Here is a 57,671-nt window from a genome sequence, read left to right on the forward strand (position 1 = left end):
ACTTCCTGATTCCTCAACAGTCAACACGAGGGTTTAAGGTTTTTGCAGGTTATTAGGTGAGAATGCTATAAAATAATTTTAAAATTCCAGCGACTCACTCCAGTTTTGAGGTTTATCATTATTTGCAAGCCAAAGATATTAAAAAACAATTAAGATTACTCATAGAGGAAGCATCTGTTATTGATCCTGGTTTAGCGAGAAAATTAGAAGATATAAATCGCTGGGTTAAAGATGTTAAGCCTGGTTCTTTGACAGCTAAAAAATTTGTCCTTTTTTTTCTGCAACAAATTATTCAAGATGCAATAATTTGGTTGGATATTCAAGCGTTGGAATCACCAGAGGAGCAACAGCATTACTTTGAGCGGATGACGCCATCAGAATATTATTGGTATAAGTATTTATTTCCCAAATGGCTCAATCAACCAGATCCTAAGTTTTCTATCTGGAAAAGAAAATTGATGGCCGGGGAGTTTCAGCAAGAGGATATCAATATATTAAGAGCGATCGCTACAGATGTGGTTCATCGAGAAGGGACATTTTGGCATTGCTATATAGCAGATTTTTCAATGGCAACTGATATAATTATAAGTAATAGAGAGCAGCAACCACTGTGTATTCAGATTACGAGTCTCTCGGATGAATTTTCTCAAGAAAAGTCTGATAATTGGGAAAACACCTTGCAACAATGGGGCATAGATAGAGGTTTATTTTTAAGTTATAACCCCCACATTACGGATTTTGTCACTCAGTTAGTGAATATATCACTGTATAACAGCGATCGCCTAAAAACAGGCGTTTATTTAAAATTCAGTTTATAGTTTTAAGTCTTTTTCCTGTACTGTCTTAACGAAACTACACAACTATGGGGAAACAAAGGTCACTTGAACCTCAAGAAAGATTGGAAAAATTTTTAGAGCATTTAGCAGCAGCTAGGGAATTACAAAGAAATTGGATGACTTATGGACTTGATTATGTAGATAAGTATGTTGAGGATGTAGATGGAGACTGGTGGGAAAAGTGGGAAGAAGAAGAACAGCAGAGTTTTGTAGACTCAGTGACTGATTTCCTCAAAAGTGATGACTCCATAGCCGTAAGAGTACGCCAGAAGCTAGCGAATAAACCAATTCCCGAAATTGCAGAGAAGCTAGAAAAATACTTTAGTTTCCCAGAAGCAGAAAGAATATTTGCGCTTAAGGACTTTTTAAGTAATAGCTTAATAGAAGACAACAACCGTAATAGTAGTAACAATTTTGTAGATGTTGAACTTTGTGATTTAGTAGCAAAAGTTTTAAATAAATTGCAAGAAATTTCCGTCAGATATCAGAGTCAATTTCTCTAATTTTCCTCTCCTCTCTATTACAGATGATAAAGGCGCGTTATCACTTTCGTTAACGCGCCCTTAACTCAATATTTATCATCATCGGGTTAAATAGTATCAGGGTGGGAAATGCTGACCCTGATACTATTGTTTGAAAGTAAGCTAATTGGCAACTTCAGCCATTTCAATAACGCGCCCTTCATAATCCTTAACTAAAAAATTAAGGGGCTTTTGGTTGCGAATCTTAAACTTTAAACCGCGTGTTTCAACTCGCAGTAAAATCATTTCTAAGCAATCGCGATCGAAACAGACATGGCGTTGCTGATTTTTAGTGCCTAAACTAGCGCCAGTAATTACGTGCAATTGGGTATTTTTCTTTAACTGATACCACAAACCTTCACTAGCATTATTCATGCTTCTGCTACCGAAACTGGAACCAGCTGACATATAAAGCGGGTCTATGCTGGTTGCGCCGATGGTTTGTTCGTAGTTGTAGTAGTAATGCAAAGGCACTTCAGCCGCAGGTAAATCTAGCAGCCCTTCATACAACTGTCGTGCAATCTCCAAATCTGAAACCATGACAGTATGCACTTTTGGCGCACTGGTGAGAAACATCCACATTGCACCAGCATAAGCCGCCAGTAGCAACACCATAATACCTTGGGTTGATAATAGGCTATCTAGGGGCAAAGAAGGCAAAAAAGAGGCTAAAGTCAAAGGACTGAGCAGTAATGGTATCACGCTAGCTACTATAACCATGAATAAATCAAATATTTATTGTATAGGGGAGACGCTTTTATGATTGTCGATTAAGACTAAAATTAACTCTTTGTTTATAGTGTATCAATAACTTTAGTGTCTGAAGTTTGAAGTCTCACAGACAAATATAAAGATATTGTGCGCTAACCGGGGAAACTACAGCCCCACATATTTTAACAACTATCAACCCGACGACTTGTGCAAATACCCCATTTTCCTGAAGCTAACCACCCCCTAGTCAAGTCACTATTTCATCAAAGTGACCAAGAACTGCTAACTTCTTTTCAAAACTCTCCGGATTCGGGGAAGTACTTTACGGCGATTTTTTGCCGCTATAGTCCGATAGTCTACACCTTGATTCGCCACTCGGCGCGATCGCCTGTGCAAGCAGATTATCTGTTTGCCCTTACCTGGCGACATATTTACTATGAACTGGGTGGACTAGATTTAAACAAAAGCTCCCAAGCAGATCAAGAACCTTTAACCCTGCAAAACTGGCTGATTAATATCACGGCTTTCTGTATTAACGAAATTGAACTACCACCTACAGAAGCTATTCATTACTCTCTCAAGGCGACTTCACCAGCTTTTTGGTGTTATGTGGAACAAGCTTTGGAACAACTACCACCAGTATTGCGGTTTGTGGTGTTAATGGCTCAAACTTTTCGCTGGAGTGAAACGAGAATTGCGGCTTATCTGCAAGCTGAGGGTGAAAATTTTACCCCGCTTGAAGTAGCCAATTTTCTTCAGGAAGGATATCGTATGTTAGAGGCAAAATTACCTGGAGACATTCGTACTATTTATTTAGGTGAAGGTGCTGCCTAATCCTAGCTTAAGTAGAAGTACATACAAATCTAAAAACAAGGTAATTTAAACTTGACTTATAAAACCTTCTACTTAAAAGCGAAATTTCTCAGGTAAGTTTTATGAAACAAAGGTATTTCTTACCAGAGGCTAGCATTGTCGATATGAATCCCCCCCGGAAATCAAAAAGCTATGAATTGGGGAGTTGGGATTGTGCTATCCTCACCTCGTACCGGGGTGGCAAATCCCAATTTTTGGCTATTTGCTTGTTAATTTTGGCTATGGCTTTGAGTCCTTTAAAAGCCAGTGCGGTGGATATTACCCAACAACTACACCGCCCGTTAAATAATCCCGGATTGCGAGACTCCAGAGAAGAAGCAGACAGTTTATTGCGTATCGGTGAGCAACAGCAAATGTCTGGTGCTGCTGATAAAACAATTGATTCTTGCTTACAAGCGCTGGAAATTTATCACTCTTTGGGAGACTATAAAGCCCAAGGTAAAACTTACGGATTACTAGCGAAGTCCTATATTCAGCTTAACCGATTTACGGAAGCGGAAGATGCATTACGGCGACAGTTAGCGATCGCGCGTGATACAAAAGATTTTCAGTCGCAAATTTTCGCACTGAATAATATTAGTACTGTGCTGCTGCAAAAGGGAGCATATAGCTCTGCGGGTAAAGTAGTAGAGGAAGCTCTGTCAATTGCCCAGAATGTTGACAATCTTGCCGGAAAGGGGCTGTCTTTGAGTAATTTAGGGCTAGTAAATGCTAGGTTAGGCAATTACAACAAGGCTATTAAATTGTACGAAACGGCTTTAACTTACCGCCGTCAGGTTGGTGATATTTTAGGTGAAACCAATACCCTGAATAATTTGGGTGAGGCTTACCTCGCAATGGGAAATTATCCTGACACTATTGGAACCTATGGCGCGGCTTTGCGGATAGCTAAAACCACAAGCGATCGCATTAATTATGTAAGATCGATTGATGGTTTAATTGCCTCTCACAGTTCTGTCGGACGTTATGAACGTGCTTTTGATTTATTACAGCAACGCTTAGAAATCGCTAGAGATACGCAAAATTTGCGCGATGAATTCAAAGCTATCATGGTCTATGCTCAATTGTACGAGCAGTTAAATAAATATCTAACTGCCCGTCATTTCTACGAAAGAGCGCTAATAATAGCCCAAAATATGGGAGATAGTAAGCAAGAGGTGTTTTTAGTCGATAAATTGCTGAAAATGCCTAAGCAGTGATTGGATTAGCAGCAGGTAGGGCTATGCTTAACAAAACATTAGATATGCTGAGTATTGCTCCTACTACTGCCAACTGACAACTGACAACTGTACGGGCGGGTTCACAAATATCCTCACTGAATCAACGATATTCTCAATAAACCCGCCCCTACTAACAACTGACTAATTCAAAAACACTGAGCCATTAGATTGAATTCTCATGGCTTTTTTGTCTTGAGCTACGTCTGTTGTTTCATCTAATCTTACTTCCAACAAACCTGTTTCTGAAGCTTGGGCATTAACGGAGATTAATCCGCCGTCTGCACGTTGGAATGTAACTGTTATAGGCGCACGTAGACCTTGTAATATTACATCAGATTGGCCGCCGAGCGATCGCTCATTTGTATCACCAACAACTTGATAAGTGATATTCGCTCCAGTGTCATTTACCAGCCTGATATTAACATTAGCATTTTCGAGTAGTGCGACTGTAGCAACTGGGCTTTGGGATGGAGAAGTTACAGAATTTGATGTTGAAGGAACCTGCTGGGGTGTAGAGTAAGTACCATAACTACCAGTTTGTGTATTTTGCTGGGGTGTAGAGTAAGTACCGTAACTACCAGTTTGTGTATTTTGCTGGGAGCGATTGTAAGGTGCTTCGTTTAAAATACCGGGATTGGGGTTAAGTCCTGGGGTTGTTGTTCTTCCTGGTGTTTCTCCACCTACACCTGTTTGATTTTGTGAAGAAGCCCCAGAATTATAGTTATAAGGAAGTGTTCCTTGAGATTGCAATTGTTGAGTTAAAGCATTAGGTGGGCATCCTTGGGGAACTACAACACGGCTATTGTGTGGTTCTTCGTAAAATATTCTCGGACAAGGATTGACTTTGCCGCTAGGAGAACTAGGCTGTGGAGTTACAGGAACTGGTGTTTGGGCTAATGCTGGCATACTCATTAGTACACCGCCACAGAGAGCAGCTAAAAACTCAGCAGATTTGCGAAACTTGTGCGACTTGTTATTCATGAGTTCACTCCTAGAAAAATTTCAACTGGAATTATTGGTACATTTGATAAATCAGCAAATTAAATCAGGTAATAACTTGGCAATTATTACTCTTAAATATTGAATTTATCTGCTTTTTATAATGGCTAAGACTGCCGTCTCCATTAGATAATCACAATTATCCCAAGCACAAAAAAAAGGGAATAATCTGAGTTTAAGACGTATTTTCATTAAGCCTTATTGCCGCTTTTGATAATATTAATTTAGCAATTGTCTTTATTTGATGTATCTTACTAGAGGTTTGAAATTTTAATTAAATTAAAGATAATGTTTACTACTGAAGAATGAGGAAATCAATCATTAGTTATAATTCAATCAGCTTAGATGATGAAATTATTTCATCAATTAGAAATTTAATTTCTTTTCTAGAAATATTAAAATTAAGGTGGTCTATTTAGGATTGACTATAGATTACTAGGTGGGCATCAATTGCCGACTTTTAGAGAATTATGATTACAGTCTGCGCAAAATACGCAAACATTGAGCTACAACTTACTCCAGTCTGCGTATGAGCCGCAAACGTGAAAGCTGTAGCTCTTGCAGCTTGCGCAAAACACGGAAATGTTAAAGCTGTAGCTCTTGCAGGTTTAACAGAAGCTCTTGCAGCTTGCGCAAAACACGGAAATGTCAAAGCTGTAGCTCTTGCAGGGTTGACGGAAGCTCTTGCAGCTTGCGCAAAACACGGAAATGTTAAAGCTGTAGCTCTTGCAGGGTTGACGGAAGCTACTACAGCTTTGGCAAAAGTAGATACAGTGGAAGAATCAGAAAATTAATTATGAGTTGAGAGAATTTAGTATTGCCCACTCCGGGGTCAAATCCTACGGTTTGCTAGATAGAATGCGCGGATGGGTAGGTGTTGAAAACGGGATTTTCATAAAAGCGGCTGAAACTCTTTGTCTGTAATACTTGCAAGTTTTATTGCTGTTTTATCGTCCGCGCTTCCTACGCAGGATAACTTTCAGCGATTTTGGTTTTGCTTTTTGACTATTGCTTGTGTTATTATTGACCTGTCCGCGCAACAGAACCTTGAAAACCTGATATTAATTAGCTTTCAGGCTTCCGCACTTGAAATTTCACTTAATCCCTATTAGGGATTGAAACATCCCGGAAGGACAAGCCAAGGGGATGGATGATTACTTGAAATTTCACTTAATCCCTATTAGGGATTGAAACGAAGTAAAGCAAAAGCCTGTTTCAGCAATTCGCTCTCTTGAAATTTCACTTAATCCCTATTAGGGATTGAAACTTTGGGCTTCATCCTCTGCGATTAATCTAAATGCTTGAAATTTCACTTAATACCTATTAGGGATTGAAACGATTTATTTGAGAACTTAATGTGAAACCACGCTAAGCTCATAGCCCACCTCCGAATGAATTCGGAGTCTAATAGCAAAAGTAGCTAAAGCTAACTAAAAATTATTATTTATCCCCAGTTTACTTTAGTAGGGGCGGGTTCACAGATATGCTCCAATAATTCACGACTATCTCGCTTAACCCGCCCCTACAATTTAGGATAATTTATTGTTTGTATTTACCTGAAGAATGGACAATTTTCTGAGTTAAAACAAATGTTGAGAACAGAATTAAGGCTCAAATGTGACAGGGAAAGTCACTGTAAAAGTAGTACCTTTACCAAAGCTGCTGTCAACTTGTATTTGACCTTGGTGATGTTCGACAATAGCTTGAGCGATCGCTAATCCTAACCCCGAACCTGTAGAAATGTCGCAAGCTGTGTTTTCGGTGATGTGGGTACGTGCTGGATCTACGCGATAAAAGCGATCAAATAATCTTGGTAATGCTTCTGGGGGAATCCCAACCCCTGTATCGCTAACTTTAACTTGTAATTGGGCACTACTGTAGCGCAATCCTGGAACCCGATTGATTCCTTCGAGACGCGCCAATTCTACATTTACTTGTCCACTCGCAGGGGTGTACTTTAAAGCATTGCCAATTAAATTAGTAAACAATCGCACCAATTGATCCCAGTTACCAGCCAGGGTAAACCAATTATCTAGCAACTCAGGGCTAATATCGCTATGGTGAGCATCAACTAAATGCAAAGTCAAAGCAATCTGCTTTTCTGTGGCTAATAATTGCTGTTCTTCTACCACTTCCATCAGCAACGCATCTAAAGGACAAGCAGAAAAGTTATCTTTGCTGATACCACTATCTTGTCTAGCGAGAAATAGTAAATCATTGACTAACCTCCCTAAACGCTGGGTTAGTCGTTCCACTAATTTTAACTGTTGGCGATAATGTGAGGAAGTAGTAACTTCCCCTTCTGCTAACTCTAAATCAGTTAAGGCTACTTGGACGTTAGTTTGAATCAAGGTTATGGGATTTCTCAGTTCGTGGGAAGCATCGGCGGTAAATTGTTTCAAGCGTTGATAGGAATCTCCTACAGGTTCCATCGCTTTCCCTGAAAGAAACCAACCGCTTGCACCTACAGACAAAACCATTAATCCCGTACCCAGTGCTAAATCAAAAATTAACTGACGACTGGGTTTGGTAACTTCAAACCAAGGATGACTAACACGCAAATAGCCTAATACTTGCCTGCCTACTTCGACGCGCTGGGTGACTTGGCGTAATAAAACTGGCGATTCTCCCCAACCCTCTTGCTTATAAACATGTACCGTTTCTCCAGTGCGGTTGCCATGTATAGGAATATTTAAAGGTGTGGTGAGAGTTGACCATAATAACTCACCAGTGGGACTGAACCATTCCAAATCAATGTGGTCGTCTTCTACAGTATCAGCATTATCCCGGAAGCTGGCTTCTACATTAATGCGTAAAGTGTCAGTACCGCTATTAACTGGTTCGATAACAAGCGATCGCTCGACGATTTCCACTACATGATTGAGGGTATCGTCAATCCGCTCAACTAGGGTACTGCGAACATATAAATATACGCCACTAGCAAATAGTAGAAGTAATACAGCAGTGACAGCAGTATACCAAAGAGCTAGACGACGACGGGTAGCTTGAAACATGATTTATGTTGGGCATGGGGCATGGAGCATGGGGCATGGGTCATAGAAGTATCGCATAGGAACGAGGCTTTTTGCTCCGTGAACGAGGCTTTTTGCTCCGTGAACGAGGCTTTTTGCTCCGTGAACGAGGCTTTTTGCTCCGTGAACGAGGCTTTTTGCTCCGCGAACGAGGCTTTTTGCTCCGCGAACGAGGCTTTTTGCTCCGTGAACGAGGCTTTTTGCTCCGCGAACGAGGCTTTTTGCTCCGTGAACGAGGCTTTTTGCTCCGTGAACGAGGCTTTTTGCTCCGTGAATGAGGCTTTTTGCTCCGCGAACGAGGCTTTTTGCTCCGTGAATGAGGCTTTTAACTCAACTCCATGCCCCCCTACCCCAATGCCCAATGCCCAATGCCCAATGCCCAATGCCCAATGCCCAATGCCCAATGCCCAATAACATCAATCTCCCAAATAAATGCCTAAACCGCGAGCAGTTTTGACTAGGGTATCTCCTGGGTTGACTGCTCTATATTGAGCGATCGCTTCGGCAATGGGGACGGCGAAAACTTGGCGATTTTGCCAGGTTACCATGTGATCGTATTTACCTTCTTCTATGAGGTTGACGGCGGCGACGCCAAAGGCGGCGGCGACTAGGCGGTCTAGGGGGGAAGCTGTACCGCCTCGTTGTAAATGCCCTAAAACGGTGACTCTGGTTTCTGCGCCGATGCGATCGCTTAGTTGGTCAGCTAGGTATTGACCGATACCACCATATCGTGATTGTCCCAAGCTATTAGTCATGGTGACGGCGGCACCTTCTTGAGTTTTCACGGCTTCGGAAACGACGATTAAACAATAGTTTTTGCCTTGTTCTTGGCGTTGTTTAATCTTGTGGCAAATGTGGTCAATATTGTAGAGAATTTCGGGAATTAAAATTACATCTGCACCGCCAGCAATTCCCGCTGCGATCGCAATATGTCCCGCATCACGCCCCATCACTTCTAAAATGATCACGCGACTGTGAGAAGCGGCGGTAAAATGTAGGCGATCCAATGCTTCAGTGGCAATGTTAACCGCCGTATCAAAACCGATGGCATGTTCAGTAATGCCAATATCATTATCAATGGTTTTGGGAATGCCAACTAAATTAATGCCGCCTTGTTGCGCCAAACGGCGGAGAATTGCCAAACTACCATCACCACCAATGCCAATTAAGGCATCTAAACCAAGTTGATGGTAACCGGCGATAATTTCCTCAGAGCGATCGCATAAACTACCATCAGGCATCGGAAAAGCAAAGGGATCGCCTTTATTTGTCGTCCCTAACATTGTTCCCCCAGAAGTTAACAGGGGATCTACTTGGTCTATTTCCAGTTTCGTCACTTGCGGCGGACGCGCCATTAATCCTAAAGTTGCTTGGCGAATTCCTAATACTTCCCAACCTTTTTCACCAGCACAATGCACTACAGATCTGATCGCTGCATTCAAACCAGAGCAATCACCACCACTAGTCAGAATGCCAATACGCTTAGATTCTCCCATATTTTTTTACATTTCAAAAATGAAATTTTTTGATTAGTCTGAGGCGCGGTTTTACTTGACTATATTGGTAAGTCAATCATCTTTAAGGAACTTCTAGGTAAAAAATATTCTCGCAACGATTGTTCACCGTTGACCGTTGACTGTTGACTGTTGACTGTTGACTGTGAACTGTGAACTGTGAACTGTGAACCGTCAACAGTCAACAGCTTAAACGGAATAATTTTTTTTGGAGTTCTCTAAACCCTTACCAATGCCCAATGCCCAATGCCCATTGAGCATTGAAAGTATTTTCATTGCACCGCCCCACATTATTTATTTGCCCTTGCCCTTAAATCTATGACAAACAATCCTTAATTGAACCGATACATTTGCAAGCTTTGAGCGCTTTAGCAACTGAGAATAAAGAAAAAACTATTAATCTAACTTTGCCAATATGATTCACGCAAGATGCTTATTGTACAAACATTTGCGTACCAGAATATATATTAGTTTTTTAAAGCTTTTTAACAAATCAATACAGTTAGCGATCGCTTTTTAACACGCAATTTTGCTAAACTCCACAAAGCCGGACACCATTTCCTTTACTATGGTTGATGATGGGCGGCACCTTTGTGTTTTCAAGCGATCATGCCAAAATCCAAAAAGAGCGGTACTTCGATTAATCTGAACGATCCACAATATTATCTCAACCGAGAATTAAGCTGGTTAGAGTTTAATAGCCGGGTATTACATGAAGCTTGCGACCAGCGCACACCACTGCTAGAAAGACTCAAGTTTTTAGCAATCTTTACCTCGAATTTAGATGAATTCTTTATGGTACGGGTTGCAGGTTTAAAGCAACAAGTCGAGGCCAAAGTCACTCAATTAAGTCCTGATGGGCGCACGCCACAACAACAGCTAGATGATATCAGGTTTACACTCAGTCCTCAGGTGACGAAACTGCACCAACATTTTGAGCAAGTACTGCGACCTCTGCTAGCAAATAATCATATACATATTCTGGACTATATAGATTTAAGCGATAAACAGCGCAATTATCTGGATAATTACTTTGAAGAACAAATATTTCCTGTTCTCACACCCTTAGCTGTTGATCCTAGCCATCCCTTTCCTTATATTTCTAATTTGAGTTTAAATTTGGCAGTTGTTGTCAAAAATCCGGAAACCGAAGAAGAATTTTTTGCCAGAGTTAAAGTTCCGAAAGTTTTACCCCGGTTTTTACCTTTACCGCCAGAATTGGGAATTCAACACAACGGTCAACCTGCCCACTGGACTGGTGTACCCTTAGAACAGGCGATCGCTCATAACTTAGATTCCCTATTTCCGGGAATGAATATCCAGGAATATCATCCCTTCCGCATTACCCGCGACGCCGATTTAGCCTTGGAAGAAGATGAAGCCGACGATTTGCTGTTAGCCATTGAACAGGAATTGAGAAAGCGCCGCATTGGTGGTACTCCTGTCAGATTAGAAATTCAATCGCAAACACCCGAAGCAGTGCGATCGCGTTTATTACAAGATTTAGAATTAACTGAAAGCGATGTCTATGAAGTCGATGGACTTTTGGGACTGCGAGATTTAATGTACTTCATGGCATTATCATTGCCAGAATTTAAAGATCCACCCAGACAGTCTGTAGTTCCTTCGCGCCTCCAATGGTTACGGGAACCTAGCGTTAGTTCGGAACTTCCCGAAGTTGAAGAAGGAAAGGACTTTTTCGCGGTGATTCGGGAACGAGATTTATTAGTCCACCATCCCTATCAATCTTTTTCTACGACAGTGGTGCGTTTTATTACCCACGCCGCCCACGATCCGAATGTGCTAGCGATTAAAATGACCCTTTATCGCACCTCCGGCGACTCACCTATTGTCAACGCCTTAATTGCGGCGGCGGAAAATGGCAAACAGGTATCGGTTTTAGTTGAGTTAAAAGCCCGATTTGACGAAGAAAATAATATTTACTGGGCGAGAAGGTTAGAAAGAGTAGGGGTTCACGTAGTTTATGGTTTAGTCGGCTTAAAAACCCACTGTAAAACTATCATGGTAGTGCGTCGTGAAAAAGACCGGATGCGCCGCTACGTACATATCGGTACAGGTAACTACAACCAAAAAACCGCACGCCTATATACAGATTTAGGATTATTTACCTGTAATGAAGAAATCGGTGCGGATATCACTGATTTATTTAACTTTTTAACAGGTTATTCGCGACAAAAGTCATACAGAGAAGTACTTGTAGCCCCTGTGAACATGCGCGATCGCTTTTTAGCATTAATTAATCGCGAAATCGACAATGCAAAAAATGGATTTACCGGGCGGATTGTCGCCAAAATGAATTCCTTAGTCGATCCCCAAATTATCGCCACTTTATATGAAGCATCCAGGGCGGGAGTGCAAATTGATTTAATTATTCGCGGAGTCTGCTGTTTGCGACCTGGACTTAAAGACATCAGTGAAAATATTCGGGTTATTAGCATAGTTGGTCGCTTTTTAGAACACTCAAGAATTTTTTATTTTTACAACAATGCTCAAGAAGAAATATACATTGGTAGTGCCGATTGGATGCGTCGCAACTTGGATCGCCGCGTAGAAGTGATCGTTCCTATCCAAGACCAAGATATTGCCAAAGATTTGCAAGAAATTCTGGGAATTATGCTAGCAGATAACCGTCAAGCTTGGGAGTTACAAGGCAATGGTAGCTATATTCAACGCCATCCAGGCGATCGCGCCCCTGAAGCCCACTCACAAAAAACTTTCATTAATATGGCACTACGCTCAACCAGCATAGCCGCAAATCTCATTGACAATAAAAAGAATTCTTTCTATCTTGACAACTAGAAAAATTCTGTCTTTGAGAAAACTTTAATAACTCCTCACAAAAACTCTATTATTTATCCTTAGGATGAAGGCAATTATTCAACCATAGGATAGAGTAATTCCTGCCACTTGTTCCCCTAAACTATAAAAGTTATAGTACTTAGTCTTTTACTTTGAATGTTAATGTTGTCCTGTGAGTCTTCTACCTTACGTGTTCTTTTGGTTGACGATCACGAATTAACACGCTTAACGCTACAATTAGCTTTTTCTTGCCAAGAAAATATTCAAGTAGTCGGTTTAGCCAAGAATGGTCAAGAAGCCATCGAAATGGTGAAGCGTCATCATCCTGACGTGATTGTGCTCGATTTACAAATGCCAGTAATGGATGGTTGGAGTGCCTCCAATCATATTAAAGCGATCGCCCCAAAGACACAAATCCTAGCTTACTCTTCCATAGAGGATGCAAATTTGCAGCAGACAAAAGCCATGACTAGCTTTGATGATGTTTGTAAAAAGGATGTCCCAACCCACGAACTGATAGCTTTAGTTAGAGAGTTAGGAACCCGCAAAAGTGATACCTAAACAGCTAACTGAGGTAAACAATAGATGAGACAGCAAAGTATCTGGATGAACCGATGCGCGGTTCAAATCTGGAGACTAGGGACATTCTCTTACATAAAAACGTCAGTATAGCTATTAACTCAAGCTATACTGACGCAGTTTTGCTTTTTGTGAAGGCTGGATTAGCCTAGTTATTTTCTGTCTGAGGAATAGTGCGTTTAAATTCGTCCATTAAATCATCCAATTCTTCCAAAGCTTGATTGACATCAATTCTCAAAGTTCCTAGATTAGGTTGTTCTAGTAGGCTGAGTAGGTAATCGCGCTTGCTTTCAACAGCAGCAATTCGTTCTTTTATAGTCTGTATATCCATTGTTTTTACATTCCTTAACTATCTTCCAGTTTAAATTAACGCAAAAAAGACCAGGGTGGAAATTTACTGGTTCAACCAGGTTCAGTGGAGAAATCAAATCCAGCTTTAGCAGCACCGTAATCACCGAGTAGTTTTAGCTGATACTCTTCCCTTAGATGTTACTCATATCCGATGATATTAAAATTAAGGCTTTCAGAATTTATATTAACCTCAGCTCATGCTACGCCAACTTTCTTTGGGAACACTCGGTTTAACTGTCGGTAGTATTTTAACTATCGGTGGATTTGTTGCCTACGCCGCTGATAATGCCACACTTAATCTTGTCGGATTTTTCTATGGGTTTCCTCTATTGCTGGGAGGATTAGCACTCAAAGCTAATGAATTAAAGCCCATACCCTTTACTCAAACTACTACACCAGAAGTTTTGCAGCTGCGCGAACAACAAGCAACAGTTACACAAAATAAAATTCGTAAAGATATCACCAGATATTGCTATGGACAAAAAGCCCATTTCGATGTAGCACTTGCTTATTTAGGTTTGAGTCCTACAGATGAAGAAAGACCAATAGTTACAGGATTAAAAGAAAAAGAAATTAATGGTGCTTACGCCTTAATTGTAGAATTTGATTCGCCACTCATCGGAATTGATGTTTGGCAGCAAAAGCAGGAAAAAATGACTAAATACTTCGGACCTGGAGTTCAAGTAGAAATCACGCAGCCAGATGAAAACAAAATTGAACTGGCACTGATTACTATTCTAGAAAAATAGTCAATGGTCAATGGTCAATGGTCATTTGTCATTTGTTCAGCAATTTTAGGCTAGGAACTGTTGACTGTTGACTGTTGATTATTGAATAAAAACTCATTTCTCTAAACGTACTGCATACCACTGTAGATATTCTCCGGGGCCTAAATCTAACTCACAACTCGTATTTTTTAAATATTTAGCTTGTTCTGCTAAGCCATTAATTTTTTGCACATCTGGCGGTAAATCTTGAGAATTTAGTTGTTGTAGAACCGTCTTGAGCTTTTCCAATAACTCTGAGGCGGTCAAAAATTGTTCTGGTTGGTTTGTTTCTAGGACAACAAAATAGTCCTCGGCATACATTAATGAATCTGGCATTGAGAGTATATAGCTAATTTTCAAACTATTGCTTATTTTGGCAATGGCAGAATTTATTCATGACCATAACCTTCTATATTTTAAGCGAAAATCAGAATCTTCAGAATCTATTGTGCAATATTCACGGCTAGTTACTTGCAACCCCATAATCAGTGCAAAACACTAGCTTCCTGACAAATTTACTAGAATGTTGATTTTTCACGCTGCTTTTTCTTAGTTGTTCATAGTTTCCTTTCTTTTTAAAAAGAATAATTTTAAATAATAAATTAACTAAATTTTCTGATGAGATCGTACCCTCAGCAATAACTCAGCCTAATTGATCAATAGTTGGGTTCTTGAGATTTTTTATGAAAACAACTTTCATGTTTGCTAGTAAAACTCTTTTGCTCCAAGCTTGCTTGTGAAAACTAACACCTAACAAAAGACTGTTGATGCGCATTAAACTCAGTTTAACATCAGGGTTTTCACTGAATTAATCACTTATTGCCAATACTTAATATCTGCTGTTACTGCTACTGGCAAAAATCGGCGTATAACTTAAAAAAGAAAGGTAAGTATTTGAAGTTTTCCCAAAAATGACAATTTGACTTGTGCAGTAGGGAAATATAAATAATAAATTTCTTCCCATGTCCTTAGTTGGATAAGAAGGTAAAAATTGCCTTAGTGTTTCACATCAACTGCTTATGGAACCTAGTCATCTACCGTTTGCTTGGCTGAGAATAATTGAGGATTCTACTGTCCTGCATCAAAATATACCTTTGTGCCAAGTGTTGGTGATGAAGGAGCAATTATCTCTCTTGTTTGGGAGGACAGTCTTTTTTCTAGCTACAATCAAAGCTTTTTGCTTTGCTGACTTAGCTTCTACCAAATCGTTTGTTCAATAGGATTGTGAATACTACAAAAAATTATCGCTCCCAAGCGATTTGGTTCAAGGGGCAAGTTTTATCAAGTTCGCCCTTACCGATACTCTCAATTTCTGTGGAACGCAACTCATGTCAGGCATAAGTCCATTTTCTCTTTCTAAACAACCGCCACTGATTTTAGTGGCTGATGATGATAAGACCATGCGAGTGCTGTTGCGTAAAGCTATGGAACAAGAAGGCTATCGAGTGGTCGAAGTCAATGATGGTCAGCAATGTTTAGATGCTTACGATACTATCAAACCGGATATAGTCTTGCTAGATGCAGTTATGCCGGTGATGGATGGCTTTACATGCTGTAAGCAATTGCTGAAGATTGCTAGAAATAACTTGATTTCAGCTCTGGCCAGTTTTGATACTGACTCGGCTTTGAATAATACTGTCATTTCTAAATTATGGGAGCGGACTCCCATATTAATGATTACATGCTTGGATGATGAAGAGTCTGTCAACCGCGCATTTGAGGCCGGGGCAATGGACTATATTACCAAACCCATTCACTGGGCAGTTTTACGCCAGCGTTTACGGCGATTGTTACAACAAGCACAGGTATATAAACAATTAGAGGCGGCAAATCAGGCGTTGCAGCATATTGCTAACGTTGATGGTTTAACAGGGTTAGCGAACCGTCGCCGCTTTGATGATTACTTAAATACGCAGTGGATTAATTTAGCGCAAGAAGAAGCGCCTTTATCGCTGATTTTATGCGATATTGATTTTTTTAAATTTTACAATGATAGATATGGTCATCCCGCTGGAGATGTGTGCTTACAAAAGGTGGGTAAGGTTTTAAGTCATACAGCACAAAAGAATCAAGATTTAGTTGCCCGTTATGGTGGCGAAGAATTTGCTGTAATTATGCCCCATACCCATGCTGTTGGTGCAGTTCATGTTGCGGCGGCGATGCAAGCGGGAGTGAGAGATTTAAAAATTGTGCATGATGGCTCTGAGGTCAGCGAGTATGTCACCTTGAGTATGGGTGTGGCGACTATGGTTCCTACCTGGGAATCTTCTCCCTCAGATTTGATTGTCAAGGCAGATAAGGCACTTTACCAAGCAAAGGCCGAAGGGCGCGATCGCATTATTCTCAAATGATTGAGTAGATAAGCGTTGACAGCCAACAAATGCAGTGATTACGAAGGATAAACTGGCAATGTAAAGTGGAACCATGCACCACCATTGGGAACAGAATCTACCCAAATTTGACCATAGTGAGCGCGAATAATGCGTTGGCAAACACAAAGGCCAATACCATAACCTTCTGTACTTTCATCTCGTTGCAGACGGAAGTGATTTTCAAATATCCGATCGCGGTTTTCCGAAGGAATTCCCGGGCCAGTGTCACCAATACTGATCTGGACTTTTTGGCTAGTGCGGTGCAGTCCCGTAACACTGATTTTGCCGCCTGCTGGCGTATATTTAATGGCATTGTCTAACAGATTCATCAACACTTGGTGGATGCGTTCTGGATCGGCGTAAACATAGGGTAAATCTTTAGGAATATCTGTTTCGATCTGCTGGGATTTAGCAGTGTAGCGATCGCGTAATTCTTCGAGTACATCAAGACAGAGTTTGCCGATTACCATTTTTTGCGGTACTATTGGTAGCTCTGTATCATTGCCTCTACCACCTTGTAAAAGATCCGTAATCATACGGTCAATGATCTTGGTTTGACTGCGGGCTTGTTTTAATAAGTGCGCTGTCATTGCTGGTTTGAGGCGCTGAAATTGGCCAGTTTCAATGTTGTAGTTAGATTGGAGAGTTTCTATGGCGATCGCCGCAGCAGTTAAAGGATTCCGCAGATCATGGGCCAGAACAGCAATTACCCTGTCTTTAAATTGCAATTGCTCTTGAAGTTTCTCTTGTTCCTGTTTCAAGCGAAAGATTTCGTCTGATAAGCGGATCAGTTCGGCAGAAACAGCCACCGAACTAATATTGGATTGTGGCGATACTACCAGACCAGTTTCGTCTAAACGTTCTTGTAAATCTTCCTGAAGCTTCACATAGGTATCCACCGCTGCTTGCCAACGCGGCCACCAGTTTTTCAGCTGGCCAATAATATTACTTCCCGCAATAATTTGTCTGGGTTCTGGGTGAATTTTGACTAACGCTGGCGTTGCCACTAATTTAAAGTGTTCCGCCATATATGGTTGTTGTCCCACATCAATAATTTGTAGTTCAAATCGATACCCAGTTTGTAGTTCTTTTAAGTAAGTACGGATTCGCTGTACTTGTTGCCGGGACTTGGGGCGTCCATCGACAAATAGCAACAGCTGGAGCGGAGCCTCAGAAGAGATCGGCTGGTCTTGGGAAACTGGCATGTAATCTTGTTTCAGCACTGGTAACAACCCGGCGACGCTTGAGGAACATTGAAAATGGACTGACGCTTGTCGGTGGTCGTTCTTTCTTTTAAATTTAATATCTATTTTAGATTTTTCATACTCCCATCAGTCCAGGGCTTTTAATGATGAGATACATTTTTTTTAGTCTTTTGCTTCCTTTTTCTTTAATTTCTATTCCAGTTGGCAATCAAAACCTTGATTATAGGTCTTCAGCAACTTCTGGGAAACTAATTCTGGCAGCAGCACCAGCCAATGAAAGCTTTTATACTACAGCCAGGAAGTTGATACAGCAACAGATAAATCTGATAGCTCGTGTTGAGCAAGCTATGGTTTCACCTGATGCCAATCAGATGCGAGCCGTGCAAGGGCAACTAACGGTTTATACCAAGTTGGTAGACACTTTTCTCACCCGTCAAAATCAAAGCCCTAAAAATGTATGTACCTCCAGAGTGGATATCACTCAGAATTCCCCTTTAGCCGAGCAGTTAAATAGGTCACAATTAAAAATTTACTGCTCTTTGTATGCATCTAACCAAGAATTATTAAAACTGGCTCCTATACTAGATCGATTATTATCTCGGCGGGGAGAACTAGCCTTAGTTACAAGCCTACCCTTAGTGACGGGTGAGCGACAATCAGATCCGGTGCTGAGTATTGCGCCGATCGAGTATCCCCAGCTTGACAAGCTAGCGACACCTTTTGCTATCCAAGCTCAGAATTTAGCTTCGCCCCCACAAATAATTATTGGTAGGACGGCCAAAACAGCTATAGCTGACTATATACCAACTGTGCCACCCGCGATCGCCGCACCCGAAGAAGTGCTAACGACCCTAGCATCTGCCAAGAAATTCTTGACCGCAGCCCAAGTAGAATTTCCTTTACCAAATCAATTTACAGATCCTCAGGAAACTTCGGCCATACTTGACCGCTTTACTTACGACATAGATCCCCAAGAACCCCAAACCTACGCTACTTTTCTCAAATTACCTCAGACTGGCATTGTTCGCGTGTTACCTGGTTTGGCTTACCAGCGTCCACTGAGTACGCTTGAGAATCGCTTAGCACCGAGTGTGAGTGAACGCTATCCTTTCCCATTATTGGGTGTTGCTCAAGGCGGTTTTACTCCCAGTCTAGCACTTCAAATCGTTGGCGATCGCTTTGAATTAAGGCATCAAGGTGTAGACTACAGTTTCATGGTAGATTTGGGCGATATTTCCCTAAGTAAGTTAGATTCTCAGTTGAAGGCTGTCACCCAATCTACAAGAGAATTTTTCCTAAATTACCAACCGCCCAAGCAATTAGAAGAGTTACAAGTAGAACGGCGACGGTTTATCACGGGTAAAGACCAGAACTGGAATTTAAACCAAGTGATTTTTGCTAATGCAAAAGCAGAATTAAATCATACTTATTTAGTGCGATCGCTACAATTTCAACTGCCAGATATGATTGTCGCTGGTAAACCCCTGACCCCACAAGAGCGCCAATTTCTCAATCAATTAAAAAAGATACCTAGCAGTGATATCTTGCTGGCATTTCGACCAGTGCGTCGCCGTGCTGATGGTAGCTACACCGTCCTTTGGCGAGTTTTACATCAATTCCCCGAACCCCAAATTGCCATTAAATAAAAAACCCCACTGACCACTCACCAATTCATCAACTTCATACTTCCGGCTTTAACTTTCATGGAACAGTCTGCGCTAGGGTAGGAATTGACACTAGATTTGATTGATTCCTGTGCTGCCCAGTAAAAATCCAGTTGTTTTTCTGAGTTTGGCTGTTTTACTTTCTTCGTTAACAGCCTGTGCTAACAGTCCTACCGCCAAGAACTTAGAACAATCTTTGGCGGCAGATCCTCAGTTGCAAACTAACCCAGTTGTGTTTGGTGAAGCTAAGGATCAACAACTACAAGCACAACAAAACCAATCAACCGTACAATTACCAGTTGATTTTCCTCAAGATATCCCTTTATATCCCAATGCCAAACTAGAAACAGTTACACCTGCTAGTGACGCAGAAAAAAAAGTATCAACTCGCTGGCTAAGTCCCGATCCTAGCAATTTTATTACCAATTTCTATAGCAATCAGTTCCAAGCTAATAATTGGCAGATTAACCAAAAACCTAGCGATGATGTTGGCGGCGTTTTTGAGGCGCAGCGTAATAATGTACTGGTTAAGGTTTCAATTCAAGCTCAATCAGTAACCAATCCTGCGCCTAATCAGCCACAAACAGCCACTGAATTATTAATTGAGTATTTACCATCTAGCACGCCAACGGCGCAAGCTACGCCAACTAGCAGCCCCAGCGAGACAGAAACTAATAACGCCCAAATTCCTAGCGGGGTTCCTCAACCAGGCGATCCGCAGTTTATTGGCCCTGTACTACCAACCAACGCAGCCACACAACCGGGAACTGTAACGAATCCTCAAGTATCTAGTGCCACTACTAATACATCTGTTGTATTCACTGATATCAACCAAGCACCACCACAAGTGCGAGAGCATATTCAGGATTTAGCTAAATTAGGTGTTTTGTCTCCAGCTATACAAGCTATCAAAAACAACACCCAAGCAAAAACTAGCCAATTTGCCCCCAGTAAAACCATTACTCGGCGAGAATATGCTCGTTGGTTAGTAGCTGCTAACAATGCTATGTATGCAAATAATCCAGCCAAACAGATTCGTCTAGCCGCAGACAGCGCCCAACCTGCTTTTACTGATGTTTCCGCCAAAGATCCAGATTTTTCAGCAATTCAGGGATTAGCCGAAGCTGGATTAATTCCTAGTTCTTTATCTGGTGACACCACAGCAGTTTTATTCCGTCCTGATGCACCTTTAACGCGGGAGCAGTTGCTACTGTGGAAAATACCTTTGGATAGTCGCCAAGCCTTACCCGCTGCTAGCTTAGATGCAGTTAAACAAACCTGGGGTTTTCAGGATGTAGGGAAAATTGACCCTAAAGCTTTAAGAGCAGTATTAGCCGATTACCAAAATGGCGAACAATCAAATATTCGTCGGGTATTTGGTTATACAACACTGTTTCAACCGAAAAAACCCGTAACTCGCGCTGAAGCCGCAGCAGCACTGTGGTATTTTGGCTCGCAAGGTGAGGGAGTATCAGCGGTTGATGCTTTAAAGTTACAGCGTCCACAAACCTAATAGTCAGCGTGAATCACTTTCAAGCTAGCTAGCTAGCTAATCACGAGAAAATCTCACAACCAAAGATGAAAATCTCATTCCCCTCGTCGCCACGTCGCCGCGTCTATTTTCAAGCTAGGATTTAAAGTCCTGTTTTTTAGTACTTACGTACCTAATTGATCGCGTAAAGTGGGCAGAGTCATGCCCACAAGGATAATTTTCAGGATGGACATTGAGAATTTTTTGTAAAACAAATAGGCTGTATATATAAAAATTACGTAAATTTAGGCACAGAAAAGCATTTTAATTTATATTTGATTGGTACGTAATTTACTTATCTCATCAAACATACGTAAGCAAAATCAAAAATTTGAGAAAAAATGCTATTTTTGGCTATTAATTAATCAAAAATCAGTAATTTTATTTAAATTATTCCCATGTTTTCCATTCATATATTGTCAAGAGTACCTAAGTTACATAATCATGAAAAAACAATTTATTCAGGCAGGATTTTTTCTCTTACCTTTGATGTTGCCAATCAAGGCAAATGCTGCAAGTATCACCACATTTAATCAGCTTTACGTATTTGGGGATAGTCTCTCCGATCGTCGTAACACATATAATTCATTGGGGCAAACATACCCTCCAAGCCCACCGTATGCAGATGGACGTTTTTCCAATGGGCCTATATGGGTGGAAGAGCTAGGAGATAAGCTAAATTTACAACCTACTTTAGTTACTAATCCGATTAATCCTACAGAAGGGATAAATTTTGCTTTTGGCGGTGCTTCTACGGGTTTGGATAATGCAGTTGTGCCCGGACTAGGTTTACCAGGGGCGCTGGCACAAGTTCTAGGTTACGAAGATTCTTTAAAACAAAGTAACCAAAAGGCTAACCCAGATGCACTTTATACTTTCTGGGCTGGTGCTAATGATTTTCTATTTCTTGATGAGACAGACTTTATTACCCCAGCCCAATATGTATCACAAGCGTTGAATGTTTTAGCAGGTGATACAGTTGGTGTAAAAAATTTGATGGTGTTTAATTTGCCCGATTTGAGCAAGCTGCCAGCAGCTAAAATCGGTGGTCGAGATCCTAAAAACCTTAGCCTAGCAACCAAAAGTTTTAACTCAGCCTTAGAACAAACGCTGAATGTTTTGAGCCAAAAACCGGATCTCAACATTGTTTATGTTGATGCTTATTCTTTATTTGAGCAGACGATCGCCAATAAAGATCAACTGGGCATTAAGAATATTAGTGATGCTTGTCTAACATTCACTAGTCCCACAACTTTCATCACTTGTTCTAATCCCGACGAGTATTTATTTTGGGATGAGTTTCACCCAACAGCTGCTACTCATAAGTTAATTGCCACTTCAGCACTAAATGCAATTGAGGCAAAGTCAGTCCCCGAACCCTCTCCAGCTTTGGGAACATTGGCTATAGCAGCTTGGGGTACAGCAGCGGCTATCAGACGCAAACGCAAACAGTCACAACTTACGATAGTAGGTCGGGTTCCTGGTGGACTATCAACTCATATAAAGGTTGAAAGCTAAACCAACCTAAATCATGCCCTCCTACTTGCTGATGAGCAATAGTGGCAGATTCTGGTTTGATTAATTGAGGTTGACCAGCTGCTTGGGCAAGTAACTGAGCTTGACAAGAACGCTCCATTGTGATAAACCACCAGGCAGCTTCATCAACGGAATGACCGACTGTTAACAAGCCATGATTCTTGAGAATTATGGCTTTGTTTTTGCCTAATGTTTGGGCGATGCGTTTACCTTCTGCGACTTCTAACACTACGCCTGTATAGTCATCAAACAAGCTATGGTCTTGATAAAAAGCACAAGCATCTTGGGTTAAAGGATCGAGGAGACGACCCAGGCTAGCCCAACTTTTACCATAGATAGAATGGGCGTGAGCTGCTGCGACTACATCAGGACGAGCTGCGTGTATTTGGGAATGAATCGCAAAAGCAGCTGTATTGACTGGGCGATCGCCTGCAATTACCTCACCTTGCTGGTTAACTAAAATTAGGTCGCTGACGCGCATTAAACCGAAGTGCTTTCCTAAGGGGTTTACCCAAAACTGCTCCGGATGTTCTGGATCGCGGACAGTGATATGACCTGCAATCCCTTCATCAAACCCAAAGCGCGCAAATAGTCTAAATGCTGCGGCTAGGCGTTGCTGACGATGCAGTCGTTCTTCTTTAAACGAAGCAAAGGTTGGTTGTTGAAAAAAGTTTGGCTTGGCTCTAGATATAGCTTGCATCTTTTCCCCTAAATTGGTGATTTTAGGTAAAAATATTTATACTTAATTGTTAACTTAACATCAGATCTCTATGTGGGATTACGAGCAGTTATTTAAAATAATTGCAGAATTAGTCATGCACCATTCGCCTAGTGGTGTAGAAACGGAAATTAACCAATTTCTACTTCAGGAATTTGCTCATCTCGGTGTCGAGGTTTGGTGCGATCGCGCTGACAATGTAATTGCTAAAATTGCTGGTAAAAATCCCGAAAGAGCAATTGCTATTACTGCCCATAAAGACGAAATTGGCGGTATCGTCAAAAATATTGGCGATGACGGACGCTTAGAAGTCCGCAAGCTGGGCGGTTCGTATCCGTGGATTTACGGTGAAGGTGTGGTTGATTTATTAGGAGATAATCACACTCTTAGTGGTATTCTCAGCTTTGGTTCCCGTCACGTTTCCCATGAATCACCTCAAAAAGTCCAACAAGAAGATACTGCTGTAAAGTGGGAAAATGCTTGGATTGAAACAAAATTAACTACAGAAGAATTAGCAGCAGCAGGTATCCGTCCCGGAACGAGAATGGTAATTGGTAAGCATCGCAAACACCCAATCAGGTTAAAGGATCATATTGCTAGCTACACGTTAGATAACAAAGCCTCAGTGGCGATTCTCCTGGCTCTGGCGCAACAAGTGAAGCAACCACCAGTAGATGTTTATTTGGTAGCTTCAGCCAAGGAAGAAGTGGGTGCAATTGGCGCTCTATTTTTTACTCAAAATCAGGTGTTGGATGCTTTGATTGCCTTAGAGATTTGTCCGTTATCCAGCGAATACCCGATTAAAGATGGTAAAAGCCCTGTAATCTTGTCTCAGGATGCCTATGGCATGTATGATGAAACATTAAATAGGCAACTGCGCCTCTGTGCTCAGCAACGTGATATACCAGTACAGCTAGCAATTTTAAGTCAGTTTGGTAGCGATGCATCAATTGCGATGAAATTCGGTCATGTGGGTCGTGCTGCTTGTTTGGCATTTCCGACACAAAATACGCATGGTTATGAAATTGCTCATCTAGGTGCGATCGCTAATTGTATAGATTTATTAACAGCGTTTTGTCAAACACAGTTTGATTAATTAACCCATTAAACAGACAAAAGCTTTGATTTTCTACAGATTGGGAAAAGAGTCATCCCTTATCTATCAGTAGCAAAATTTCTTATCAACACTGTGTAATAAATAACACAGGGTTTTATTGAATTTATTCGTAATTATAAGTATGAAATTTATTTAAATATATTATGTCAAGAAAATTTATTTGGGAGAAATCTTCTCAAAATCTCTCACAGACTCGATGAGTTAAAAACATTAACCTAAATCAATCCCTAATGCCGCTTTAGCGGTTTAATTCAATTTAATACCAATATCTGTTTCCTTAATTTCACTGAATTTTCTCCATCACCGCAAAGACCTGATTTTTTATGATTTTTTCCCATAGTAAAAATGGGCATTGAAAAGGCATAACTTTATATTGAGTACGTCAGTTTACAGTAAGGCTAACGGATTTTGTTTGACAACTGTTTTTCCTTAAGGATTTGAAAAGCTAAGTATTTACGCTTAGAAAAATCAAAACCTTTATTTTATACAACCTCTGGAGTTGAGACACGTTAGCCTTACTGTTTTTATCGATAAAAGTAGCAAAATTTGTCACTAATCTATTGATGAGTGCAAATATTACAAAAGTTTGCATAGAAAAAATTAACAATTGCTTTAGGTGTATTTTGGACTGTAAAGAAAAATATAAATTAACCAAGTAGGAGAAAGCATAATTGGTTAGTAAAGATGATTTTCTCTACCCGCGTAGTCGCTACTACGGTCAAGTCCAACCCCAAAATTTAGTTTTCAATGCAAATTTACAAGAATTTAGCCAACGAATCAGCTATATCTGTAATCTGGAAAGTGGTGGAAAAATTCCGCCCAATGAAGCTTACAAGCAAATAAAATCGCTGTGGAAAGAATTAAAACGCAGCAAAAAACAATTGCAAATTGGGAATAAAGATATTCTATAGCTATTCCGCAATTTTTTAAAGATTCAGCTAAATAATTTGAGAATATCCCCTTTTTAAGGGCGGCAATACCAGGCGATCGCCACACAGATTCAGCCTGATGAATTACGTTAAGATATCTTAAGCATTGCTTTGTTTAGTCTTGCTCTTGCAAGAGAGCGGTGTGCCAATAATTTACCTGCTCTCTACTTAAAAGTTTTACATCTCAGCTTAAATACCTCTTAAATCCAGTAATTCGCCAGATTCGTAATCATAGGTAGATTATTTTGTACTCAGAGCTGAATTCCTGATATTAAAGGTATTCCTCAAACTTCATCTAGGAGATACCAGTATAGAGTAATAGTAAATTAAAGCCGATGACGGGATTTGAACCCGTGGCCTGCTGATTACGAATCAGCTGCTCTACCACTGAGCCACATCGGCGCACACAATCGGTAATTGTAGCATAGTTTGTACTAATGGTAGAACAAAATCCTAAAAATCCCTTGAATCCGGAACAATATGCTCGCCTGAAAGCGGAAATGGCTGCGCCTTACCGTGGCTTGCGCAAATTTATTTATGTTGCTTGTGGTGCTTCTGGCTTTATCGGCGCATTCATCTTTTTTTTCCAACTACTTGCTGGACAAGACATTGAGAGTGGATTACCTAATCTATTACTTCAGGTAGGAATTGTCGCTTTGATGATATTTCTTTGGCGCTGGGAAGAACGCAAACAAAAACGTTTGTAAATTGAGTCTAAAGTAGAGTAATTAATTTGCGATGACTTTTTCTTGATATATCTTCAGATTCTTGAGATTAATTAACTTTTATTCAAAGTTAGAAATCTCAAGACAGAAAAAATAAAAGAATATGAGGAAATCTGAAATTAAAAAAATTTCTAAGAAACTGAAAATTGTTCAACCGGGGTCAGCCCATATAAAGACCTTGAATATAAATAATTAAATTTCCTTTCCAGGAGTGATTAATCTGCTTGAAATTTTCGGGAGATCCAACTGATAAGACCGCTGAGAAGTGCGCCGCCCATGAGAATACCAATGGCTGGGTTAAATAGAGGTTGCCATAGTTGATGCCACAAATCTAATCCTAGATTGATACCAGAAGCATCACCAATTACTGCGATCGCAAACCACCCAAAGCCAAAGAAAACTAGAAATACATCTGCGACTAAAATCAGGTTGAGCCAGTTTAACAATTTCTCTTTCATAGGGGAATAGGGAATAGAGATTAGGGGCTAGGGGCTAGGGGAAAAGGCAAGAGGGACTAGGAGTAGGGAGCAGGGGGAGCAAAAATTAATTTTCAATGCCCCATGCTCCATACCCTATACCCCATACCCCTAATTATCAAACAGCCAGTTTTTGACTTTTGTCAAACTCTGCCAATCTGGTTTTCTCGTTAAACCATCTTCAATGCTGTGTTTGACTTCTTCCTCCCATTCTTGATTAACAAAAATTAACTGTTGGGCGAAATCAACATGTTCCCGTAGACCTTTTTGTTTAGTTTCTAGCATGGCGACAGCTAGGTTAATTCTGGCTTGTGGGTCTTGGGGATTGAGCTTGACTGCTTTGAGTGCGGCTTTGTAGGCTAGGTTACCTTTGTTTTCCAGCAGATACAACCAAGCTAAACAAGTCCAAGCCGAACTGCTTTTAGGAGCGCGATCGCAAATTTCTTTAAATACAGGAATTAAAGCAGCAGCGCTTTCTCCAGCTTTATAGCGTTCTAAACCTGTATCAAATAGGGATTCAACGGTGTTAGTCATTGGTCAGTTGTCAATGGTCAGTAGGGGCGGGTTTATTGAGAATTATCGTTGAGCGGTGAGGATATTTGTGAACCCGCCCGTACAGTTGTCAATAGTCAATAGTCAATGGTCAATGGCCAAGAGTCAAGAGTTCCGGATCATTAAATTTTGGCCTATGAACTTTGGACTATTGACTTTGGAATCTTGACTAGACGCCAAATGACTTTCCGCAACCACAAGTTTGGTTGGCGTTGGGGTTAGTAAATTGGAAGCCACCGCCAATCATGGCATCGCTGTAATCTAGCATTAAGCCATAGAGGTATAATAGGCTTTTGCGATCGCAAACAATTTTGAAGCCATCGTAGTCAAAAATATCGTCGTGCTCGGTAATCTTGCTGCTGTCTTCAAAATCCATCATGTAAGACATCCCAGAGCAGCCGCCTTGTCTGACGCCAACGCGCAAGCATAAATCTTGATCTTGCTTGTCGCGAAGGGATTTTACCTGGCGTAATGCGGCTTCGCTAAGCTGAATTCCGCGCTGTTGTGGCTGAGTTGCTTGTGCTTGTGTCATCTGCTGTTTCAACTCCTTAAGAGGTCTAACCAGTACCCTGGGGTTGTATTGTATGTTTTTGTATCCATTCTAGCGACATTGATGTCTCTGATTGGCAAATTGTAACGACTCCGTTAAAAGCGGCTAAATATTTTTATTCTAGAATTGAGAGATTCGGTGCGTTTAAAGATTCGCTATTTTGGGATATTCAGCCTTGTGGCAGGAAAAATCGCAACCAATCTTCAGGCTTAGCTCTCGAAAACGTCATCCGAGGCTAGCCGTTCCCAAAAATTGACGAGGTTATTGCTTCTTTTAATTAATTTACTCTATGACCAGTTTTAATCGCTCTACCAGTCGTCGGTTGAAGAAATTATCCCAAATTCCTTCTGTATGGGAGGGCGATCGCCGTCCGTTGTCATCATCGCAAACCCAGTCTACAGATGGAGAGTCCAAGGGGGACTGCATTCTGTGGGTGGATGGCTCTCAAGGTATTGTCAGAGGAATGGACGTAGTCGCACCCGATACTGGCCCGGAAGCAGTGGTTCGCACTCTCATGCGCGCAATGGAGCATCCTCATAGTCCAGCAAAACCGGCTCGACCGCAAAGAATTGTCGTGCGCGATCGCGAGATTCAATTTTATCTGCGCGGTGTGTTGCAAGACCTGGATATTGCTATTGACTACGCACCAGAATTACCTTTAATTGACGAGCTGTTTCGCTCTTTTGGGGAAATCCTCGACAGTCAAATCCCCGATTTACCACCACAATATGCACAAGCCTTGCAAGAGAAGGCTTTCGCCATTTGGCAAGCCTCTCCTTGGGAGTTTTTAGAAGAACAACAAATATTATCTATAGAGATTAATAAATGGGATGTCGGTAAACTCTACGCTTCAGTTATGGGAATGCTGGGGATGGAGTATGGAATTTTGTTGTATCGTTCCGAAGAATCCCTCAAGCAGTTTCGCGCCGCTGTGTTACAAGATGAAGATTCACAAGGGCGTTTAGAAGAAGCATTCCTCAAGCAAGATTGCTTATTTCTCACCTTTGAACGGAGTGATGACACAGATGAATTTGAGGATGAGGATGACGATTTAGCAGATTTGCCATTATCGGAAATTGACCCGACCTTTGGCAATATCCATCCTCTAGAAGGACTGCGATCGGTTTTATATGACGAAGAAGCATTGGTAATGTTTGTGGCTTTAGAAAGTCTCAGCCGCTTTATCCGGGATCATCGTCGCCAAATGTATGCAGACTCCTTCCCCAGCCTCAACCATCGCTATCGCATTACTCTTCCTCAGTCCCATGAAGCCACTAAAACTGTATCTGTAACTGTCTCGACTATGCCAGAGTTGGCAGCAGAATTAGAAGAAATGGCTGGCTTAGATGAAGATGAAGACATGGGCGAAGCTTCCTCGATGTTCCGTTCGTTGCGAGATGATTTGATCCCCGAAGATTCATTCCTCAGCTTGGGAGTAGTCTCTTGGGAAATGCTGGCGTATTTGCGCGAAGGCGTTAGCTATCATCCTGTGGGTGAAATTCCCCAAGTAGGTGATGGTTTGCCTGTCATTTTAATTCAAACTTCCCGACCCAGAGCTAAGACGGTAATTGAAAATGTAGAGGCCGCTGGTGGATTGAAAGCAATTTGCTTTAATCCTGGAGCCGATCCCTTTGATGGCAATAACTATGATTTAGGATTATTGCAAACTCACAATGATGAGTTGTTCCTGTTTGGGGAATTTTTAGATGACGATCCCGTACATGTAGAAGCTAGGAAAAAATGGAATCAACGGTGTAAGAATACCAAAGGCTACTGTGGCTTAATCATTGCCAAAGGATTGACTGGTTCTTCTCGTGGTAACCCCCAATTAAGGGATATGATGGCTCTTTTTGAAGCGCGATCGCTTTCTCCCAAAGATTTAGGCATAGGGACTCTACAACTGGTTCCCCAACTTCAATTTGAATAGTGGTGTCTCCCTGGAAGATTCCTAATTAATTTTATGAGCCATGAATGCACTCTTGCGGAAATCCAAGGGTGTGTTCCCTGGTGATGGTAATACCACACAATTTTAGATTTTAGATTTGAGATTTTAGATTAAAAATTGATCAAAGAAAGCTGAACAATGATGAGCGTGTAATAACATATAAATTTAGCTGAATTATTCCAAAAATTACCTTCTTATCTGCATTACATGCTAGTAATACTTACCCTATTTTATATATCTCAAAATTAAACGTATATCTGATATTTTTGCAAATTTATTATTAGCATTGATGCCTGGAAGCCTGGGAAATTCGCTTATATGCGCTTTTTGGTATTCGGCGTTACATTTATTTACAATTAGTTTTTTATCACCATCTTAAGGTGGATATATTCGCTACATTCTCGCTTAATATTCATCCACAAGAAGTGCTTATTCTTTGTATCTACAGACAGAAAGCAATTAATTTATAAATCGTTACATTAGAAGCAAGACACAACAAAAAACAAATTGTTAGGGGAAAACATGAAAACTCGCTCCTCCAGTGATTTACCACCAGTCGCTACAGAATATAACGGCGTAGATAGAAATGCTTTTCTGTTTGGTTGGACACCGCAAGCAGAAATCTGGAACGGTCGCCTTGCAGCTATTGGTTTTCTTGCATATTTATTGTGGGATTTAGCAGGCTATAGCGTACTGCGCGATGTACTGCACCTAATTGGTTATTAAGAATTAAATAATCAAAAACCTGCTCAATTATTGGAAATAAAAAGATGGAAACTCGTTCTTCTTCTAATTTACCACCGGTCGCTACAGAATATAACGGCGTAGATAGAAATGCTTTTCTGTTTGGCTGGACACCACAAGCAGAAATCTGGAATGGTCGCTTAGCAGCGATTGGCTTTTTGGCTTATCTACTGTGGGATTTAGCAGGATATAGCGTACTGCGCGATGTACTGCACCTTATTGGTTATTAAGGATTAAATAATCAAAAACCTGCGCAATTACTTGTTCAATTATTGGAGATAAAAAAATGGAAACTCGTCCTTCTACTGATTTACCACCAGTTGCTACAGAATATAACGGTGTAGATAGAAATGCTTTTCTGTTTGGCTGGACACCACAAGCAGAAATCTGGAATGGTCGCTTAGCAGCGATTGGCTTTTTGGCTTATTTATTGTGGGATTTAGCAGGATATAGCGTACTGCGCGATGTACTTCATCTGATGAGCTATTAATTGCATTTCCACTCAATCAAGCTATAGATTGTCAGCAGTTAGGGTGCAACATTGTTGTGCCCTAATTTTTTGCTAAATACTGTTAATCAAAAGCTCAAATGAAACCATTAAAACTGATTTTCAGGTCTTAATAAACGGAACCAGAATCGCGAACCGCCTTCAGGACGAGGTAAATAGCCTATCTTACCACCCCAACGTTCAACTGTAATCCGGCAGAAGTAAAGTCCTAGTCCAACTCTACCTGATTTTTGCCCACCTTGGGTAAATTTTTGAAATAAATTGTTGGCTATTTCTGGTGGTACTCCCATACCGCGATCGTCAATGGTCACGAGAATAGATGTTTCATCTGATTGTAAACCAATTTCCACTGTAGAGTCTGGCGGACTGTGGCGCAATGCATTTTCTACTAAATTTGACATTACCCGATCTAAACGGGAGCGATCGCCTACTACTCTCCAGTCTGCTGTCACAGCAATATCACTAGCTAGTTGTAATTGTACGTGATTCAACACAAAGCTCGGACTTAACAGCTTAATTGTCTCTTGTACAGAAGCTAAAATATTCGGTGCTTGTTCTGGATCAAGGGTAAAGGCTTCAAGCGATCGCATTTCCTCGGAAAATGCATTTAATATTTCCCTAATTAGCGTTTCTTGCTTAATTGTCTGCTGTCTGCCAATTTCTAACCTTTCTTGTCCTTTTGGTGTTAAGCTTTCAAATTCTAACAAAGCTAGACAACAATTAATACTGCTTAATTGTCCGGCTATATCATGAATAATACAATGAATTAAAACTTCTTTTTTTTGCTTATCTTTAACTAATTGTTGATACTTTAATTGATTTTCTCGAGCTTTTTGAATAATATCTTGCTTTTCTGTATAAACTTCGTCTAATAATTCAATTAATAAAAAGTGTCTGTTATTGAGAGAAATAGCTGAAGCTTCAAAGTGATATTCTTTCCCGGCTAAATCATTGTCAGTCCAGAATCCAGAACTGAGTTTACTGGAGCTATTATTTTGCCAAAATTCTTCAGCATCAATCAAAAAGTTTTCTAAAAAAGGAAACTGTTGTTCGGGAATTAAAACCTCTGTACCTGATGTAACTCTGGGATGACAAAAATGCCTTAACCAATTTGGTACTTTCCCAGTCACTTTAAAAGAACCAGGATATAGTCGCTCTAACACTAGAATATTCAGAGCGGCGAATAAGTCGTCTGTGATAGAGTCATTCATCAGTTTATGCCATTAAGAATTTTTTTTATTAATTATTGTTGAAAAATTTTAGCTAATTTCTCTTGTAACAAGCTAAATTCATTAGCATTTTGTTGAATAAATGTGAAATCTTTCTCATTCCTAGTTGCATCTAACATTAATATCCAATCACCTTCTGTTGAAGGAAATAGATGCACATCTGCACAAATACCATATTCAGTTTTTAATCTGGGTAAAAATAACGGAAAATCATCTAATGGCAACATACCTTCTAAAAAAAACACCCTTTCTTTAATTTTTTCTCCTACTTTCAGGTTACTAACTCCATATGCAGCTAGTTTTCCACCCCAAGCAGATAAACAGCCATCTTTATTGACTAGAAGATAGGCTAGGGATAGTTCTTCTAAAATAAAAGTTAATAGATAAGCAATCACAGGAGTGGGAACATCTAGCATTTATTCATCCATTATTTTCTCAGCAAGAGTTTGAAACGCTTCTGCTACACCCTGACCAGTTTTAGCACTGGTTTTCATCACAATCCAATTTTTTTGTTTAATTGCGTCGATTTCTACCGCGTCAATCTCCCATTCATCTGTCAAATCGCATTTATTCAACATCATAATAAAAGGAACTTGACCAATAGTTTCTTCGACTCTACCTTGGAGGTTTAAGGCTTTTTCTAGAGTATTTTTCCGAGTGCCGTCTACAACTAATAAATAACCAGATGAACCCCGTAAATAAGACATGCGTACTTTTTGAAATTCATCTTCTCCATAGAGATCCCAAAGAATTAAGTTGATGATTTTATCTTGAATATTGACCGTTTTTTTATCTATTTTTACGCCCACAGTAGTATGGTAGTTTTCTGAAAAAATACTACTTACAAATCTGGATACTAAACTAGTTTTACCTGTGGCAAATGCACCTACCATACATATCTTTTTCTGGAGCATAAACTGATAATCACTTCAACTAGAAGTGTCGGTGATGAATATTTTAAATGTGACTTTGCGGTTAGCCGCTTGTGTTGTTTCTGAGTTTGAAGATAAGTTAGAGCCTACACCCACAGCTTTAAATTTGTTGGTGTTGATTCCTTGGGAATTTAGATAAGATAATATCCTGTTAGCGCGGGCTTGACTAAGCAAATTATTGATTGGTTCGGTTCCAGTAGCACTAGTGTGTCCTGTAATTTGCAGGCTGATATCTTTATTGAGATATTTACCAGTAGCTAATAGCTGATTAATTGTGTTCGCTAATTTAGCGAGTTTATCAGCTTCACCTGGAATTAATTCGGTTTTTGCCTCTACAAATAATAGTGTTTCTTGTTCAATTTGCTGTTTATATAACTCTAATTGCTTCAGTGCAATATCCTGAAGATTTTTATCGTTAAATTGATTGACACCGGGAATAAAGTGCCATAACTTTCGCGTTTCTAAAATCCATTGACGCGGAGCATAACCAGTAGCATGGAGAATGCCATTGTCGTCAACTTTTAATGATACTGTTTTTGGTGGTAACAGTAATTTCTCAGATCTTATATTAACTAATTTTGGATCTAATGATAGGTAAGGCTGCCATTGACCGATTACCTTTTCTGGGTTGAGATTGGCTGGCTCGATCAGGGTTTGGGGGTCTACTGCTAGAGGATCGCGCATTCCCGAAATTACATATTTACCTTGGTGTTTCTTGGTATCTAAAACAACAATTCCTGGTTGTGCTGACAGTTTTTGCGTATAGGAATGCCAACGAAATTGGTCTCTAAGGGTGAAAAAACTCCAAATCCCTGACGCGATCGCTATTGTACCTAAAAATCCCCAGGCATAAGTATAATTTTTTTTCTGTGCAGATTTATAGCCATCGACTAAACAAGCCTCTAAATAAGGCTTGCTAGCTGCCATTGTCTCTGTATCGCCGTTAAAGGTGTTAATTTCGCTACTTAATCTTAAATGAATTTTGGCGATCGCATCTTGCAGAGTTACCCGAAATTCTTGCGCTGGTTTCCCCCGAATAATCGCGGCGATGAGGGCTTGCGGCCCTTCTTCTACCCAAATCGTCAGTTCACCAAACTGCAAACTGTGTAATCCTTCAGCTTTGTTCACAGTAAAAGAATCTTTGACAAAATCCTGAATTGCTGTCAGCATCGCTGATACTAAATCAGGATCTTGAGTAGTAACTCTCGGCGCTACCAAATGTTGTAGTAATAATCCAGTTTGTTTATGAATTAAAAATACTTGTTCTACTCGATAAACCAGCGTCCGCAGGAGAATAATTTCCCCAAATGATTTACCGGTTCTCCTTGCTTCTAATCTCCATCGTAAACTTTGGGGTGATAAGCTATGTTCTAAAGTTTGATTGAGAGATTGCATCATCTCTTCTAACGCAGTTGAAATTGCTTTGCGGGTAGCTGGCCCTAAAATGGGAAAAAAGGCTTCTGAAAGTATATTGTGGTCTTGCGTGACTGAAGAATGAATAGCCGTTTCAACTGTAGTTACTATAGCTTCACCCAATTGTTTATCTTGCTTTGCTCGCAAAATCACCGCTTCTGGAAGCAAGCGACTAATATCTTCTGCTTGAATTTGTGGATTATTTAATCTTTCGTAGAGTTTATTAAGTTGAGTTGGTTCAACACCCAGTAATAAACTGCGCAGTATATTTAATTCATCGTTGATTTTTTGCTGATGATTATTTGCTATTATTGATGACTGGCTTAATTCCTGATTATCTTCTGTATTCGCTGTGCTGACAGTAATTTGGCTACCATTACTTTGTAATTTTAGGGATTCTTTACTTATGCCATTAGTGGATTTTTTATTCATAATTAAAATCCTCTGATTTATACTTAATACTGAGTTTTAATATTTTTAATTTTAAACATTTAACAGCTATAATATCTGCCATAAATTAATAAGATTGAGTAGAGTTTAAAGCTCTGTTATCGATGTCTGTTTTTATAAATCGCAGAGACGCAGAGAGAAGAAAGAAATTGCTAAACTAAATCGGTTTTAGCATTAAGTGATTTCAATCTTTGAATTAATAATTTGAAAATGTAATCTTAATAGTAAAAATTTTATTTAGTAAGGTGAGAGTAAAATCCTCTCACTCCTTACTTTTATCATGATTTCACATCAGCATTCAGCCTAATAGCTAGTTCGCTAAACAAAGAAGCTAGCTGAGAACGATCGGTTTTTTCTCGCCTCAATTCTTGAGATTCTCGTTCTAGTAACGCTATAATCTCTTCATATTTTTGCCGAATATCATCTTGAAGGCTATTAGATTGGTTCAGGAGATGTTCGCGGAGTTCCCTTTGACTGTTAGTCGTCTGTTCATCAAATTGGGCAATCTTTTTTTCTAGAGAAATAGAGAGATTTCTATGATCCTCCGCCAGTGCTTTCACACCTGCATCTCTTTCTAATTGCTCATTTTTCAAGCGTTCTGTTAAGGAATCAACTTCTTTTTTAATATAAGTTTCTAAGTAATCTAAACGTTTCTTTGTTTCATCTCGCAGGTTAGTTAATTCCTTAGCTAGACGTTCTTCTAACCTTCCAAACCGTTTTTCTACCTCCCGGACTTGGTTACCAAAAAGAATATCTCTGACTCTATCTAAACTGTTAATTTCGCTAAGATTTGTACCATTAAATTGCGATTTGTTGATATCAGATGCCGAAACCCCTTGACCTGGCTCTCTCAAATTATTATTGATGTATTCTTCAGGCGGATTCATGGGTTTAATCCTTTTCAGGGTGTAATTATTTGTACTTATAGTTGTTTTACCAGATTTAGAGAGCAAAAATCTCTCCGTAAGGTAGAATCATTGAATACAACAAATAGATCCATCCCCCTAAAGATGGAAATTTATCTGTATACAGATTGACTTTGCTAAATATTAAGTAATAATTAAAAAACTTCTTCGTGGAATTAGGTTTTGATAAAGTCCGCAGCTAAATACTTAGAGTAAAAAGCGAAACAACACATACAAAGCAGAAGTCAATAGTTGCAGTATCATTACTGGGATACCGTAGTGAAGAAATGTGTTAAAAGATATGCGCCGTCCATGCTGTTCAGAGACGCCGGCGGCGACGATGTTAGATGATGCGCCTACTAATGTGCCATTACCGCCTAAGGTGGCACCAAACATCATGGCGTAAAACAATGGTAAAACTTCTGGCGGAAATTGTCCTTGAAAATCGGATGCGAGAACTTCTGCTGGCGCTAACCCGACGTTAACAAGATATTGTTTGAGTAAGGGAACCATCGCCACGACTAAGGGGATATTGGGGACAACGCTAGATAATATCCCGACAAAAAATATTAAAGCTAGGGAACCGAGAACAATATTCTTTCCTAATATGGCTGCTAATATACCTGAGAGGCTGTTAATTACTCCGGTTTTTTCTAATCCACCAATCAGCACAAAAATACTCATAAAAAATATTAAGGTGCTCCAGTCAACATCCCGTAAGATATTGTTCACGGAATCGATTTTACTTTGGTGAGATAGTAGTAAAGCTAAACCAGCGCCTAATAAAGCAACCGCCGCAGGTGATATAGGAACTGGTAGAGATTCGCCAATCACAAAAAATAGTAATACAAAAGCGATAATTAACGCTCCAACCAATAAAACACGGGGATGATTAATTTGTGGATGTGGAAGTTGTTCGAGATTTTCGAGTTTTGTCCGCCAAATTTTGCGAAATAAAAATGGTAATGTAGCTATTACTGTGATGACGGCAATTACACCACCTAAACTTAAGCGCAGTACATAATCTGTAAAGCTAATATTAATAGCATCACCCACAATAAATGTTGCAGGATCGCCAACAAGTGTTAGTAAGCCAGCACTATTAGCAACAAATACCATCAAAATTAATAATGGAACAAAGTTGACTCCTATTTCTTCCGCCATTGGCGGAATTAAGGGAGCTAATAACATGACTGTTGTCGCATTAGGTAATACTGCACAAATTGGGGTGGTAATAGCCACAATACCTAGTAAGAGGCGCTTACCATCACCTTTAGCCAATAGCACCATTTGCGTAGCTAAGTAATCAAATATTTTGGTAGGCTCAAATGCTCTTACTAGTACCATGACTCCAAAGAATAAACCGAGTGTGCCATGACTATTACCGATATATCCAACGGCTTCTTCTAAAGTCATGACGTTGGTAAAAACTAGTAATAATGCTCCTAAAAAGGCTGCAATGGTAAGATGTACCCATTCTGTCATGATTAAAACAATGACAGATATAAAAGTAATAATGCTCAGGAGCGCTTGCAAATTTTCCACCCTGTCTATCCTCCAGTCTATTATTTGCATAATAATGAAAAAAGCCACCTAAGTATAGGTGACTTGTGGATATAAAACTCCTATTTGATTTTTGAAATCACTTAAACAGAAAGGGAACACAAACCAGGGAACAGGGAAAAGGCAAGTTAGGGATATATAAAGTTTTTTCAGCAATCAAATAGGAATCTTTGGAAACTTTAGTGAAATGAAGAGGAACTGAACTCAATAGCCTGAATTCTTCAGTTTATTCTTCAATACAACTAGGTATTCCTAAAACTGCACAAGGGAAATCAGAACCTAGCGATTTGATAATAGGATGATGAATAGATCGACAACCGATAAATAAAATATCGGCACTTTCTAATTCTACAACTTTTCTCAATTCTGTACCAATTATACCAAAACGCAAATGAGATTTAAAAGAACCTTGCCATTCTTCTGCAAGACTGCGTGCTTGCCAAAGAATTTGGTCTGCTTTTTGGATGACAGCTAAGGATTTTTCTTGTAAATGTGGCGCTACTGCTTGTAGTTTTGGTTGAGTTAAAACGGGGGTGACAGTTTTCGAGACGTTGCTGGCTGGACATTCTAAAGGAGTAATATGTCTAGTCAAACTAAAGATATCTGAATACTGGCTTTTTTGCTTATCTGCTACTACATAAACGGCTTGAACTGTGACTGATGTATTAGTAGCTAAGCGTGTTTGATGGGCAATCCAAAAAGCAATATCTAAAGCGGTATGGCTTTTGGGAGAAGCATCATAAGCAACAATTAAGTTAATTGGTTTTGCTGGATCGGCGTTTCTAGAAAGTGTTTTTCTTGGCTCTGGTAGCAATACCATTTGCTCAATTAAGTCATCTCGACCGATGGTGCTTTGTAGGCGCACTAGCATTGGCTTGATTTTCACAGCTTAACTTCTCTCCCATGAAACAAATGACTAAATGAGAAGCAGGGTAACCAACTTTGTCTTTTGTCATTGATCCTTTGTCAGAGACGCGATTAATCGCGTCTGTACAGTTGTCAGTTGTCAGTTGTCTAGATTTTTTGCTAATGACTAATGACTAATGACTAATGACCAATGACTAATAACTAAAATCGGTAAAAGAAACCCCAATAACAACTGGTATAAAAGCCAAAGTTTTTGGCGGTTCCTTCCACTGCCGACGGAGTTAGCTGACGGGCTAAGACTGGAAGGTGTCTCTCATAATGATTAGCCCCAAACATTGGTTCCTCCGTTTCAAATTCAGATTTTACCGAATTTGAATTAGGCTACCCACTAAAAGGATCATAATCTAATTTACTCATCTTGGGTAAAATAGCGATCCAGAAAATTTAAGGCGTGATTGCGCAATTCAAAATATTCTTTGGAGTTACGCATGGCGGCGCGATCGCGTGGATGGGAAAAAGGTACTTCTAAGATTTCTCCGATGGTGGCGGCGGGGCCATTTGTCATTAAGACGATGCGATCTGACATATAAATGGCTTCGTCTACATCGTGAGTAATCATCATCACTGCTTGGCGATGTTTTTCCCAGATATCTAATACTTGTCGCTGCAATTTACCTCTAGTTAACGCATCTAACGCCCCAAAAGGTTCATCCATCAGCAACATTTTTGGGCGAATTGCTAAAGCTCTAGCAATGCCCACACGCTGTTTCATACCCCCAGAAATTTCATCGGGATATTTGTCAGCAGCCGCCGTCAAGTTTACCATTGCCAAGTGTTCGTTCACAATGCTAATTTTTTCAGAGCGATTAGCATTTTTTAGCACTTCATCTACAGCTAACCGGATATTTTCTCGCACTGTTAACCAAGGTAAAAGCGAGTAATTTTGAAATACCATCATCCTTTCTGCACCCGGCTGGCGAATTTCTTTACCGTCTAGCCGTACTGATCCAGAAGTGGCTGTTTCTAATCCAGCAACAATTTTTAACAAAGTTGATTTACCGCAACCAGAGTGCCCAATTACTGATATATATTCATCTGCACCAATGGAAAGATTTACACCATCTAAAACGACAAAATTACCTTTATCTGGTGTCGGATATGACTTGACTAAATTTTCAATTTCCAGAAATCCACAGTCTGGTATGGCTTCGTTATGGGTATTGATAGGTAATGAGGTAGATTTCATCATCAAATGCTCCGGAAAATATTGAGTCGTCAGTCAATATTGCTACTGTGCAATTAAGACATATAGAAACGAATAGGAGATTTAGCCCTAATTTCAAAACTATTTAAATAGCCCACAGGATCGCTGGGATCGAAAGCTTTTTGATCGATAAATACTTCTTTTGGTTCAACTTTGTAATCATCTTTTGGGGATTCAATCCCCATTTCTGCGGCTATCTCACGATAAAGATCTGTGCGCCAACCGTTAGCGGCTAATTCTTCTGCATTTTTGGGAAATTCTTTAATTTGTCCCCAACGTGCAGCTTGTGTCATTAACCAAATACTGCGCGATCGCCACAAGAATGTCGAGTGTTCTTTTGGTTGTTTGGGTAAGTTATCCGGGATATCAAAGAAAATTGTATTGTCAGCAGCTGTAATGGTGCGGTCTTTACCATCAAATCCACCATAGTTATAATTGCCTAAAATTCCTGGCCCGGTAAATTTGGTAATTGGCGCTCCGGGCTTTTTCGGTTTTGCGCCAGTAAAGGATCTATCTGTAATTAATTCCGCAACTTCTTGGCGATTTTCTGGCTTACTGCAATATTGACAAGCTTCAATCATCGCCTTGATGAGGGAACGATAGGTTTTGGGATATTGATCGATAAATAATTCCATCACTCCCAATAACCTATCGGGGTGTCCTAACCAAACTTCTTTACCTTGGGCAAAGGTAAAACCGATACCTTCGTTGCCTGTAATTGCTCTAGTATTCCAAGGTTCGGCAACCATGTAAGCTTGCATTGCCCCAATCCGCACGTTGGTTACCATCTGCGGTGGTGGGACAATTATGACACGAAACTCTTTTAAGGGATCGACACCAGCCGCAGCAGAAATATAACGCACAAAGTATTCGTAGATGGCAGAACTGAGGACTACCGCCCAAACTTTGCGTTCTGGAGGCTGGTTGTCAAAATAACCGCGAAAATCTCTACCGAAGGCTTCTAAAGCGCCATCGCCATATTTTTCTTGATACTCGTACCAAGGACGCAAGCCAAAATCCCACATGGCTTTGTTCATCGTCATGGCGTTACCGTGACGGTGGATTGTCATACCGGCGCAGAGGGGTGCATGGCGCGCGCCTTCAGCTCCAATTCTGGCGTTGGTGACTGCACCGGAGACGACAGGCGCAGCATCTAAACGCCCAAAAATCAAGCCGTCGCGGGAAGTCGCCCAACTGGCTTCGCGGTTGAGTTTGACGTTTAAGCCATATTTGCGGAAGAAGCCTTTTTTCCAGGCGATCGCAAATGGCGCACAATCATTTACAGGTACGTAGCCAACAGTAATATCTGGCTTCTCTAAGTCTTGGGATCTAACTACTGGTTCTATGGCTAAGGCTTCTTCGCTGAGTCCTGTAGCGCCAGTATTACCTTTAATAGCACAAGAAGAGAGCGCCATTGCGGCGGTTGTTGCTCCCATTCCTAAGATAAAATCGCGTCGAGTCCAGTTATGATCAGCCATTGAAGTGGCTCCAGCCGAGATTAATAGGGGGAAATAATTCGTAATTCGTAATTAAGAAAGCCAGATTCAATTTATTTAGCAACTGAGGGGCGACGTGTTACTAATTCTTGAATTTTGCCAACGGCATAATCAAGAATTAATCCGGTTACGCCAATTACTAATACGGCGAGAAACACTGAACTCAAATTTAAACGGCTCCATTCATCCCAGACAAAGAAGCCGATACCGATACCGCCGGTGAGCATTTCTACAGCAACAATTACTAGCCAAGCAATACCTAAACTGATGCGCAATCCGGTAAAAATGTAGGGAAGACTGGCAGGCCAAATAATTTTGGTAATTCGCCGCCAACGCGGGATTTCTAAGACTCTGGCGACATCTAAATAATCTTTGGGAACGCTAGAAACTCCTAAGGCGGTGTTAATAATTGTCGGCCATAGGGAGGTAATGAAAATGACGAAAATTGCTGAAGGATCTGCTAGGTTAAAGATAGCTAAAGCTATTGGTAGCCAAGCTAAAGGTGATACTGGTTTAAAGATTTGAATGATGGGATTTAAGGCTAACATTGCTGGTTTGGACATGCCAATTAAAAATCCCAAGGGAATCGCTACTATGGCTCCTAACAGAAAACCTAGCAAGACTCTGCGCAAGCTGGCAATTAATAGCCAACCAATTCCTAAGTTACCCGGCCCTCTTTCATAGAAGGGGTTTAAAATATAGTCCAAATTTGCAACAAATGCTTCTGGTGGGGTGGGCATTATTTCATGGTTGAATAGTGCCACAATCCACCACAGTAAGATGATGCCTAAAAATCCTAATGCGGGGAGGATGACAACATCTTGGACTATGACAGGTTTAGCTTTTTTCCAAGCGGCTTGTCCAGCGATCGCGAAAATCGCCGCTAAATTTAGTTGCAAGATCATTAACAACCTCAACAGATGTCAGCACGGGTACAATAATCCGAGCAGTACCAGCCTTGGACACTGATGAGATTACAAAAATGTCTTCTCTTCAGTCTCCTCTCAATGCCTACGAAGTTAGCTGACGGGCTAGGGCTGAGAGATGCCCCTCTTTTACAGGATGATGTGTCAACGATGAGTCTCGATCCCGCAAGAGATACGCCCCAAAATTTGGTTCCTCCGCTCTAGCGTTACCTACTGAAAGCCGCTAGATTAGGCTGACTTACTCTAATTCCGCATAATATAACATGCTTTCTCAGTAAAAATATCTCTCCCAAGATAAAAGTTGTTGATTTAACTACCCGAAGTGCATAAATATTCTCGGTGTTGAGTAATCGTTAAGTTTTATATACTGGCTTGGCTGCATCAGTTAATATCCCATCCGAACAGTGTGAATACTGGCAGCATCATCAATTAGCAAAATATTTGCATATTTAGCTATTGCCTAAAGATAAATGATAAATCTGATACGTAGACATTAAGCAAACACAGCATTTACTAAAAAAATAGCTCAACCAAAATCTCTATCTTGGGGTAGTTGTAAATTTTGATAATTTTCTCGATTAAACGCTACACTTGTTAAACTATTTCCATAGAGAATTTTAGTTATCTGTTCTATTTACAAGATTTAAAATAATGGATTTTAGTCAAGTATTGGCTGAAAAAACTGATACTATCCTCCAACAATGGGTGGTAGAGGTTCGTAAAGATAAACATATAGAAAGTGCTGATGATTTATCTTACACAGCAATCCAAAATCACCTACCCGATGTGCTGAATGCAATGGTAACAGTACTTTCCAAATCTGTGGGTAATGATGTGAGAGCGATTATAGTTGCTAGTTGGCAACATGGAATTCTCCGGGCTGAACAAGGTTTTGATCCAGAAGAAATTGCGCGGGAATATCATTTATTACGCACGGTTATATTTGAAACTATAGAGATAGATTTATTACAGGGATCGCCAGTAGCAATTTTTCGGGCGATGCGATTAATTGATACTGTGATTGATGAAGCGATCGCACGCTGTTTCAATAGTTATTTTGAAGAACGCTTACGCGAATTACAACACCTGTATAATTCGCTCACACTCCACAACGAGGAACTAAATCGTTTAGTTAATACTAATCAAGATTACCTAAATCAATTAGCACACGAACTCAAAAGTCCGCTAGCTTCAATTATTGGTTACTCAGATTTATTTTTACGTCAACAACGACAGCATAATGGTAAAAATAATACTCCGGCAAATTTAGAGCATATTGAGCGGGTACTGCGCAATGGCAGACATTTACTGCGACTAATTAACGATATTCTCGAAGTTTCGCGCCATGACGCAGGTAAAATACAACCTGAGCTAGAATTCACTAATGTGTGTGAATTAATCGACAATGTCGTGGAAATGTTAGAGCCTTTAGCTCAAGAGAAAAAATTAGCGTTGGTGCGCAATTGCGAGATTGAGGCTTCACAAATACTCACAGACCCATTTAGATTACAACAAATTGTTACAAATCTTATTAGTAATGCTATTCGCTACACCAATTCGGGCAGCGTTGAGATTGGCTGTCAGTTAGTGGATAATCAAAAATGGGCGATCGCAGTTAAAGATACAGGAATTGGCATCGCCCCAGAAAATCAAACTCAGATATTTGAGCCTTACTTCCGCGTAGGTTCTATTCATAAATCCTACGTTTCTGGAAGTACTGGCTTAGGTTTAGCAATAGTGGCGCGACTGGTAAGACTATTGCAAGGGGAAATAAATTTAGTTTCAAATCTTGGCGTAGGTTCTACTTTTACTGTGACTTTCCCCTTAGAATTGAAGATATAAAATCAGCATTTATATTGTCGTTATAAATTATTTTGATAAAAAATATTTTCAACTTTTTCTTGGTCAGATATATATGGAAGTTGTAGCTTATGAATCAAACCCAAACACAATCACAAACAGCATCAAAATTATATACATTTGATGAATTTATTGCATGGTATCCAGAAAATTCGCTAGTCCGTTATGAATTATATGATGGAGTAATTGTCGAGATGCCTAAACCCAGAGGAAAACATTCAAAGTTAACAGGTTCTCTGATAGAAAGATTATTGATAACTATTAGAGAAATGGGTAAAGGCGACATTTGGACAATACCTAGAGAATCGATTGTCAAACCGTACCGCGATAAATGTGGATACGAACCTGACATAATTATTTTGAATGAAAAAACTATCAGTACTGAGACAAGGTGGGAAGCTGAATCAGTAATTCAAAATGCCAGTTCGGTTAAATTGATAGTAGAAGTTGTGAGTAATAATTGGCAAGATGACTATTATGATAAACGTCGTGACTACGAAGGTATGGGTATACCAGAATATTGGATTGTTGATTATGCTGCTTTAGGTGGACGCGAATATCTCGGTTATCCCAAACAACCGACTATTTTCGTATACGAGTTAGTTGATGGGGAATATGTAAAAACAACTTTTAGAGAAAATGACTTGATTAAATCGCCTACCTTCCCACAATTTAACCTTACCGCACAACAGATTTTTGATTTGGCTTTAAAAATAGGAAACACCGAAGCATAAAGGATGAAATCGTAAAATAAAAAAGCTTAATATTTTTAAATTTGGGTTAATTTTATAACCTACCTTGTTGTTTTAATTTAGCTAATGCATCTTCAGCCGCAGCTTTTTCGGCTTCTTTCTTGTTACGTCCTTTACCTTCACCATACTCTTTTTTTTCTACACAAACTTTAGCTAAAAACTCCGGTGCATGAGATAAACCACCTATTTGCACTGTTTCATATACAGGAGGATTTGGCGTCACGTTGCGTTGTACCCATTCTTGAAAGCGATTTTTTGAATCTACATTGGAACGAATTACCACAACTTGCTCAGGTACAGAATCAAATAGCGGTTCAACAATTGCGCGCACTGCTTCAATATTAGAATTGTTATCTAGATAGTAAGCAGCAATAACTGCTTCAAAAGTACTGCTGAGTAAATTAGGATTTTGGTATCCTCCATCGCGAATAGCACCTTTTCCGAGTCGCATTCGGAAATCTAAACCTACCTCATTAGCGAATTTTGCTAATTGCTTCTCATCTACTAATGCTGAACGCCGTCGAGTTAATTCATCTTCTCCTTTGTCTGGATGACGACGATAAAGATACTCGCCACTTAAGTAATTTAGTAAAGCATCACCGAGAAATTCTAGACGTTCATTATGTTCACCTTCTCCTGGGTTTTCATGAACATAAGAACGGTGTGTCAGTGCATGGCGTAATAGTTTTTCATCACGAAATAGTAAGAGTTTATTAATATCAGCTAATTTGTCTTTAATCAGAGCTTTCTCTGCTTTTTCTGGAGAAAGTATTTGCAAAACTTCTTGTTGTTGTTTCTCTACAATATCTGCTTCTGCTGTCGCTGAAATGACTTTAAGCAGTCGAGCAATACTATCGAGGGCGCGATATGTGTCATCTGTAGAAAAGCGCGATTGATGCGCCCATTTATTACGTACTTCCAGAAGTTCACTAATGAGAGCACGTTCGCTCTTAGTCAAGTTTTTCTTGAAGACTTGATCCCACTGCTTTATCATTAATTTGAGTATAGCAGAAACATCCTCATGTAAAATTTCTTCTGGTGTGCGCCTTAAACTTTGATCGTCAGATAAATAAGATTTTGCTACTGCTAGCCAACCTCCACCATGTACTGACTTCATTTTCTTTTCTAAATAAGGATATAAACCTTGAGATAGAGTAATTAAAGCCCTGTTAACTCGTTCGTGGTTACTAATAGCCATTGAAAAATCTCAGTGGTATTTATTTAATCAATATTCATCTAAGGTGAAGCATTTAGTCTGAGAAATTCTCATGTCTGTTGCTCCTTTGGGGAAATTTGTCACAACACTTATTCTAAATGTGCCAGAAGCTTGATATGCTAAAAGCCGAGACTAGCTATATTGCCAAACCATGCCTGCGCCTACTATCACTCCCAAAATCACTTCGTTCCCGCTGACAGCCGTAGTCGGACAAGAAGCGATTAAATTAGCTTTGCTATTAGCTGCTGTCGATCCGGGATTAGGTGGAGTAGCGATCGCAGGTCGTCGCGGTACGGCAAAATCTGTGATGGCGCGTGCTATTCACGCCTTGCTACCACCTATTGAAGTTGTTCAAGACTCCATTAGCAACTGCGATCCCAATCAACCCCAAGACTGGGATGACTTGCTTTTAGCAGAGTACGCAGATAAAGAAATTCAAGATGTCCCTACCGCCATCATCCCTGCGCCGTTTGTGCAAATTCCCCTCGGCGTAACAGAAGACAGACTCCTTGGTTCTGTGGATGTAGAACAATCGGTAAAACAAGGAGACACCATATTTCAACCCGGATTACTCGCCAGCGCGAACCGAGGTGTGCTGTATGTGGATGAAATCAACTTACTCGATGACCAAATCAGCAATCAACTCTTAACAGTCTTATCGGAAGGACGTAACCAAATTGAACGGGAAGGGATCAGCTTTCAGCATTCCTGCAAACCGTTGTTTATTGCTACCTATAACCCAGAAGAAGGGTCGTTAAGGGAGCATTTACTCGATAGAATTGCGATCGCATTATCAGCAGATGGAGTCCTGGGTTTAGATCAAAGAGTACAAGCAGTTGAACAAGCGATCGCCTATTCTGTATCTCCCCAAGAATTCCTCGAACAATATAACGAAGATTTAGACGCCCTGAAAACGCAAATTATCCTGGCGCGGGAATGGTTAAAAGATGTCACCATTACCCACGATCAAATTGCTTATATAGTCAATGAAGCAATTCGGGGTGGCGTTCAAGGACACCGGGCCGAGTTATTTGCTGTGCGGGTGGCGAAAGCCGCAGCAGCTTTGGATGGACGCAACACCGTCAACGCCGATGACTTGCGTCGTGCGGTGGAATTGGTGATTGTCCCCCGCGCCACGGTAGTGCAGACACCACCACCAGAACAAGCACCACCACCACCACCTCCTCCTCCCCCACCACCAGAAAGTCAAGACGAGTCGGAACAAGAGGAACAAGAAGAAGAAGAAGAAGAACAGGAACAAGAAGAACAAGAACAACAAGAACCACCCAGCATCCCCGAAGAATTTATCTTCGATCCGGAAGGGGTGATCCTTGATGATAGCGTGCTTTATTTTACCCAAATGGCTAAGCGCCAGGGTAAGTCTGGTAGCCGTAGCATTATCTTCTCAGAAGACCGGGGACGCTACATTAAGCCGATGTTGCCTAAAGGCAAGGTAAGACGCATAGCCGTAGATGCCACACTCAGGGCAGCTGCGCCGTATCAAAAAGCACGTAGAGAAAGACACCCAGGACGCAAAGTTATCGTTGAACAAGGAGACATTCGCGCCAAGCGGTTAGTCCGCAAAGCCGGGGCGTTGGTAGTGTTTGTAGTAGATGCTTCTGGCTCAATGGCACTTAACCGGATGCAGTCAGCTAAAGGTGCAGTCATGCAACTGTTAACTGAAGCATATCAAAACCGCGACCAAATAGCCTTGATTCCTTTCCGTGGTGAACAAGCAGAGGTTTTATTACCTCCTACCCGTTCCATTGCTTTAGCCCGCAACCGTTTGGAAAGACTACCTTGTGGTGGCGGTTCGCCACTAGCACATGGTTTAACCCAAGCTGTGCGCGTTGGGTTAAATGCACAAATGAGTGGAGATATTGGTCAAGTTGTGGTTGTAGCCATTACTGATGGCCGGGGTAATATACCCTTAGCGCGTTCCTTAGGCGAACCAACCGAACCAGGAGAAAAGCCAGACATCAAAAGCGAATTATTAGAAATTGCGGCGAGAATTCGCGCTTTGGGAATACAGTTGTTAGTAATTGATACGGAGAGTAAATTTGTTTCTACTGGCTTTGCTAAAGAATTAGCACAAACAGCCGGTGGTAAATATTATCATTTGCCGAAAGCGACCGATAAAGCTATTGCGGCTATGACCAAAGGTGCGATCGCTGATTTAAAATCTAGGTAATTAGTTCTGGGTCAACAGTCAACAGTCAACAGCTAATAAACTTTGAACTAGAGACTTTTAATAACTGACTATGACCCACTAGCTACAACCTGGGGTTGCAAATAGCAAATCAAATCTTGAATGCCTTTTTGCAGATATCGCGTTACAGTCATCGGACTTGTACCGATATTCTTAGCAGCATCCTTGCGTGAAAGTTCTTTCAAAAAGACTAACTCAACCGCCATCCGGGGCTTTTCTTCTAATAAATTAATTGCACCTTGGAGTTGTTGGCGTTCTTCTTCTTGTTGCTGAAGTGCATTAGAACGTGGACAAGGTAGGGCTTCACCTAAAGTGATTTGACAATCAACATAGTGAACAGCCGTAGCATCTAAACTTAAAGGCATCCGATTTTGTGCCGCTAATTTAGTTTCTTGCCATTCTTGCACAGATACGCGCAATTCCCGAGCAATTTCTGTATCCTTGGGAGGGCGACCCAAAGCAATAGCCAAATCTTTGCGTACCTTTTGCCCTTCATTATATAGTTCTTGCCAACGCCGGGGAATTTTTAATAGAGTACTGCGATCGCGCAAAAAGTGCAGCATCTCTCCACGAATATATGGTACAGCGAAGGAACTAAACGCATATCCTTGACTGGGATCAAAGCGTTCAATTGCTCTGATTAAACCAAAATAACCAATCTGTTCTAAATCTTCATAAGGCTCATTACATTGATGGCTAAATTTATGAGCCATCTTCCGCACTAAGCCAGTATGTAGCTGCACAAGTTGATTACGCAGTTTAATAGAGGGATTCTGGTGGTATAAGTGCAATAACTCTATACCATCTATTCGCACAGAGGACTCACTTGCTGCCATATAAAAATTCCTTTGTTGTAACTCCTTTTCCTGAAAAAATGGAGTTGCGTATATTGTTATCAATGCTGTAATTATTTTCCTTAGTCACCGCTGAATAAACCATCGTCGTTATACTGAACTTATCAGGGTATGGAGTCGATGATTCCGTATTTATACGCATGATTTTTTATGACTAACCCTGATTTTTTATAATTATTTTCTGTGAGTGAATTTCCTTTTCTTGACAACGATTAGCGGCATTAATCGTCTTTGATTTACCGCAACATAACTCAACTATTACTGCAAAAAAAATATAGTAATTACGCCACAGACATCTGTCATACTGAAGCTAAAGCTCAATAATCCTGAAAGTTACTATTCTCTTTTCTCGGGAAGACCTAAGAATAAATCTGCTGACAGTACAAACAAGACTGTAGATTTTTCAGCGTTTACAGATGATAGATTTTGAGAACCAAACCTTTTTTATTTAGCAATCATACTCACAAACATAATTTATCCAGTTAAATTGAGTGGTGGTTGGCTCAGAATATTGGTAAAAATGGAAGTATACAGGACGTTTCTCAGTAAAACAAGTCTTCAAAATGAGTAACACCAGCAATTTTCGGGACGCTATTCGTGAGGCTAGAACTCAAGCCCTCATAGGCCCAAATGTCATTGCCAATGCCCTACCCTATGTGGGTGGCGGTCTTGTACTTACCGCATTAGGAACCTACGGTGGTCTAGGAGTTATCCGTAATCATCCCGGACTGTTCTTCCCCACCTTTATTGGTGCAGTCATCGTTGAGTTAATTCTGTTCTTTGTTGCCCAAAATGTTGCCGAAAAAGGCAATAAAGGTTTGGCACTTCCTTTACTGGCTACCTACAGCCTATTATCTGGATATACTCTCAGTGGCTTAGTCTTTGTCGCTTTGAGAACCCAAGGTGTTGGTATTCAAGGTATTGGAATAGCCGCCCTTGGTTGTGGCGTTACCTTTATTGTTGCCCGGCAAATCGGTTCCAATCTATCAGAACAAGACGGGATGGCTTTGACAAAAACCATCTCTCTCGGCGTCATTGCCCTGGTAGTTGTCTGTTTAACTCAATTTGTCTTTGCTTTGTTTGGTGTTTACACGCCAACCTGGTTAGAAATCGCTATTTCTGGTTTGGGAGTATTTCTATTTGCTGGCGCATCTGTGGTAGATTTCTATATTCTGCCACGTACTTATCGCAACGATCAGTACTTGCCAGCAGCTTTATCTATGTATCTCACCTACATCAACCTATTCATTTTTATTTTGCGGCTGTTAATTGCCCTCAATAGCCGCGATTAAATATCCGTAGGCACGAGATAAAAGTAAAGTTTTGTAAAAAGTACCGTGGTCTAGCCTCAGCAGCCACGGTTTTTTTATGGGATGAGTGGATGAAATTATGGCATACAATATTATTTAGTGGTCAGTCATGAGCAAAATTATGCTGGAACTTGTCCGAATCAAACAGGAAGTAGAAAGATTAGCAAATATCTTGGGCAAAGCAGAGGATTGTCTTTGACCAAAGAGAACTAACTGCTAGAATTCAAGATTTAGAAACAATAATTGCTCACTCTAATTTTTGGCTAAATCCAGCACCAGCCTATCAAATACTTCAAGAAATAGAATACTTAATATTTTTTAGACAAGAAAAATATCAAAATTGGTGTGCCGTTCTTGAAGATATAAAAGCGGCTTTAGAACTTTTACAAGCTTCAACTGATGAGCAATTATGGCAAGAAACTCAATTGAAGTTGAAGCATCTTAAAAAAGAACTAGAAATAGTCCAAATACAAAAGTTACTATCTCACCCTTACGACCAAATGGGTGCATTAGTCACCATTACGGCTGAAATTGCTGGTGCAGATGCTCAAGATTGGGCATATTTGTTAATGAAATTGTACTGGAATTGGGGCATAAATCACAATTACCAAGTTAATTTAGTAGAAATAATTGATGGGGATAGTGCAGGAATTAACTTTGCTACCTTAGAAATTACCGGACGTTATGCATACGGATTTCTTAAATCAGAAACGGGTATACATAAATTACAAAGGATATCGCCCTTTCAGACTAACGGGAATTTACAGACAATTTTAGCTAGGGTAGAAGTCATACCAATATGCGATGCAGCGATTAATTGGGAAATTCCCGAACATGATTTAAAAATAACTCAATGGCGTTGGCATGGTAAAAATCTTAAACGCTCACAACCTTGGGTAAAAGTATGTCATATTCCTACAGGAATTACTGTTTTTTGTGACCAAGAACGCAGTCAAATGCAAAACCAAACAAAAGCCTTAAGGATTATTAAAAGTAAGCTATGGTTTTTAATGCAATCCCAAAGCGTTCAAGATATTGCCAAAATTGAAACTAGCAGCATAAAATCTCTATCTACAAAGCCCATTCGTGAATATATCTTGCATCCCGAAAATCGGGTGAAAGATTTGCGTACTAATGTAGAAACTACATCGGTGACAGAGGTGTTAAATGGTGAGATTAATTTTTTGATCGATGCTTATTTACAACAGCAATCCATGACTCATAGTTAATTTGTGAATATCACTCTGTAGACTTTTATTCCTTCTTCTCTGTCTCCTGTTCCCTATATAACTAAGACAAGCAAGACGGTAGAATTTGCTCAACAACAGCTAAAATCAATAAAGTAAAAAGAATTGAGAGCAAGTTCTTAACAATTAGAAACGCTCTATCGTGAAGTAAGCAATATGGATGTTTTAGAACTCAAACGCGAAATCGAAACGTTGGCTTATCGCCTGGGTAAAACCCAGGACTATCTTTGACGTACCTGCACTGACAGCCAAAATTCAAGACTTAGAACAAATATCGGCCCAGCCAGAATTTTGGAACGACCAAACTAAAGCTCAAGAAACATTACAAGAACTCAACGACCTCAAAGCCCACCTCCAACAGTATCATCAGTGGCAATCTAATCTGGAAGATACCAAAGCTGTAGTTGAGTTGTTGGAGTTAGAAACTGACGAAAGTCTGCTACAAGAAGCAGAATCTACCATTACTACACTCAACCACGAACTCGATCAGTGGGAGTTACAACAATTACTTTCCGGCCCCTACGACGATAAAGGAGCAGTACTGACAATTAACGCCGGTGCGGGTGGTACGGATGCTCAAGACTGGGCGTTTATGCTGATGCGAATGTATACCCGTTGGGCAGAATCCCACGGATATAAAGTTACTTTGGCAGAAGAGTCAGAAGGCGATGAAGCCGGAATTAAATCGGCGACCTTGGAAATTACCGGTCGTTATGCCTATGGCTATTTGCGATCGGAAACTGGTACACATCGTTTAGTGCGAATTTCCCCATTTAACGCCAACGGTAAACGCCAAACCAGTTTCGCTGGGGTGGAAGTGATGCCCCAAATAGATAGTTCTGTACAGCTAGACATTCCCGACAAGGATTTAGAAATTACTACATCTCGTTCTGGTGGTAAAGGTGGACAGAACGTCAACAAAGTAGAAACAGCCGTGCGGATTGTTCACATTCCCACCGGTTTAGCTGTGCGTTGTACAGAAGAGCGATCGCAGCTGCAAAATAAAGAGAAAGCCCTTACCCGTCTCAAAGCCAAGTTATTAGTTATTGCCCAAGAACAACGCGCCCAAGAAATCGCCCAAATTCGCGGTGATATGGTCGAAGCTTCTTGGGGTAACCAAATCCGTAACTATGTATTTCACCCTTACCAAATGGTGAAGGATTTGCGTACTAACACAGAAACCACAGCTATTACCGATGTCATGAACGGCGACCTTGACCCTTTCATCCAAGCTTATCTAAGACAAGAAAATCAACTCGTAGAAAGCACTCCCGCTTAGGGGACAAGAGGACAAGGGAGCAGAGGAGAAATAACTCCAATGCCCAACGCCCAATGCCCAATGCCCAATGCCCAACGCCCAATGCCCAACGCCCAACGCCCAATGCCCAATGCCCAATGCCCCATGCCCAATGCCCAATGACAAATGACAAATTACAAATGACCATTGACCATTGACGATAACTGTTACATTTATATATAAAAGAGTTTGTTATCGAATCATCATGAGCAGTTCTCCGTCAAAGGAACCTCAGCCGAGCTACGTTAAACTCGCCATGCGCAACATGGTGCGTAAAGGTGGTACTTCTATTAAGCATTTTGTGCTTACTACTGTGGGACTTTTAGCTCTCTTCGTAGGTCTTGCTTACCTAACTCGCTGATCGTAAATCTAAACCTCGAGTTACTAGGAGACTTTGTAGCTAGTGCAAGTTGAACTAGATGTACAAGATTATTTTTATGAATCGTCCCCAGAAACAACGGAAAATTTTGGGACTAATGATAATCGCATTGCTGTGGAAACTTGGGAAGACTGGTTTCATAGTTGGTTAGAAATACTTCACTCAGATCTTCCATTAGCACCAAGTTATGAAATTGGGCTACGGTTGACAGATGATGTCGAAATTCAGTCACTCAATTCCCAATATCGTCACCAGGATAAACCTACAGATGTATTAGCTTTTGCTGCCTTAGAGGTGGACAGTCCTCAAAATGAGGAAATGTTTGCCTCTATGCCTTTATATCTAGGGGATATTGTGGTATCTGTAGATACTGCACAGCGTCAAGCCCAACAGCAGGAGCATAGTTTGCAAACTGAATTGGCCTGGCTTGTGGCTCATGGTTTGCTGCACTTATTAGGCTGGGATCATCCTGATGAGGAAAGTTTGGTAAGAATGTTAAAACAGCAGGTAATATTGCTGAGACAAATAGGTATTTCTATTGACATAGAGTAATCTCTATTATTATTCTTTGCTGCTCCGAAAACTTCCGGATAAAATTGCCTAAAACTTGATTACACCCTAAAAATCAGCAAAACCACAAACTGTATCTACTTTATGTGAGGATCTTTAAGCCTATGTCCCAAAAAGTTTCGCCACCACCCACTAATAACCGCATACCAACACTGGTGACTAAAGAAAGAGAATTTTCTTGGCAAGTGGCAACTAATTTATTGATTAGTTTTAAGTATGCTTGGGCAGGAATTAGCTATGGTTTTAAAACTCAACGCAATTTTCGCATTCATGTAGGCGTGTGTGCTGTAGCGATCGCTCTCAGCATCATCTTACATTTATCTTCTGTGGAAATTGCCATAATTGCGATCACTAGTGGTTTAGTTTTAACTTTAGAACTACTAAATACCGCTTTAGAATCACTAGTTGATTTAACAGTCAAGCAGACTTACCACGAGCTAGCCAAAATTGCTAAAGATTGCGCCGCTGGTGCTGTACTTGTCTCGGCACTAGTATCGCTTTTGGTAGGTGGTATACTCATACTGCCACCTTTGGCAACTTTAATTATGTCAGCTTTTTAAGTAAGATTGCTAACTTTACTTATTTTCATTCGATAATTGATGACGTTTACAGCAGTTCCCATCTGGTGACAATTAAACAAAATCATAAAATAATCTGACCAGGAGTTATCAGCTGTGATTATAGTCATCGACAATTACGACAGTTTTACTTATAATATAGTCCAGTATCTCGGAGAGCTTGCCGCAGAATTTCCTGTAGCAGCAGATATTAGAGTTTTTCGCAACGATAAAATATCTGTAGACGAAATTAAGGCTTTAAATCCTGAATTTGTCGTCATTTCTCCCGGGCCTGGTCGCCCGGAAGATGCAGGAATTAGTTTAGATTTAATTGAACAGCTAGGTTCTAGTTTGCCAATTTTGGGTGTCTGTTTAGGACATCAAAGCATTGGTCAGGTATTCGGTGGTAAAATCGTTTCTGCTCCTGAATTGATGCATGGCAAAACTTCTCAGGTATCCCATACTGGGGTGGGAGTTTTTCAGGGATTAGAAAATCCTCTGACGGCAACCAGATATCACAGTCTGGTAATTGACCGCGAGACTTGTCCCGATGTGTTGGAAATCACTGCTTGGGTTGAGGATGGTACGATTATGGGAGTACGTCATCGGAACTATACTCACATTCAAGGCGTCCAGTTTCATCCAGAGAGTGTCTTGACATCTTCAGGTAAGCAATTGCTGCGAAACTTTCTGGAACAATTACAGTCGAGAGAGTAATTAATGAAACGACGACAGTTGATGGGCTATGCTGGGGCGGGTTTGGCAACAGCTTTTTTTACCACCTTAAGTTCTGAATTTCCATCCCAAGCGCAATCTGGCGGCTTATCAGTTCAGTGGTTGGGTCATACCTGCTTTCTGTTAACGGGTGGCGGGGTGAAGATTCTCGTCAATCCATTTCGACCTATCGGCTGTACTGCTGGGTATCGTCCGCCAAAGATTGCAGCAGATTTAGTAATGATTAGCAGTCAACTCCTGGATGAAGGTGCTGTAGACGGACTCCCTGGAAAGCCGAAACTGATCTATGAACCAGGGGTTTACGAATTCCAAGGAATTAAGTTTCAAGGAATTGGTATAGATCACGATCGCAAAGGTGGTAAACAATTTGGCATCAATACTGCTTGGAGTTGGAAACAAGGCGGAATTAATCTCCTGCATTTAGGCGGCGCAGCTGCACCAATTTCGGTTGAGCAAAAAATTCTCATGGGTCGTCCCGATGTCGCCTTTATTCCTGTCGGCGGTAGTGCTAAAGCTTATAATGCTCAGGAAGCTAAGCAAGCGGTGGAAGTTTTAAACCCAAAAATTATAATTCCTACCCATTTTCGGACACAGGCAGCAGATGCAGCTAAGTGCGATATTTCCCCGGTGGATGATTTTCTTAATTTGATGCAGGGTGTCACTGTACGTCGGGGTACTAGTGACAGTATTAGTATTAGCCCTAGCACCTTACCAGAAAATAGCGTAATTCAAACTTTGAGTTACAAATTTTAAATAACTGAGAAATCAAAATTGTGTGAACATAATTTGTAAGGGCGGGGTCTCCCCGCCCTTACTATTTGGGATAATTTATGTTTGGTAGAATTCCCTCGATCCTGAGTTGTGTTCCGGCTCAGAATGAAACTTTTAGCTAGAGACAGTATTGTGGCTTAGCTTTACTCAACTTGGCTTTGTGTAATTGCTGATATGGCGTTATCTATAACGCTACTAGTCTTTGTGTTACTACCGATAAACTAACTGTTTTCTAGAAGGTAACCCATTTCTTCAAAGGTGTACCGTCTGGGCCGAGGATAGGATTACCATCTTCTCCTACTTGAATTGGGGAAAGTCTTTCTGTTTCTGCAATTGGAGTTCTAGTTACGGTTGTTCCGTCTGCATTTGTGATCCAAATTTCGTCCGCACCTGTAGCGTACTCGCGCCAGTAGATATCGGTTCTACCATCGTTGTTGAAGTCGCCAAAGGTTGCTTGTGCGGTTGTGGAACTGGGTGCGAGGAAAGATTCTGTAACAATTGTACCACCATCCATCAACCAGGTGGTGTTTTCACCTGTTGCTTGATTACGCCAGAAGACATCTGTCTTACCATCGCCATTAAAGTCAGCAATGCTAGATGTCCAGTTAGCGTCAAGTGTTGTCAGAGAAGATTCGGTGAAGAAGACGTTATTGGGAATGAGGGAATTAGTTAACCAAGCTTTGTTCTCACCTGTGGTTGTGTTGCGCCACAAGATGTCAGAACGGAAATCACCGTTAAAATCTCCTAAGGTGAAAGTCCAGCTTGCGTCTTGTGATTGGAGAGAACTCTTATTAACTTGGGTACCATCAAAAAACCAAGCGCTGTTTTCACCTGTGGTACTGCGCCAGAAGATATCAGTGACACCATTACCGTCGAAATCAACCATTGTCGGTGTCCAAGTAGCATCCAGACCCTCAAGTCTAATTCCGCTTTTAATTGCTTGAATTGGGTTACTACCATCTACTAACCAAATGGCGTTTTCACCTGTGGTGTTATTTCGCCACAAGATATCAGTTTTGCGATCGCCATCGAAATCGCCAATGAATGGTGACCAGTTTCCATCTAGTGGATCTAGTGAAATCAGATTTGTAAAATTGGTACCATCCATCAACACCAAGGTATTAGCACCTGTTACCTTGTTGCGTAATAAAAAGTCAGTCTTATTATCGCCATTGAAATCGCCAATTTTGTAATCTATTGAGCCAGGAGGGTTATTTGGATCGGCAGGAAAAGACCCCTTAGATATAACAGTTGTCCCATCCATTAACCAAATTTGAGTTTCACCTGTTTGCGCATCAACCCAGATTTTATCTGTTCTTCCATCGCCGTTAAAATCGGGGACAATTGCGGCACTTGTTAAGTATGGATTGGGGTTGGGGTTGGCGTTAAATAAACCTTGTGATGATACAGATTTATTTGTATTTGATATTTCGCTTGATGATGAAGCAGACTTTATAGAGGAACCCAATACGCTAGTATTTTCTTCAAATGCAGATTGTACACGGCTCATAAAGCCATATGATGATCCCTTGGCTAATTCTAACTCACTTTTCAAAGACAATTGCTCAGGCATGGTGTGTTTTTATAGCTTGTTGTTATCCAAGTTGTAACTTTTTCGGCTAAATAATTTCTGTTCTTAAATAACATTTGTTTGATAAATATTTGTTTGACTTTTTCATGAATTCATGTTTTGGGTAATGGGAATACATATAGATATATGGTTGGTCTTTTATAGCTAAAATACATAAATCTTTCAAGTTCAAGATAAGCAGTTATGAAAATATTTTTGTTTGTGTCAGCCTTTATGGATAAGTCACAAAAACCTGAATTAGCTTTAACATAGAGGTTTTTATGCTAAATAGCTAAATGTCTCTACAATCTAGAATATAAGGTTTTTCTGATAATTCTTGCTTGAACTATGTTTGTCACAAACAGATATAGTCTGACGATTTGAGTATACAATTTTGAATTTACAGATGAGATCTAGAAGTTTTCTAACACTTATAAAAATCAAAACAATCAAAAATGTGGACTATTCAATAAGTTAGGATTAAGGTTGTAAAGAATTTATGAT

At 40.4% G+C, this 57,671-nt stretch carries 55 protein-coding genes, 1 tRNA gene, 1 pseudogene, 1 CRISPR repeat array and 2 riboswitches; of the genes and pseudogenes, 30 read left to right on the forward strand and 27 right to left on the reverse strand.

All coding sequences use genetic code 11. The annotated features are described in order from the left end of the window. Window positions 1–122: 122 nt before the first annotated feature. Window positions 123–818, forward strand: coding sequence for a hypothetical protein (locus H6G41_RS05300; protein WP_190744274.1), 696 nt, complete (start codon window positions 123–125; stop codon window positions 816–818). 44 nt (window positions 819–862) lie between these two features. Beyond that, window positions 863–1,339: a hypothetical protein gene (locus tag H6G41_RS05305; protein ID WP_190744276.1), complete on the forward strand. Its 477-nt coding sequence runs from the start codon at window positions 863–865 to the stop codon at window positions 1,337–1,339. 141 nt (window positions 1,340–1,480) lie between these two features. On the opposite strand, the gene H6G41_RS05310 is transcribed toward H6G41_RS05305, so the two are convergent. Then, window positions 1,481–2,077, reverse strand: a complete 597-nt coding sequence (locus tag H6G41_RS05310; RefSeq protein WP_190744278.1) for a glyoxalase-like domain protein — start codon at window positions 2,075–2,077, stop codon at window positions 1,481–1,483. A 198-nt stretch (window positions 2,078–2,275) separates the two neighbouring features. Between H6G41_RS05310 and H6G41_RS05315 the strand changes: the two genes are divergently transcribed. Both H6G41_RS05315 and H6G41_RS05320 read left to right on the forward strand, forming a co-directional pair. Next, window positions 2,276–2,902 carry a sigma-70 family RNA polymerase sigma factor gene (locus H6G41_RS05315; RefSeq protein WP_190744280.1) on the forward strand — a complete coding sequence of 209 codons (627 nt, stop codon included), beginning with the start codon at window positions 2,276–2,278 and terminating at the stop codon, window positions 2,900–2,902. Between the two features lie 101 nt (window positions 2,903–3,003). Continuing rightward, complete coding sequence (locus tag H6G41_RS05320) at window positions 3,004–4,140, forward strand: tetratricopeptide repeat protein (protein ID WP_190744282.1); 1,137 nt, start codon at window positions 3,004–3,006, stop codon at window positions 4,138–4,140. 162 nt (window positions 4,141–4,302) lie between these two features. On the opposite strand, the gene H6G41_RS05325 is transcribed toward H6G41_RS05320, so the two are convergent. Continuing rightward, entirely contained in the window at window positions 4,303–5,142 is an 840-nt protein-coding gene (locus tag H6G41_RS05325) for a hypothetical protein (protein ID WP_190744284.1), read from the reverse strand. 560 nt (window positions 5,143–5,702) lie between these two features. Between H6G41_RS05325 and H6G41_RS05330 the strand changes: the two genes are divergently transcribed. Beyond that, window positions 5,703–5,954 carry a hypothetical protein gene (locus tag H6G41_RS05330; RefSeq protein ID WP_190744286.1) on the forward strand — a complete coding sequence of 84 codons (252 nt, stop codon included), beginning with the start codon at window positions 5,703–5,705 and terminating at the stop codon, window positions 5,952–5,954. Window positions 5,955–6,245: 291 nt separating this feature from the next. After that, window positions 6,246–6,497: direct repeats of the CRISPR family, unit length 37 nt; unit sequence CTTGAAATTTCACTTAATCCCTATTAGGGATTGAAAC. A gap of 267 nt (window positions 6,498–6,764) precedes the next feature. Here H6G41_RS05330 and H6G41_RS05335 read toward each other — a convergent pair. Genes H6G41_RS05335 through H6G41_RS05345 form a run of 3 tightly spaced genes read right to left on the reverse strand, consistent with a single transcriptional unit; the run spans window position 6,765 to window position 9,688 of the window. Beyond that, a complete protein-coding gene (locus tag H6G41_RS05335; protein ID WP_190744289.1) occupies window positions 6,765–8,174 on the reverse strand; it encodes a cell wall metabolism sensor histidine kinase WalK in 1,410 nt (469 codons plus the stop codon). After that, a complete protein-coding gene (locus tag H6G41_RS05340; RefSeq protein WP_190744291.1) occupies window positions 8,147–8,575 on the reverse strand; it encodes a hypothetical protein in 429 nt (142 codons plus the stop codon). Before H6G41_RS05340 ends, H6G41_RS05335 begins: the two co-directional genes overlap by 28 nt. A gap of 33 nt (window positions 8,576–8,608) precedes the next feature. Beyond that, window positions 8,609–9,688, reverse strand: coding sequence for an ATP-dependent 6-phosphofructokinase (locus H6G41_RS05345; protein WP_190744293.1), 1,080 nt, complete (start codon window positions 9,686–9,688; stop codon window positions 8,609–8,611). A gap of 627 nt (window positions 9,689–10,315) precedes the next feature. Here H6G41_RS05345 and ppk1 point away from each other — a divergent pair. Together ppk1 and H6G41_RS05355 are read left to right on the forward strand one after the other, a co-directional pair. Next, window positions 10,316–12,526: a polyphosphate kinase 1 gene (gene ppk1 / locus H6G41_RS05350; protein WP_190744295.1), complete on the forward strand. Its 2,211-nt coding sequence runs from the start codon at window positions 10,316–10,318 to the stop codon at window positions 12,524–12,526. A 156-nt stretch (window positions 12,527–12,682) separates the two neighbouring features. After that, window positions 12,683–13,087, forward strand: coding sequence for a response regulator transcription factor (locus tag H6G41_RS05355; RefSeq protein ID WP_190744297.1), 405 nt, complete (start codon window positions 12,683–12,685; stop codon window positions 13,085–13,087). A 166-nt stretch (window positions 13,088–13,253) separates the two neighbouring features. On the opposite strand, the gene H6G41_RS05360 is transcribed toward H6G41_RS05355, so the two are convergent. Further along, the gene (locus tag H6G41_RS05360; protein ID WP_190744299.1) at window positions 13,254–13,436 is read right to left on the reverse strand and encodes a hypothetical protein; all 183 of its coding nucleotides are present in this window, start codon (window positions 13,434–13,436) and stop codon (window positions 13,254–13,256) included. Between the two features lie 217 nt (window positions 13,437–13,653). Between H6G41_RS05360 and H6G41_RS05365 the strand changes: the two genes are divergently transcribed. Next, window positions 13,654–14,205 (forward strand): DUF2854 domain-containing protein, encoded by a 552-nt coding sequence (locus H6G41_RS05365; RefSeq protein WP_190744301.1) that lies wholly within the window; start codon window positions 13,654–13,656, stop codon window positions 14,203–14,205. Between the two features lie 93 nt (window positions 14,206–14,298). Here the strand turns inward: H6G41_RS05365 and H6G41_RS05370 are convergent, their stop codons facing one another. Then, the gene (locus H6G41_RS05370) at window positions 14,299–14,559 is read right to left on the reverse strand and encodes a chlororespiratory reduction protein 7 (RefSeq protein ID WP_190744303.1); all 261 of its coding nucleotides are present in this window, start codon (window positions 14,557–14,559) and stop codon (window positions 14,299–14,301) included. A 992-nt stretch (window positions 14,560–15,551) separates the two neighbouring features. Between H6G41_RS05370 and H6G41_RS05375 the strand changes: the two genes are divergently transcribed. Continuing rightward, complete coding sequence (locus H6G41_RS05375; protein WP_190744305.1) at window positions 15,552–16,574, forward strand: PleD family two-component system response regulator; 1,023 nt, start codon at window positions 15,552–15,554, stop codon at window positions 16,572–16,574. A gap of 38 nt (window positions 16,575–16,612) precedes the next feature. On the opposite strand, the gene H6G41_RS05380 is transcribed toward H6G41_RS05375, so the two are convergent. Further along, complete coding sequence (locus H6G41_RS05380; protein ID WP_190744307.1) at window positions 16,613–17,818, reverse strand: histidine kinase; 1,206 nt, start codon at window positions 17,816–17,818, stop codon at window positions 16,613–16,615. A 125-nt stretch (window positions 17,819–17,943) separates the two neighbouring features. Between H6G41_RS05380 and H6G41_RS05385 the strand changes: the two genes are divergently transcribed. From H6G41_RS05385 to H6G41_RS05395, 3 genes are all read left to right on the forward strand, one after another. Further along, the gene (locus H6G41_RS05385; RefSeq protein ID WP_306790421.1) at window positions 17,944–19,446 is read left to right on the forward strand and encodes a hypothetical protein; all 1,503 of its coding nucleotides are present in this window, start codon (window positions 17,944–17,946) and stop codon (window positions 19,444–19,446) included. A 109-nt stretch (window positions 19,447–19,555) separates the two neighbouring features. Continuing rightward, complete coding sequence (locus H6G41_RS05390; RefSeq protein ID WP_190744309.1) at window positions 19,556–20,977, forward strand: S-layer homology domain-containing protein; 1,422 nt, start codon at window positions 19,556–19,558, stop codon at window positions 20,975–20,977. A 462-nt stretch (window positions 20,978–21,439) separates the two neighbouring features. Next, a complete protein-coding gene (locus tag H6G41_RS05395) occupies window positions 21,440–22,513 on the forward strand; it encodes an SGNH/GDSL hydrolase family protein (protein ID WP_190744311.1) in 1,074 nt (357 codons plus the stop codon). Here the strand turns inward: H6G41_RS05395 and H6G41_RS05400 are convergent. Further along, the gene (locus H6G41_RS05400; protein ID WP_190744314.1) at window positions 22,455–23,231 is read right to left on the reverse strand and encodes a class II aldolase/adducin family protein; all 777 of its coding nucleotides are present in this window, start codon (window positions 23,229–23,231) and stop codon (window positions 22,455–22,457) included. The two genes, H6G41_RS05395 and H6G41_RS05400, sit on opposite strands and share 59 nt — an antisense overlap. A 70-nt stretch (window positions 23,232–23,301) precedes the next feature. Between H6G41_RS05400 and H6G41_RS05405 the strand changes: the two genes are divergently transcribed. After that, on the forward strand, window positions 23,302–24,345 hold the full coding sequence (locus H6G41_RS05405; protein ID WP_190744316.1) for a M42 family metallopeptidase: 1,044 nt from the start codon (window positions 23,302–23,304) through the stop codon (window positions 24,343–24,345). Between the two features lie 692 nt (window positions 24,346–25,037). Then, the gene (locus H6G41_RS05410; protein WP_190744318.1) at window positions 25,038–25,277 is read left to right on the forward strand and encodes a hypothetical protein; all 240 of its coding nucleotides are present in this window, start codon (window positions 25,038–25,040) and stop codon (window positions 25,275–25,277) included. 348 nt (window positions 25,278–25,625) lie between these two features. Here H6G41_RS05410 and H6G41_RS05415 read toward each other — a convergent pair. After that, window positions 25,626–25,697 (reverse strand) — tRNA-Thr (locus tag H6G41_RS05415). Between the two features lie 35 nt (window positions 25,698–25,732). Here H6G41_RS05415 and H6G41_RS05420 point away from each other — a divergent pair. Beyond that, window positions 25,733–26,002: a DUF3493 domain-containing protein gene (locus tag H6G41_RS05420; RefSeq protein WP_190744320.1), complete on the forward strand. Its 270-nt coding sequence runs from the start codon at window positions 25,733–25,735 to the stop codon at window positions 26,000–26,002. Window positions 26,003–26,235: 233 nt separating this feature from the next. Here H6G41_RS05420 and H6G41_RS05425 read toward each other — a convergent pair whose 3' ends face one another. The 3 genes from H6G41_RS05425 to H6G41_RS05435 all read right to left on the reverse strand — a co-directional run bounded on the left by H6G41_RS05425 (window position 26,236) and on the right by H6G41_RS05435 (window position 27,580). Beyond that, window positions 26,236–26,478, reverse strand: a complete 243-nt coding sequence (locus H6G41_RS05425) for a hypothetical protein (protein WP_190744322.1) — start codon at window positions 26,476–26,478, stop codon at window positions 26,236–26,238. Window positions 26,479–26,607: 129 nt separating this feature from the next. Next, window positions 26,608–27,030 carry a M48 family metallopeptidase gene (locus tag H6G41_RS05430; protein WP_190744324.1) on the reverse strand — a complete coding sequence of 141 codons (423 nt, stop codon included), beginning with the start codon at window positions 27,028–27,030 and terminating at the stop codon, window positions 26,608–26,610. 187 nt (window positions 27,031–27,217) lie between these two features. Then, entirely contained in the window at window positions 27,218–27,580 is a 363-nt protein-coding gene (locus tag H6G41_RS05435; protein ID WP_190744326.1) for an iron-sulfur cluster assembly accessory protein, read from the reverse strand. A gap of 307 nt (window positions 27,581–27,887) precedes the next feature. On the opposite strand from H6G41_RS05435, the gene H6G41_RS05440 reads away from it, so the two are divergent. The 4 genes from H6G41_RS05440 (at window position 27,888) to H6G41_RS05455 (ending at window position 30,777) form a co-directional block, all read left to right on the forward strand. Then, window positions 27,888–29,525 (forward strand): DUF6930 domain-containing protein, encoded by a 1,638-nt coding sequence (locus H6G41_RS05440; RefSeq protein ID WP_190744328.1) that lies wholly within the window; start codon window positions 27,888–27,890, stop codon window positions 29,523–29,525. Window positions 29,526–30,065: 540 nt separating this feature from the next. Continuing rightward, on the forward strand, window positions 30,066–30,269 hold the full coding sequence (locus H6G41_RS05445) for a high light inducible protein (protein ID WP_190744330.1): 204 nt from the start codon (window positions 30,066–30,068) through the stop codon (window positions 30,267–30,269). 44 nt (window positions 30,270–30,313) lie between these two features. Next, window positions 30,314–30,517 carry a high light inducible protein gene (locus H6G41_RS05450; protein WP_190744332.1) on the forward strand — a complete coding sequence of 68 codons (204 nt, stop codon included), beginning with the start codon at window positions 30,314–30,316 and terminating at the stop codon, window positions 30,515–30,517. Between the two features lie 56 nt (window positions 30,518–30,573). Further along, the gene (locus H6G41_RS05455; protein WP_190744334.1) at window positions 30,574–30,777 is read left to right on the forward strand and encodes a high light inducible protein; all 204 of its coding nucleotides are present in this window, start codon (window positions 30,574–30,576) and stop codon (window positions 30,775–30,777) included. Between the two features lie 107 nt (window positions 30,778–30,884). Here the strand turns inward: H6G41_RS05455 and H6G41_RS05460 are convergent, their stop codons facing one another. From H6G41_RS05460 to ntrB, 10 genes are all read right to left on the reverse strand, one after another. Continuing rightward, complete coding sequence (locus tag H6G41_RS05460; protein WP_190744336.1) at window positions 30,885–32,006, reverse strand: sensor histidine kinase KdpD; 1,122 nt, start codon at window positions 32,004–32,006, stop codon at window positions 30,885–30,887. 32 nt (window positions 32,007–32,038) lie between these two features. Then, a complete protein-coding gene (locus tag H6G41_RS05465; protein ID WP_190744338.1) occupies window positions 32,039–32,440 on the reverse strand; it encodes a hypothetical protein in 402 nt (133 codons plus the stop codon). Then, complete coding sequence (locus tag H6G41_RS05470; protein ID WP_190744341.1) at window positions 32,441–32,938, reverse strand: Rab family GTPase; 498 nt, start codon at window positions 32,936–32,938, stop codon at window positions 32,441–32,443. It abuts the gene before it with no gap. Window positions 32,939–32,953: 15 nt separating this feature from the next. Next, window positions 32,954–34,801: an OmpA family protein gene (locus H6G41_RS05475; RefSeq protein ID WP_190744343.1), complete on the reverse strand. Its 1,848-nt coding sequence runs from the start codon at window positions 34,799–34,801 to the stop codon at window positions 32,954–32,956. 296 nt (window positions 34,802–35,097) lie between these two features. Continuing rightward, window positions 35,098–35,706, reverse strand: coding sequence for a hypothetical protein (locus tag H6G41_RS05480; RefSeq protein WP_190744346.1), 609 nt, complete (start codon window positions 35,704–35,706; stop codon window positions 35,098–35,100). Window positions 35,707–35,931: 225 nt separating this feature from the next. Beyond that, window positions 35,932–37,269: an ArsB/NhaD family transporter gene (locus tag H6G41_RS05485; protein WP_190744347.1), complete on the reverse strand. Its 1,338-nt coding sequence runs from the start codon at window positions 37,267–37,269 to the stop codon at window positions 35,932–35,934. Window positions 37,270–37,513: 244 nt separating this feature from the next. Next, a complete protein-coding gene (locus H6G41_RS05490; protein ID WP_190744511.1) occupies window positions 37,514–38,158 on the reverse strand; it encodes a universal stress protein in 645 nt (214 codons plus the stop codon). Window positions 38,159–38,412: 254 nt separating this feature from the next. Then, a riboswitch (cyclic di-AMP (ydaO/yuaA leader) is annotated at window positions 38,413–38,525 on the reverse strand. A gap of 38 nt (window positions 38,526–38,563) precedes the next feature. After that, entirely contained in the window at window positions 38,564–39,400 is an 837-nt protein-coding gene (locus tag H6G41_RS05495) for an ABC transporter ATP-binding protein (RefSeq protein WP_190744513.1), read from the reverse strand. A gap of 53 nt (window positions 39,401–39,453) precedes the next feature. Further along, window positions 39,454–40,896, reverse strand: coding sequence for an ABC transporter substrate-binding protein (locus tag H6G41_RS05500; RefSeq protein WP_190744348.1), 1,443 nt, complete (start codon window positions 40,894–40,896; stop codon window positions 39,454–39,456). A 71-nt stretch (window positions 40,897–40,967) separates the two neighbouring features. Beyond that, window positions 40,968–41,819, reverse strand: coding sequence for a nitrate ABC transporter permease (ntrB, locus tag H6G41_RS05505; RefSeq protein ID WP_190744349.1), 852 nt, complete (start codon window positions 41,817–41,819; stop codon window positions 40,968–40,970). An 88-nt stretch (window positions 41,820–41,907) separates the two neighbouring features. Continuing rightward, window positions 41,908–42,085: riboswitch (cyclic di-AMP (ydaO/yuaA leader) on the reverse strand. A gap of 406 nt (window positions 42,086–42,491) precedes the next feature. Here ntrB and H6G41_RS05510 point away from each other — a divergent pair. Beyond that, window positions 42,492–43,682, forward strand: a complete 1,191-nt coding sequence (locus H6G41_RS05510; protein WP_190744355.1) for a HAMP domain-containing sensor histidine kinase — start codon at window positions 42,492–42,494, stop codon at window positions 43,680–43,682. A gap of 89 nt (window positions 43,683–43,771) precedes the next feature. Next, on the forward strand, window positions 43,772–44,434 hold the full coding sequence (locus tag H6G41_RS05515; protein WP_190744357.1) for a Uma2 family endonuclease: 663 nt from the start codon (window positions 43,772–43,774) through the stop codon (window positions 44,432–44,434). 52 nt (window positions 44,435–44,486) lie between these two features. Here the strand turns inward: H6G41_RS05515 and rnc are convergent, their stop codons facing one another. Then, on the reverse strand, window positions 44,487–45,170 hold the full coding sequence (gene rnc / locus H6G41_RS34965; RefSeq protein WP_308796016.1) for a ribonuclease III: 684 nt from the start codon (window positions 45,168–45,170) through the stop codon (window positions 44,487–44,489). A gap of 117 nt (window positions 45,171–45,287) precedes the next feature. Then, window positions 45,288–45,650, reverse strand: a pseudogene (locus H6G41_RS35655) (Swt1 family HEPN domain-containing protein); the annotation flags it as partial. A 169-nt stretch (window positions 45,651–45,819) separates the two neighbouring features. On the opposite strand from H6G41_RS35655, the gene bchD reads away from it, so the two are divergent. Further along, the gene (gene bchD / locus H6G41_RS05525; protein WP_190744362.1) at window positions 45,820–47,859 is read left to right on the forward strand and encodes a magnesium chelatase ATPase subunit D; all 2,040 of its coding nucleotides are present in this window, start codon (window positions 45,820–45,822) and stop codon (window positions 47,857–47,859) included. A 68-nt stretch (window positions 47,860–47,927) separates the two neighbouring features. Here the strand turns inward: bchD and H6G41_RS05530 are convergent, their stop codons facing one another. Continuing rightward, window positions 47,928–48,713, reverse strand: coding sequence for an RNA polymerase sigma factor SigF (locus H6G41_RS05530; protein WP_190744364.1), 786 nt, complete (start codon window positions 48,711–48,713; stop codon window positions 47,928–47,930). A 581-nt stretch (window positions 48,714–49,294) separates the two neighbouring features. Between H6G41_RS05530 and H6G41_RS05535 the strand changes: the two genes are divergently transcribed. The 8 genes from H6G41_RS05535 to H6G41_RS05570 all read left to right on the forward strand — a co-directional run bounded on the left by H6G41_RS05535 (window position 49,295) and on the right by H6G41_RS05570 (window position 55,579). Beyond that, window positions 49,295–50,023: a Bax inhibitor-1 family protein gene (locus H6G41_RS05535; RefSeq protein ID WP_190744366.1), complete on the forward strand. Its 729-nt coding sequence runs from the start codon at window positions 49,295–49,297 to the stop codon at window positions 50,021–50,023. A 239-nt stretch (window positions 50,024–50,262) separates the two neighbouring features. Next, window positions 50,263–51,270: a PCRF domain-containing protein gene (locus tag H6G41_RS05540; protein WP_308796017.1), complete on the forward strand. Its 1,008-nt coding sequence runs from the start codon at window positions 50,263–50,265 to the stop codon at window positions 51,268–51,270. 174 nt (window positions 51,271–51,444) lie between these two features. Then, window positions 51,445–52,567 (forward strand): peptide chain release factor 2 gene (gene prfB / locus H6G41_RS05545; RefSeq protein WP_190744370.1). Its coding sequence is split into 2 segments (ribosomal slippage): window positions 51,445–51,516 and window positions 51,518–52,567, totalling 1,122 coding nucleotides; the frame shifts between segments, so codons are not numbered across the junction. Window positions 52,568–52,790: 223 nt separating this feature from the next. Beyond that, window positions 52,791–52,946, forward strand: coding sequence for a DUF3285 domain-containing protein (locus H6G41_RS05550; protein WP_190744372.1), 156 nt, complete (start codon window positions 52,791–52,793; stop codon window positions 52,944–52,946). 42 nt (window positions 52,947–52,988) lie between these two features. Next, complete coding sequence (gene ybeY / locus H6G41_RS05555) at window positions 52,989–53,516, forward strand: rRNA maturation RNase YbeY (RefSeq protein WP_190744374.1); 528 nt, start codon at window positions 52,989–52,991, stop codon at window positions 53,514–53,516. Window positions 53,517–53,638: 122 nt separating this feature from the next. After that, the gene (locus H6G41_RS05560) at window positions 53,639–54,094 is read left to right on the forward strand and encodes a diacylglycerol kinase family protein (RefSeq protein ID WP_190744376.1); all 456 of its coding nucleotides are present in this window, start codon (window positions 53,639–53,641) and stop codon (window positions 54,092–54,094) included. Between the two features lie 114 nt (window positions 54,095–54,208). After that, entirely contained in the window at window positions 54,209–54,808 is a 600-nt protein-coding gene (locus tag H6G41_RS05565) for a gamma-glutamyl-gamma-aminobutyrate hydrolase family protein (RefSeq protein ID WP_190744378.1), read from the forward strand. A 3-nt stretch (window positions 54,809–54,811) separates the two neighbouring features. Then, window positions 54,812–55,579 carry an MBL fold metallo-hydrolase gene (locus H6G41_RS05570; protein ID WP_190744380.1) on the forward strand — a complete coding sequence of 256 codons (768 nt, stop codon included), beginning with the start codon at window positions 54,812–54,814 and terminating at the stop codon, window positions 55,577–55,579. A 250-nt stretch (window positions 55,580–55,829) separates the two neighbouring features. Here the strand turns inward: H6G41_RS05570 and H6G41_RS05575 are convergent, their stop codons facing one another. Next, window positions 55,830–57,107 carry a VCBS repeat-containing protein gene (locus H6G41_RS05575; RefSeq protein ID WP_242037809.1) on the reverse strand — a complete coding sequence of 426 codons (1,278 nt, stop codon included), beginning with the start codon at window positions 57,105–57,107 and terminating at the stop codon, window positions 55,830–55,832. Between the last annotated feature and the right edge of the window lie 564 nt (window positions 57,108–57,671).

Source organism: Tolypothrix sp. FACHB-123, from assembly GCF_014697075.1.
GTDB lineage: Bacteria > Cyanobacteriota > Cyanobacteriia > Cyanobacteriales > Nostocaceae > Aulosira.

What these genes read in the sequence shown, in the direction of transcription:
- H6G41_RS05305 (WP_190744276.1), top strand. Translation starts at nt 863, where the DNA reads ATGGGGAAACAAAGGTCACTTGAACCTCAAGAAAGATTGGAAAAATTT.
- H6G41_RS05310 (WP_190744278.1), bottom strand. Translation starts at nt 2,077, where the DNA reads ATGGTTATAGTAGCTAGCGTGATACCATTACTGCTCAGTCCTTTGACT.
- H6G41_RS05320 (WP_190744282.1), top strand. Translation starts at nt 3,004, where the DNA reads ATGAAACAAAGGTATTTCTTACCAGAGGCTAGCATTGTCGATATGAAT.
- H6G41_RS05325 (WP_190744284.1), bottom strand. Translation starts at nt 5,142, where the DNA reads ATGAATAACAAGTCGCACAAGTTTCGCAAATCTGCTGAGTTTTTAGCT.
- H6G41_RS05335 (WP_190744289.1), bottom strand. Translation starts at nt 8,174, where the DNA reads ATGTTTCAAGCTACCCGTCGTCGTCTAGCTCTTTGGTATACTGCTGTC.
- H6G41_RS05345 (WP_190744293.1), bottom strand. Translation starts at nt 9,688, where the DNA reads ATGGGAGAATCTAAGCGTATTGGCATTCTGACTAGTGGTGGTGATTGC.
- ppk1 (WP_190744295.1), top strand. Translation starts at nt 10,316, where the DNA reads ATGCCAAAATCCAAAAAGAGCGGTACTTCGATTAATCTGAACGATCCA.
- H6G41_RS05355 (WP_190744297.1), top strand. Translation starts at nt 12,683, where the DNA reads ATGTTAATGTTGTCCTGTGAGTCTTCTACCTTACGTGTTCTTTTGGTT.
- H6G41_RS05360 (WP_190744299.1), bottom strand. Translation starts at nt 13,436, where the DNA reads ATGGATATACAGACTATAAAAGAACGAATTGCTGCTGTTGAAAGCAAG.
- H6G41_RS05365 (WP_190744301.1), top strand. Translation starts at nt 13,654, where the DNA reads ATGCTACGCCAACTTTCTTTGGGAACACTCGGTTTAACTGTCGGTAGT.
- H6G41_RS05370 (WP_190744303.1), bottom strand. Translation starts at nt 14,559, where the DNA reads ATGCCAGATTCATTAATGTATGCCGAGGACTATTTTGTTGTCCTAGAA.
- H6G41_RS05375 (WP_190744305.1), top strand. Translation starts at nt 15,552, where the DNA reads ATGTCAGGCATAAGTCCATTTTCTCTTTCTAAACAACCGCCACTGATT.
- H6G41_RS05385 (WP_306790421.1), top strand. Translation starts at nt 17,944, where the DNA reads ATGATGAGATACATTTTTTTTAGTCTTTTGCTTCCTTTTTCTTTAATT.
- H6G41_RS05395 (WP_190744311.1), top strand. Translation starts at nt 21,440, where the DNA reads ATGAAAAAACAATTTATTCAGGCAGGATTTTTTCTCTTACCTTTGATG.
- H6G41_RS05400 (WP_190744314.1), bottom strand. Translation starts at nt 23,231, where the DNA reads ATGCAAGCTATATCTAGAGCCAAGCCAAACTTTTTTCAACAACCAACC.
- H6G41_RS05405 (WP_190744316.1), top strand. Translation starts at nt 23,302, where the DNA reads ATGTGGGATTACGAGCAGTTATTTAAAATAATTGCAGAATTAGTCATG.
- H6G41_RS05420 (WP_190744320.1), top strand. Translation starts at nt 25,733, where the DNA reads ATGGTAGAACAAAATCCTAAAAATCCCTTGAATCCGGAACAATATGCT.
- H6G41_RS05425 (WP_190744322.1), bottom strand. Translation starts at nt 26,478, where the DNA reads ATGAAAGAGAAATTGTTAAACTGGCTCAACCTGATTTTAGTCGCAGAT.
- H6G41_RS05430 (WP_190744324.1), bottom strand. Translation starts at nt 27,030, where the DNA reads ATGACTAACACCGTTGAATCCCTATTTGATACAGGTTTAGAACGCTAT.
- H6G41_RS05435 (WP_190744326.1), bottom strand. Translation starts at nt 27,580, where the DNA reads ATGACACAAGCACAAGCAACTCAGCCACAACAGCGCGGAATTCAGCTT.
- H6G41_RS05440 (WP_190744328.1), top strand. Translation starts at nt 27,888, where the DNA reads ATGACCAGTTTTAATCGCTCTACCAGTCGTCGGTTGAAGAAATTATCC.
- H6G41_RS05445 (WP_190744330.1), top strand. Translation starts at nt 30,066, where the DNA reads ATGAAAACTCGCTCCTCCAGTGATTTACCACCAGTCGCTACAGAATAT.
- H6G41_RS05450 (WP_190744332.1), top strand. Translation starts at nt 30,314, where the DNA reads ATGGAAACTCGTTCTTCTTCTAATTTACCACCGGTCGCTACAGAATAT.
- H6G41_RS05455 (WP_190744334.1), top strand. Translation starts at nt 30,574, where the DNA reads ATGGAAACTCGTCCTTCTACTGATTTACCACCAGTTGCTACAGAATAT.
- H6G41_RS05460 (WP_190744336.1), bottom strand. Translation starts at nt 32,006, where the DNA reads ATGAATGACTCTATCACAGACGACTTATTCGCCGCTCTGAATATTCTA.
- H6G41_RS05465 (WP_190744338.1), bottom strand. Translation starts at nt 32,440, where the DNA reads ATGCTAGATGTTCCCACTCCTGTGATTGCTTATCTATTAACTTTTATT.
- H6G41_RS05470 (WP_190744341.1), bottom strand. Translation starts at nt 32,938, where the DNA reads ATGCTCCAGAAAAAGATATGTATGGTAGGTGCATTTGCCACAGGTAAA.
- H6G41_RS05475 (WP_190744343.1), bottom strand. Translation starts at nt 34,801, where the DNA reads ATGAATAAAAAATCCACTAATGGCATAAGTAAAGAATCCCTAAAATTA.
- H6G41_RS05480 (WP_190744346.1), bottom strand. Translation starts at nt 35,706, where the DNA reads ATGAATCCGCCTGAAGAATACATCAATAATAATTTGAGAGAGCCAGGT.
- H6G41_RS05490 (WP_190744511.1), bottom strand. Translation starts at nt 38,158, where the DNA reads ATGCTAGTGCGCCTACAAAGCACCATCGGTCGAGATGACTTAATTGAG.
- H6G41_RS05495 (WP_190744513.1), bottom strand. Translation starts at nt 39,400, where the DNA reads ATGAAATCTACCTCATTACCTATCAATACCCATAACGAAGCCATACCA.
- H6G41_RS05500 (WP_190744348.1), bottom strand. Translation starts at nt 40,896, where the DNA reads ATGGCTGATCATAACTGGACTCGACGCGATTTTATCTTAGGAATGGGA.
- ntrB (WP_190744349.1), bottom strand. Translation starts at nt 41,819, where the DNA reads ATGATCTTGCAACTAAATTTAGCGGCGATTTTCGCGATCGCTGGACAA.
- H6G41_RS05510 (WP_190744355.1), top strand. Translation starts at nt 42,492, where the DNA reads ATGGATTTTAGTCAAGTATTGGCTGAAAAAACTGATACTATCCTCCAA.
- H6G41_RS05515 (WP_190744357.1), top strand. Translation starts at nt 43,772, where the DNA reads ATGAATCAAACCCAAACACAATCACAAACAGCATCAAAATTATATACA.
- bchD (WP_190744362.1), top strand. Translation starts at nt 45,820, where the DNA reads ATGCCTGCGCCTACTATCACTCCCAAAATCACTTCGTTCCCGCTGACA.
- H6G41_RS05530 (WP_190744364.1), bottom strand. Translation starts at nt 48,713, where the DNA reads ATGGCAGCAAGTGAGTCCTCTGTGCGAATAGATGGTATAGAGTTATTG.
- H6G41_RS05535 (WP_190744366.1), top strand. Translation starts at nt 49,295, where the DNA reads ATGAGTAACACCAGCAATTTTCGGGACGCTATTCGTGAGGCTAGAACT.
- H6G41_RS05550 (WP_190744372.1), top strand. Translation starts at nt 52,791, where the DNA reads ATGAGCAGTTCTCCGTCAAAGGAACCTCAGCCGAGCTACGTTAAACTC.
- H6G41_RS05560 (WP_190744376.1), top strand. Translation starts at nt 53,639, where the DNA reads ATGTCCCAAAAAGTTTCGCCACCACCCACTAATAACCGCATACCAACA.
- H6G41_RS05570 (WP_190744380.1), top strand. Translation starts at nt 54,812, where the DNA reads ATGAAACGACGACAGTTGATGGGCTATGCTGGGGCGGGTTTGGCAACA.
- H6G41_RS05575 (WP_242037809.1), bottom strand. Translation starts at nt 57,107, where the DNA reads ATGAGCCGTGTACAATCTGCATTTGAAGAAAATACTAGCGTATTGGGT.